This is a genomic window from Corynebacterium pseudodiphtheriticum DSM 44287 (genome assembly GCF_000688415.1).
Lineage (GTDB): Bacteria > Actinomycetota > Actinomycetes > Mycobacteriales > Mycobacteriaceae > Corynebacterium > Corynebacterium pseudodiphtheriticum.
The window spans coordinates 1-57671 of the sequence record NZ_JIAH01000006.1 but is presented as its reverse complement, the minus strand read 5'-3'; the positions used below and the strand labels follow the sequence as shown (position 1 = coordinate 57671).

Sequence of the window (57671 nt, the reverse complement as noted above, 5' to 3'; positions counted from 1 at the left end):
AATTTGCTTCTGCCGTATTTCCTGCTATTCAGCGTAGCAGCTTTCTCCAGGGAGACTCACAGGAGTTCTACAGATAGAGAAAACCCCAGCGTCCACCCTGCTAGAGCAGGGGAAACCTGGGGTTAAGCATCAGCCACAGCTAAGAACTTGTACTGCCTGAAAGCTGCGGGCTACTTCGAAAGAATTCTGTACTGAATCTACGCTTAGAATTCTTCGACGTCTACAAGACCAAGCTGAGCGGCCTTAACCAGACGACGTGGGATACGAACGGTCTGGCCGTCGATCTTAACTTCCTGGAGGGCGACATTGTCGGCCTTCCACTGAGAACGGCGCATGCGGGTGTTCGCACGGGACTTCTTAAACTTAGGAACTGCCATTTTCTTCTACCCTCCTTTGTTAGTTTTTCTTGCGACGGCGCGCCATAGCACCGAAACGGTTTTGGAAACGCTCCACACGACCGGCGGTGTCCATGACACGCTGTGCACCAGTCCAGAACGGATGCGACTCAGAAGTAACATCCACAACGATTAGTGGATATTCCTTACCTTCGTATTCCGTGGTGCGGTCAGAGGTTGCGGTGGACTGAGTCAAGAACTGAGTGCCGGTACCGGCATCCTGGAATACCACTGGGTGATAATCCGGGTGAATATCTTTTTTCATCTGTCGATTCCCTAAGGTTTGTAACTGGGCCGGTTCTTCGGGCCACTGCTTACGGCGACGTTCCCCACTGCATGACAGAGGTCAGTCACACCACGCAGTGCAAAACACCGAAGATCGCACCCAGGTTGGGTTCGATTACGGACAACTCTGAACATCTTACAGCCATAAGCGAATTATGAAAAACTATCCACTACACTTGGTTTTTCCGCCTGCAAGGTGTAACGTTTTTGAGTGCTGTTGTCGAAATGTTCGCAAACGCCCCGTCAACTGGTCATATACAACACCGTGGATTCTTACCCTCACACCCTCACATTTCAAGGATCCAGATGCAGTGTTGTCGCAATCAGTCACGATGTGGGCGGCTAGGAGAAAGATTACCCATGTCGGCTATTTGCCAGGTAACGGGACGCAAGCCAGAATTTGGCAAGCAAGTCTCGCACTCGCACCGCCGCACGTCGCGTCGTTGGAACCCCAACGTGCAGCGTCGGCGTTACTTCCTGCCTTCTGAAGGCCGGACCATCACGTTGACCGTGTCCACCAAAGGAATCAAGATCATCGACCGCGATGGCATTGAATCTGTAGTGGCGAAGATTCGCGCCCGGGGAGAGAAGGTATAACGATGGCCCGTAATGACATTCGTCCAATCACCAAGCTGAAGTCCACCGCGGGCACTGGCTACACTTACGTGACGCGTAAGAACAAGCGCAACAACCCGGATCGCATCAGCTTGAAGAAATACGATCCGATTGCCCGTAAGCACGTCGAATTCCGCGAGGAGCGATAGAAATGGCTAAAAAGTCAAAGATCGCCAAGAATGAGCAGCGCAAGGAAATCGTTGCCCGCTATGCGGAGCGTCGCGCTGAACTCAAGGCAATCATCAAAGACCAAACCAAGTCCGAAGAAGAGCGCTTGGATGCCCAGTTCGAGTTGAACCGGCAACCACGCGACGCTTCACCGGTGCGCGTTCGTAACCGTGACTCTCACGACGGTCGCCCTCGTGGCTACCTGCGTAAGTTCGGTTTGTCCCGTGTCCGTATGCGTCAGATGGCCCACAACGGTGAGCTTCCTGGCGTTCGTAAGTCCAGCTGGTAAAGGGAGGACACCACCATGGCTTCGAAGCGCAATAATCAAAAGAAGTTCCGTATGGAACAGTCCCGTCGTCCTAAGAAGAACCCTCTGAAGGCACGCGGCATCTCTCAGGTAGATTACAAGGACACTGAAACCTTGCGCCTGTTTATCTCGGATCGCCACAAGATCCGTTCCCGTCGCGTTACCGGCTTGACCCCACAGCAGCAGCGTCAGGTTGCTACTGCGATCAAGAACGCACGCGAGATGGCACTCCTGCCGTTCACTACCCGCTAAAGACGGGCTAGAACAAGGCAACAACAGCAGCCATCAGTTCTACTTCCCCGGTTTCACATCAACAAGTACGTGGAACCGGGGTTTTGCTATCTTAAATACCATAGGACGGTCTGACTCCATCTTTTGTGTAATCTTGAGGATTATTGCCCGGCAACGTTTTCAAAGCCTGAGAAAGGCGCATGGTCAAGAAACAAGGTTGAGCACAACACAGGGAGGTTTCGAATGACAGGAACCGTCGGTCGTCCGCGCAAAAACCGACCACGTAGACGCGGTGCAAACGCGCGCGAAGAAATCTTGGATGCTTCTGCGGAACTATTTACGACGCAGGGATTCGCGATGACCTCGACTCATCAAATCGCTGAAGCTGTCGGGATCCGCCAAGCTTCGCTGTATTATCACTTTCCATCAAAAGCTGAAATCTTCCTGAATTTACTGAATTCAACCATTGAGCCTTCACTGAAGCTCGCGCAGTTCTTATCGACGTCTGATAACCCGGTGGAATTACGTATTTGGGCTTTGGTTGCCGCTGAATCCCGAATTTTGCTTTCCGGCCGTTGGAATGTTGGGCGACTTTACCAATTGCCTGTCGCTAACTCTCCAGAATTTGCCGATTATCATCGGAGGAAAGCACGGCTTGCCGAATATTTCCGCCAGTCCGCGTCCGAGATCGTCGGCCAAGACCTCCGCGCAGACTTGCCCTTCCATCTAGCCCTTTCCACAATCGAAATGCGCCCGAATGATGGCATCGCTCCACAGCCATTGCAAAGCGACAAACTACCGGAAGTTGCCATCATGCTCGCTGACGCTGCCCTTTCTGTGCTCGGAGCACCACTGCCCACTGATCGTGAACAACGCACCTTGGATCTTCTCGTTCCCAGTGAAGAAACATAACGAGCTTCCTGCTTCTGTTATGCCGACGATGAATTCAAACCTGGCCGTTGGGCGGTTACGCAAGTAGGAATACTGGCATCTAAGCTTCTTATAGCACCAAAGAAAAGAGCTGAGAGGATAAATCGTGCGTATAGCCGTTCTTGTTAAGGAAGTTCCCGACACGAGCAAACGTCGGGAACTCGATTTAGAAACTGGACTAATCCGACGTCACGATGGCGCAGACAACGTCGAAATGGTTCTCGATGAAAGTAGTCAACGCGCGGTAGAAGCAGCACTGCGGATTAGAGAATCAAACTCTGATCAGCTCGACGAGAGCATCACCATCGACGCTATATCGATGGCCCCCGAAGCCGCACTAGACTCAATTCGCCGGGCTCTTTCTATGGGTGCTGATGAAGCTGTTCTTGTTCATGACAAAACCTTAGTGGGTGCTGATTTAACAACGACCGCGGAGGTACTCGCCGCAGCCCTTCGGAAGCGAAAATACGACCTAATTATTTGTGGTAATGAATCAAGCGATGGCGCTTCCGGTGCTCTGCCCGCTATGATCGCTGAGCACCTGAAGCTGGCAGTACTCAGCCATTTAACATCGATTCAGCTTGCACAGTCTGCACCGGACGGTGACCTCAGTATTAGCGCATCCCGCCGCACTGAGTCTGCAGTGCAATCCTTGGAAGTAGCATGCCCAGCTGTGGTTTCCGTCTCTGACGCTTTCCCGGACCCACGCTTTCCTAATTTCAAAGGCATTATGGCCGGCAAGAAGAAACCAATTACTCAATTCAGTCTCGAAGATTTAAGCGTCGACGCTGAGGATTTCTCGCATCCGAAAGCAATTATGACAGCTGTCGCCCCAAAACCGCCTAGGCAGCCGGGTAGCAAGGTTCACGACGACGGTGATGCTGCTGCGAAGATTCTTGAATACCTCGAGCGCAACAAGCTTATTTAGGAGCCCCTATGACCTACCCGGAAAACAGCGTCCTCGTTGTCGGCCACGCATCTGCCAACGGAGATCTCCCCGATTCCATTACTGAATTGTGTGGTGCCGCCAGCCTTATCGGGACACCAGTGGTTCTGCTCATTTGTCCTTCGGAGATCAACGAGACAACTACCCAGGACCTGGCACAGGCTGGCGCAGAACACGTAGCGGTCGCGGTACAGGATTATTCCGAACTTGGTTCTTCTATCGACGCCTTAGAAAAGGCATTTTCTGAGTTTTCACCAGTCGCGACCATATGTAGTGCCGATACTGAAGGCAGCGATCTAGCCGGACGAGCCGCAGTTCGTCTACACCGCGCTCTCCTTAGCGATGCGATCGGCATCGCTAAGGACGACGAGGGCATCATTGCCTACCACTCTGTGCTTGGCGGCAGTTTTCAAGTGACGTCTGCGGCAACTTTTAAGTCACCAGTCATTACCCTCCGCCCAGGATGCGTTGAACATCGGGCCGCCCCTGGAGCAGGCAATATAATAAACCTCGCGGTAATCAACTCAACACCAACTTCGACCATCCACGAAACAACTCCGATAGAGCGCTCTGCCCACCGTCCTGCATTGCGTAGCGCAAAAACCGTGGTTGCCGGTGGTCGCGCTTTCGATTCAAAGGAGAGCTTCCAGATTGTAGAAGATCTTGCCGACGCATTCGGTGGTTCTGTGGGGGCTTCGCGTGCTGCTGTTGATGCTGGCTGCGCTGATCGTGCGTCCCAGGTAGGCCAAGCTGGTGCCACTATCCAACCTGAGCTTTATTTCGCCCTAGGAATTTCTGGGGCACCTCATCACATAACGGGTATGCAATCTTCCAAACACATCATTGCGGTCAATAACGATGAAGAAGCTCCGATCTTTGACATTGCCGACTTTGGCGTCGTGGGAGATGTCTACCAGGTTGTTCCTGAGCTCACGAGCTTGCTTGCGCAGCGAAAGGGATAATGCATGAACTCGCAACCAAATCTTCGTCGGGGTCTGCCGCGCGTCAGCGGTGGACAGCCATGGCCTCCGCAAGAACAAAACAATGAGCAACAGCTCTCAAGTACACGCTTACGCCAGGGACTTCCCCGGACGCCCGGTGGATCCCCTTGGCCCCCTGTCGACTACGCTGCAGCGGCAGCCCCAACGTCGCCGTCACAGCCGGGGAAAGAGCCAGAGCCTTCCGCCCAGCACGCAGCACCACCAAACGATAATAAGCTCACCCCAACAACCGGTGTTACTGCAGCACAGCGCTTTCAACAGCGTAGGAAGAACAATAAACAACAGACTGCTGCGCAGAATCAAAAGTCGCCCCAGACCAATGCTGGACAGGCGACAAATGCGCAGTCTCAACCAAGCCCCCAGCAACCGCAAGAACAACATCCCTCTACACCAGCTGCCACTCCTGCGCGGCAAAACTCCCAGAAAGAATCTGTTTTTGCGCGTCAATATGGGGCCTTCAGTCTCCGACAATGGCTCGGAGGCGGCTTAGTTGGACTTGGCAGTATCTTTTTAGTGGCCGCGCTCGTCGTTATGGGCACGCGCTGGTTTCTGAATACCGAAACCGGCGCAGACTTCATCGCGACCTACGACGGCCATCCAGAATTCCCCGAAAGCAGCCCAGAAGGAATCCCCACGTGGTTGGCATGGCAGCATTTCTTGAATTTTTTCTTCATGGCGTTAATCGTTAAGACTGGTTTTGCGATTCGGTACGAACGCAAAGCACCGGCATATTGGGCTCCGAAGAAAAACCCTGGACAGAAAATCAGCCTGACTATCTGGACTCACCTGATTCTGGATCTGTTGTGGGTTATCAACGGTGGAATCTTTTTTATCTTGTTATTTGCAACCGGCCAATGGGTACGCATCGTGCCCACCAGCCTAGATATCTTCCCGCATGCAGTATCCGCTGGCCTGCAATATGCGTCTTTAGACTGGCCAACCGAAAATGGCTGGGTACATTACAACGGTCTGCAATTGCTCATGTATTTCTTCACCGTTTTCATCGTGGCTCCGGCCGCAATAGCCACCGGGCTACGGATGTCTCATCTGTGGCCCGGTAATCCTGTGCTGGCCAAGATCTACCCGGTCAGTATCGCACGCAAAATGCACATCCCCATCGCGCTATATTTCTTAGTTTTCACCGTGATTCACGTGCTCATGGTCTTCGCAACCGGTGCACTGCGCAATCTCAACCACATGTGGGCCGCACAAGGCGACCCAGACCCTACAGCGTATGCAGGCAACTGGACCGGCTTTATTTTCTTTGTCATCGGACTAGTGGTCACGGCTGCCACGGTGGTTTTTGCTCGTCCGATGGTACTGGCTCCATTCGCGCGACTTTTCGGCAAGGTCACAGCCCGTTAGGAGAATCATTATGTCCAGCTCGCAAGCACGGAAAACGCAAGCGGCTCCAGCGCCGACCGGTTGCGACAACGCGCAAAGGTCGTCGCCACGATTGCTCAAGATCACAATGCCCGATGATTCGGTCTCGCAGGCCCGCATTTTCGAGCCGGACAACGGCCCAACCCGAGAAACCAAACCATATCGCACGAAACAAAAACTGTCGCCACACTCCGCGACAGGTGATGGTGACAAACCATTAGTCGTCATCTGGCCTGGTTTTGGCATGGGTGCACGGTATTTCGATCCTATGGGGCACGAACTAGCCCGTCGCGGGTATCTTGTTGCTGGCGGTGAATTACGCGGGCAAGGTAGCTCAACAGCAAAAGCCACGCGCAAGCACACCTGGGGGTATCACCATTTGGCATCTCAGGATTTTCCGATCACGATCAAAGCCGTGAAGAAAGACCTCGGACTAGCTAATAACTACCCTACAGTGTTCCTCTGCCACTCTTTAGGAGGACAGATTGCCCCCTTGTTTTTCACTCGTAAAGAAGCCCTAGAGCTCAACGTACAAGGATTCCTGGCAGTCGGAACTGGAAGCCCGTACTACCCGGGATATTCGGGGCTCGTTCGACGCAAATTACGAATCGGTACCATTATCATTCAAGCGATCGTCACCATTTTCGGCTATCAACCCGCCGGAAAGCTGGACCTGACCGGATATGGTCGCCAGGCAAAACACGTGATGCTGGAATGGATCAGGTTTTCACGCTCTAACCAACAGCGTGGTTTACTCGGTGAGGATCGTGACTATGACGATGCTAAAAACGGAGTAACAATCCCAGTGTTACTCACGCGTTTCCACACCGACCAAGATTGCACGCGCAAAGCAGCTGAGCATCTCGCGGCCGGTTTGCCTAACGCCGACGTAACTATCGAGGAATATCCAAAGCGGCTCGGCCACAACAGGTGGGCACGTGAGCCGCAGATAATCGCGGAGCGTTTGGAAAAGTTTGTTGGCACGTTGTCTTCGCCGTAAAACATCAGGCAATAACTAGTTGCGCCATTCCCCCCACAACCGGTGGTGTCCGGCTGCACCTTGCAAACTGCCAATTACACCCCAGTAGGCGAGCCCGTTCATAAGCTAGGAACGGGCTCGCCATGGAAGACACGGTCTCTTTAGTGGAAGAAGTGGCGGGTTCCGGTGAAGTACAGTGCTACGCCTGCCTTTTCTGCAGCTGCGATTACTTCTTCGTCGCGGATCGAGCCGCCTGGAGACACCACGGCTTTTACTCCTGCATCCAACAGAACTTCTAAGCCATCAGCAAACGGGAAGAATGCGTCCGAGGCAGCAACCGAACCATTGGCACGCTGTTCATCGTCGCCAAGAGTGTTGGCGCGTTCAACAGCCAAACGTGCCGAATCTACTCGGTTAACCTGTCCCATGCCCACACCGACAGTAGCGGATTCACGGGAAAGCACAATCGCATTTGATTTCACCGAGCGTACAGCGCGCCATGCAAATTCTAGATCCGCTAGTACTTCATCATCGACTGCTGCACCAGCAACCAACTTCCAGTTTTCTGCTTGATCGCCATCGGCCTGGTAACGGTCAGGTTCTTGGAACAATACACCACCGGAAATCACCTTGGAATCCCAAGATCCAGCATTGTCCGCAGACAGTTGCTGCTCCCCTGAAGCATCTGATGCTGTTTGCTGGGAATCATCCACCAACGAAGCATCTTCAACCTGCAGGATACGGATATTCTTCTTCCCCTGCAGTACCTCGACAGCTCCGTCTTCGTATCCCGGAGCCAGGATTACCTCGGTGAAGACCTCAGCAACCTGGTGCGCCATCTCGACACTGACCGGACGGTTGGTCGCAATTACACCGCCAAAAGCGGAAACTGGGTCGCAAGCATGGGCTCTGCTGTGTGCCTGGGCAATCGATTCGTCAGATACAGCAATTCCACATGGGTTGGCGTGTTTGATAATCGCTACACAGGCACGCTGGTGATCGTGCGCGGCGCGCCAAGCAGCTTCGGCATCCTGATAATTGTTGAAGCTCATTTCTTTACCATGCAGCTGTTTTGCATTGGCAACACCTCCGGCGCCTGGGATGCGCTCCAAATAAGCAGCCTGGTGTGGGTTCTCGCCATAGCGCAACTGTGTAGTTGGAACATCTTGGGCCAGTTCAGACTCTGATTTTTCTTCAGCTTCAGCAACCAGCTCGGCAAGCATCCATGACGACACCGCCAAATCGTATTTCGACGTATGCGTAAATGCCTCCAACGCGAGCTGACGGCGTTCTTCCAAGCTAAATCCAGCACCAGCGGCAGCTCGTTGCACCACGTCATAATTAGCGGGATCGACGACTACGGCAACTGAATCATGGTTTTTCGCTGCAGCACGCACCATCGCTGGGCCACCGATATCAATCTTCTCAATGCATTCCTGCACATTTGCGCCCGAAGCCACAGTTTCTTCAAATGGGTACAGGTTGACGACCACCAGGTCGAATGGAGCAATACCAAGCTCATTTAGCTGGTCGCGATGTTTTTGTTTCGTGCGATCCGCCAAAATTCCACCATGCACGCGCGGGTGCAAGGTTTTCACACGGCCGTCAAAGCACTCCGGAAATTCAGTCACGTTCTCTACCGGGGTAACCTCGACACCAGCATCAGCAATCACTTTGGCAGTCGAGCCCGTCGATACAATCTCTACCCCAGCTTTAGCAAGACCACGTGCTAAATCTTCCAAACCGGTTTTGTCATAAACGCTGATTAATGCGCGAGTGATCTTCGTCTGCTGTGTTCCAGAACCTTGGGTGTTTTCTACGGTCATAGTAGTACCTGCATCCTTAACGGTTGTGATGTGATGAGCTGTGAAGTGTTGGCCATAATCTAGATTAGCCATCGTTTGGTGTTTGCCTAGGGGGTGTATGGCACTTCCCCGGCAGAGACTGCGAAGCCCCTTAGCTAATTATGGTGAAAAACTACTTTCTTGGAATCTTGCTCGACTTCGGCCGACTGCAAGAGAGCGACCAATAGTTCTCGCTCATTTTTTTTAATCCGCTCATGTAATTCATCTTCTCGTTCTCCAAGCTGAATGTCTATCGCGCGTTGAGCGATGATGGGGCCGGTATCTACGCCCTCGTCTACATAATGCACTGTAGAGCCGGTAACTTTCACTCCATAGTCCAGAGCATCGCGCACTGCATGTGCGCCAGGAAACGACGGCAAAAGAGCCGGATGCGTATTAATGAGACGACCTCGAAATTTCTGGACGAAGCTCGGTCCCAGGATTTTCATGAAGCCAGCAGAAACAATCAGGTCTGGCGTACCCACGGATTTAGTTAGCTGCTCGTCCCAGTGGGAGCGGTCGTGCTGCATCGGCACAACAGCAGTTTCCACCCCGGCGGCCCGTGCACGATCTAAAGCCGGGCATTCGCGGTCGGAAACAACTAGTACAACAGCATAATTTTCATCTTGGTTATCAAGGAGAGCTTGTAATAGCGTCCCGCTCCCCGAAACCAAGGCAGTCAGTCGCAGTGGTGTATTCACATCTCACTAGACTACTCGGTACGCTCACTGTCGTCATGTCTATGCTCTTGCTCATTGCCATTTTCTCTGCCATTTTCATCCTGAGCATCCGCGCTACCTTTAGACGTTTCCACAGAATCTTCTTCGATCTCTTCCTCTGCATCAGCTTGTTCAGATTCATCAACTTGTTCAGATTCAGCAGCCACGTCGGATGCCGCATCGGTTTCTTGTGAGTCTTCAGTTTCGTGGCTCTCAAGCTCCGAAGCCTGCCCCTCCGGTTTCTGCACTTCGGGTTTCTGCGGTTCCGGAGAGCCTAGCTCTTGTTCCTCGCCATCCACAGCCAATTCATCAACAACGGCAGGTTTCGCGTTGTACCTCCTCGCAAACACCAACTGCATGAGTGTGACTGCCAAAGCAATGCCACCAACCCAAATCAGTGCCAAACTGGCAGTCCACAGTACCGGTAAACCCGTATTGCTATAAGCACCAACCTGGCCTCCAGAAAGATAGGCAGCAACCGCTGTCAAGACCCACGCTGTAAAACCTGCGCTTAGCGTCATCACAGGGCTGGGGCGCATCCGCAGCATCACCACGATGATCACAGCGACAGGTATAAATAAGCCAATCCACGCCCAGCTTGCCGACGTAGGTGGCACCATTCCCATGACTGGCAGTGGCGGCAACGGCACCAGGTGCGTTTCAAACAAAGAAACGCTTCCTGCACCAAACTGATATTCCGATCCCAGCAAAACTCCACCGACACCAACAATGATATTGGGGATATACGCCAAGGAAAGCATGACCAGCGCCAGCCTCCCGCTACCACTAGCTTGTGGATACGCTGCCATAACTTCGGCCTGCCGCCCCCAGCCGACGACGAGGAAAATAACTGCAACGATTACCGCTGCGAGGCACAGCCACAACAACGTTTTTGCACCGATGACAACGCCTTCGAGGATTGATTGTGGAATGCCATAGCGTCGTGCCAGTGCCCGCCAAGCTTTCGGTCCGAGCCCGAAGACAAACGCAAGTAGATGCACTAGTGCTACTGAGAACATCACAGAACCAATTGGAGGAACGGTAACTGGATAGACAGTTTGGGCATCGGCGAGCATCAATAAGGCAACCACTGTGAACAACAGCGGCGTTACCAAGCTCCATACAAAGATCATCAGCAAATCAATAATGCTGAAACGCTTGCGGACGCTTACGCGAACCTGCCGAGCACTGAGGGCAAACGTAATAAGCGCCGGCAACAGCGGAACGGATGCTAGGACAACGCCGTCTCCGGCCACTGGCGCGGCGTGAAACACTAACCAAGCAGTTGCGGTAATTGTTGGCAATAGCGCGATTGACTGCGAGGTGCTCAGCAAAGCGCCAACTGCAATAGCAACAATCGACAAAATAACCACCAGGTGCGGGATAGCTAAAGTTAAGCCGACCTTGCGGATCCGCCGCCCCATCGTTAGTTGGGCTGCAGCAGGCGCTCTCTTAGCCTCCTGCCGCGCCTGACTCGATGTTTTATCGGCGCTTTTGGCGACGCTAACGCGCTGCCCCCGCGTCATACCTCGCGCAGAAGCAACTCTGCCACGTCGGGCATTAGCGGGCAGGGAAACGTTCGGCGCTGTGCGCGGGCGACGTTGCGGGCGGCGCGCAGCACGGGAATGCGGGCTCGAATTGCTATTCATCGCTTACTACTTTGCCATGAGCCGCAAACAACGCCATTGCGGCACGTCGCTACTGTCGGATCTAAAGGCACAACGGCAAGGCACAATGGCACGCCGATATTCGAATAAATACTGCAGTAAATTGCGGTTAGGAGAGTTTTCACAAGCAGCTCAATTGCCCACAACAACCACACTAACCTCAAATTTTGTGAGCTACCACACCCATGTAAGGGCTAGACTGGCCAAAGCCTAAAGTTTTTCTGGAATAGAGTTGATCGATTGCGCCCGAGACATTATTGTTACATTCGTTAGATAACAGACAGGTTACAATTCAACGTCTCGTTTGCTGGCCAGCATGTTGCCCTGGAAACGACGCACCGAATTACTTGAGAATTGCTGCAACAGGAACGGAAACCATTGATGCAAAGTTCTTCCACTCGATCCCGTGGGGGCCGCCACCGCAAGGTCAACGCGTCACAGACCGCTAAGGGACGCATCGCCCTGGTAACGGTGGCAGCAGGAACCGTGTCCTCCGCAGGCATCGGTGGCGCTACAGCCGCTCAACTCAATGCCGCTGAGGTGACGGAACAAGAATCAGCCGTCAACACCACGGATGTCGATTATACCCTGGCTAATGACGCCGACGCGCTGTTACCTTCCTCGGCTGTAGCTCCACAAATCCTGGAAATCAACGAATTCCGCCCCGTATCAAACCTGGCTGAACAGTTAGACAAGGCAGTTGCTCACTCCACGGAACGCATCGCCGCTGACCTGAGCTCTCGCCTGCCTAGCATCGTCAAGCCAGCAGAAGGCGTATTCACCTCAGGCTTCGGCCCTCGGTGGGGGTCATTCCATAACGGCATCGACATCGCAAACGTCAACGGCACACCCATCCTGGCAATCATGGACGGTATCGTTCTAGACTCCGGCCCTGCTTCCGGTTACGGCAACTGGATCCGGATCCAGCATGAAGACGGCACCATCTCACTGTACGGCCACATGGACACCCTGGACGTTACAGTCGGACAACAGGTGCACGCTGGTCAACGTATCGCGGGCATGGGAAACCAAGGCTTTTCCACCGGCACTCACCTACACTTCGAAGTACACCCAGGTGGTGGCGGACCAGTTGACCCAGCCGCTTGGCTGGCAGAACGTGGCATTTCCGTCTAAACCCAAATCATCCAGGAACCACTGCCGCTTTTATAACTTCATCTCCCGCTTACACCCAGCTTGCCTGTTTTTATTTCCGCAAGGGTGTAAGCGGTTTTTTGTTTTCGCCATCATACCCACACCCAAAACACCCCCGTACACTACCCCCGAAATCTAACCACCTAAGCAACAATTACACCACCATTCACATCAGCAACACGCCCTGTGAGCTGGCAGCTTAAATATTTTCGAACAAATCTACCCATTAACCTGCGCTTATGACATTGCCATCACAAATAAATAACGGTAGCTTTAACGATGTTCTGAAATCGTCGATTGCGGGCGCAAACATCACACGTTTCACCGCATCCGGCGTTTTTAGCCCTTGTAAGACTGCACGATTAGACAGGACCTTGTATGAAGCCTTCTCACCGCTTTCGACGGCTCACTGTAGGGATGAGTGCCGCCGGCCTCGCGGTCGCTGTGAGCACCACTGGATTCAACCCAGTCGCTCACGCAAAACCGGCCTTGACTGCGACTGTCAATCCTGAAAGTTCACAAGCCCCCGCCATCAACGGTTATGACTTAGACGCACTAGTACGCATTGCAGAAGGTTTGGCAGGGACGGTAGAACAGCTCAACAAGAACGGCGGCACTCCGTCTATTCAATCCAGCAGCGATGCTTTTGAAATCATCATCGACCCGCTAACATCCCCAGACGCGAATCCGGCTGAAGCTGCTGCGAAACTTACTCCTTCCGCCACCTACATGACGGCGGACAAAGGAAGCACTGCCGACGGTCGCACCGTGGTATTTCCGACCGAGGGCATATTCACCTCACCATACGGCATGCGCTGGGGACGGATGCACCAAGGCATCGATATCGGGAACGGAATTGGCACCCCCATTTACTCGATCATGGACGGCACTGTTATCAGCGCCGGCCCAGCGCAAGGCTATGGCAAGTGGGTGCGCGTACAACACGCTAACGGAGAAATTTCCGTCTACGGTCACGTTCATTCCTATAGCGTCAGCGTCGGAGACAAAGTCAAAGCCGGCGATCAAATCGCCACCATGGGTAACGAAGGTCATTCCACCGGCCCTCACTTACATTTCGAAATCCGCCCCGATGGCGCTACTCCGGTCGATCCAGTGCCATGGTTTGCCAACCAGGGCATCACGGTGCGTGGCGCTAAGTAACTCCCTTAAAGTTTCTCCATTGGCGGGGCACCCACCAACATCAAGCGAATAGTGCCCGAAGAACCAAAATCGATCGTTACGGTGGCTCGCGCTCCCTGGCCGTCCGCAGCAATCACGGTACCCAGTCCATATTTGGCGTGATTGACTTTGTCGCCGACGGCCAGGTCCAGTTTTGCGCCCCCGGGCTTCTTTTCAGGTATGGCAGATTGATTCCGTTGCGAAGGGGAAGACGCAGCGGATCCACGCATCCGGCGGGAACGACGGGCCCCATAGGAAATATCTGACCACGCATCATCGTTTCCACCGCTAAAGCCTGTAGTACCGTATCCACCACCCCACCCGGAGCCAAAGCCAGGACTAGGTTCCTCACGTTTCCACGTGATAACTTCCGACGGAATTTCTGCCAAAAAACGACTCGCGGGGTTTTCAACAGGTCGGCCCCAAGCAGACCGCATCATTGCGCGCGTTAAATACAATTTCTTACGGGCCCGTGTGATACCGACATATGCCAGGCGGCGTTCCTCAGACAATTCATGCGGATCCCCAAGCGCACGCAGATGTGGGAACTGCCCGTCCTCCCAGCCACTGACAAACACTACTGGAAATTCCAGCCCTTTAGCGGTGTGCAGTGTCATGAGCGTGACCACACCATGTTCGTGGTCTGGTATTTGATCAGCATCTGCCACCAGCGATACCTTCTCCAAAAAGGCTGAAAGGGAACCCGCTGGTGCTTCACCCTCGATAGCAACTACATCAATCTCGCTATCTTCTAGTCCCGCCGCGTTGACTGCATCAGAAGAAAACTCACGCGCTACCGAAACTAATTCGTTGAGGTTATCGAGCCGGGTGCCATCCTGTGGATCATTAGACGCTTCTAATTCGGCTTTGTAGCCGGTGATATCCAAGATCCGGCCGATCAACTCGCCCAATTGCGGCTGTCCAGTAACTTCGTTGCTCAGCGACGGAATTTCCTCACGCACAGTGGCCATCATTTCCACAAACCCTCGCAGTGAATTGCGTGCGCGCGCACTCAACCCTGAGATTTCGCCGGCAGCTGCCGCCTGCACGGCTTTACCGAAGCTAATATTGTAATTTTCCGCATGCAAAGCAACCTGGCCTTGGGCTTTTTCACCAATACCACGCTTGGGAGTATTGATAATGCGACGCAAGCTAACGGTATCGTCAGGGTTTTCAAGTACACGAAGGTAAGCCACAACATCGCGGATTTCTTTGCGCTCATAGAATTTGGTTCCCCCCACGACTTTGTATGGAATCCCCGAGCGAACAAAGATATCTTCTAACGCACGTGAAGCATTATTCGTCCGGTACATCACGGAAATATCGTTGTAGCTGTAGCCTTGATCGCTCAATTCATCGATCTCTGCAGCTATAAACCGTGCCTCGTCGTGCTCATTATCTGCGACGTAACCGATGATATTGTCGCCCGCACCTTGATCAGTCCACAGCTTTTTCTCGCGACGTCCCGCATTATTGGTTATCACCGCGTTGGCTGCAGTCAGGATATTTTGCGTAGAACGGTAGTTTTGTTCCAGCAAAATTGCTCTCGCCTGCGGGTAGTCGCGTTCAAATTCTTCGATGTTTCGGATGGTGGCACCACGGAAAGCATAAATGGATTGATCCGAGTCGCCGACTACGCACAACTCGGGTGCGCTGATTTGTTCTGGCCCCGGCCGGGCACCGTTTCCCTTGCCGACGAGAGCTGCCACCAGCGCATACTGTGCGTGGTTGGTGTCCTGGTATTCGTCAATAAGCACGTGCCGGAAACGCCTGCGATAGTATTCAGCTACTTGCTCGTGTTGCTGGAAAATCCTTACGACTTCTGCGATCAAATCATCAAAATCTACCGCGTTAGCTGCGCGAAGGCGTCGTTGATACTCGGCATAAACTTCTGCGACGGTCGTGTCAAAAGGGTTTTTCGTTGTTGCTGCCGCCGCGGCGGCCTCAGCAGGGTCTTGCAACTCGTTTTTGAGGTTCGAGATGGCATTTGCCAAAACCCGCCCAGTGAATTTTTTCAGATCCAGGTTCATTTCCTTGGCGATCATAGAGAGCAACCGGCGAGCATCATCACCGTCATAGATACTGAAATTCGTGTTCAAGCCGTCGATAAGCTGGGCATGTTGGCGCAAAATCCGCACGCATGTTGAGTGAAAAGTTGCGACCCACATACGGTCAGCAACCGGACCGACGAGGTTGCCAACACGCTCACGCATCTCCCGGGCGGCTTTGTTCGTGAACGTAATAGCCAAAATCTGGTGTGGCCCCACGCCACGCTGCTGCATAAGGTAAGCAATACGCCGGGTCAATACCGCGGTTTTCCCGGAACCAGCACCAGCAACAATCAACAGAGGACTTCCAGAATGCTCAACTGCTTCGCGTTGTTGCGCATTAAGCCCGGAGACCAATTGCTCACCCGACTGCTGGATCGGCTGTAGCGGTGAGCCAGAAAACCATGGCTCGGGGTTGTGTGCAGGTGAGTTCTGGGACTCTCTGTCATGTGGGCGAGGGTGAAACGGCGATGAATTCATAATGCTTCCAAACTACTATTTCGCAAAGTTTTTCACCGTCTAGTGCGAAGTTGTAACTACGACCACAGTAGAATGAAACACATGGATATGGATGCTGTGGCTGCAAACTTCCCCGTGCGCACACCTACCGGGACGGACGATCCACTCTCCGACAAGGAAATTGCGGCTTACCGGGAAGAAATCGACAAGATGAATGACATTATCTTGTCCGCGATAAAACGGCGCACGGAAGTTTCGCAAGCGATTGGCAAAACCCGCATGAGTTCCGGGGGTACCCGCCTGGTACATACACGCGAAGTGGCAATCATCAATTATTTTCGCGACGAATTGGGCAATGAAGGCGCCGATATCGCCAATGCTCTGCTGCGCTTGGGGCGTGGCCACCTGGGCTAGCCCACCCGACAATTGCCTAAGGTCCGCCACCGAAAACAGACCAAGCGGTGCATCACACGTATTTCACAGACATTAGTATGCCGTGGAAACCGCAACTTAAACTATTTTTATTCACCTATGGAGCATTCATTTCCTGACACAAATCCAATACCATCACCCCACCTAAAACCCCAATTCCGTCAGGCTTGCGACAGGCCACGCCAAAAACATAGACAGCTTAGTCTAAAGATTGCAGACCAAGAGTGCTACTCTGACGTTAGTTCACAGGTGATCAACAGAAATGCTTATCGCCACTCAACAAGGAGGTTTCTCATGTCTGATCTCACCCCAAACCACAAGGCCGGCGAGCCACTGGCGCCTATCGATGGAGAATCCCTCCAGGCGATGGCCAATAAAAACACCGAAAACCCAGAAGGTGGCAAAAAGGTCATCCGCACCCACACTGAAGCAGATGGTCAGTTCCGCAATTACACCCAGGTACGCGATCTGAAACCAACCTTGGTTTCCGAGCCACCCAAACTGCTCGGCGATGATTCCGCACCAAACCCAACCGAAATTGCGCAGGCAGGTCTAGCAGCTTGCATCTCCGTAGGTATCCAGGCGGTTGCAACCCACCGTGGGATCACATTGACCAAGATCAACATCGACATCGAGTCTGACATCGACATCTCCCCAACTTGGGGCGTTTCTCCTCGCGAAGACGCCCGCCCGGGTGTCTCTGACGTACGCGTGAAGGTAGACGTCGACGGTGATGCCGACCGTGAAACCATCGAAAAAGTGGTTGCCGATGCTATTCAGTGGTCACCAGTGGTGAACACCTACACCCGGCCAGCCAAGCTAACTCACGAGCTCGTATAGGCCGCACACCAGCCCGCTCCCACCAATGCGATTGGAGCTTAGGATCACTAAGCTCCAATCGCGCAATGAAGGCGACTTTCATGACTACTGCAAACAGCATTGAACTAGCTCCTTTAGAGCTTGACGAAAAGATCCGCGCAACGCTGCAGGAAAACGCACCCGCCGTCGATAAGGGTGAAAAGCCAGCGCGCTACGGCCTAGAGCTGTTGGCTCAACATGGCCTACTCAACATCAACAAACTGGTGTCCGCCGTCCGTCTGGTCCGTGGATTAGCACGTGAGGATCTTTCTGTCGCATTTAGCACCTGGGCAGACCTTATGGTCTTGACCTACCTGAAAGCCGCTGACAGCCAGCACCCACAGCTAATCGAAGCCATCCAAAACGGCACCCGACCAGGCGTCACGGGCATGGCTTCCGTATTTAAGTTCGCTGCTGGTGCAGGGGATCTCGATTTGCAAGCCAAGGCTGTCGACGGCGGGTATCGCGTATCCGGCAAATTGAAATGGGCTTCAAACTTGGCTGAGGATTCTGTCATAGTATCTGGCGCCCACTCTGATCGGGGCGGGCAACTTTTATTCGTTGTTGACGGCAATGCCTCCGGCCTCACGCTTGGCACCCCATTCGGGTTGCTAGGTTTGAATGCCACCGCGTCTGCATGGGTGGAATTTAATGAAGTCTTCGTCCCAGAAGAAAATATTTTAACCACCAACTTCAAAGAATATCTGCCGAAGGTTCGCCCAACATTTCTGCTGCTACAAACTTCGGAATGCTTAGGCGTGGCAGAATCTGCAATCGCTGCAGCTAGCGGCAAGACTGTCGGAATCAATGAGGTATTCGCCGATGACGTCGCGAAGACCTACGAGAAAATCACCGAATTAATTAACACCCAAGAGTCCCTAGCGGAAAAATCTGCTAACGGACAACAAGTGGCATTCTCCGACCTATTGCGCCTACGGTTGGGGGCAGCAGAGGCTGCTGTAGAGGCCGCCAATCTAGAGATTCGGGTAGCTGGTGGCGCAGGCTATGCACAATCATCGCCAGCCTCACGCCGTTATCGTGAGGCCACGTTCATTCCTGTGCAGTCGCCTTCCGAAGGCCAGCTGAAATGGCAATTGGCACGCGAGGAAAACTAAGCAGTGACAGATTCGAACAATTCGACCGCTGGTTTCAGTCTGAAAGACAAGTTGCGTGGCGCATCGGGCGCCTTCCCGAAAGGCACCACAGTGGTAACGACGTTGCATGAGGGAGCAGATGCGGGAATGACGGTATCTGCTTTTTCTTCGCTATCCCTAGACCCGCCGCTGGTCATGCTATCAGTGGGCAACCATTCTTCCTCTCTGCCAAAACTCAAAGTAGGCAACCCAGTTGCAATTTCCGTTCTGGCACAAGGTCAAGCACCGCTGGCTCAACAATTTGCGAGAAAAGGAATCGACCGCTTCGCTGGGGTGAAAACCCACCGGACTACACTCGATGTTCCAGTAATTTCTGGCGCTGCATCCTGGTTTTCGGGCACGATTCAGTCCAAGACCCCCGCTGGGGACCACACCATCGTGATCGTAACAGTAGAAGAATGCGATTCCGACGCATCGGTAGCCCCGCTGCTCTACCAAGGCGGAGAGTTCCACTGCTGGCCAGAGGTCGGCTGGCGCCCGTCTTCAATTTAACAAGCCTGAGAAACCTACCAGCCCAAGATTCTCAGGTCCACAAAACCCGCAAACACCTTAAGGTGTTTGCGGGTTTTCGTATTTCCAGACGACGGTCTTCCTAGCACGCAGGCCTCAACGCGGGCTAGCAGTTGCATAAACCAGGTTACTCCGAATGTTTTGCGCTCTTTTTGGGCGTGTCGAAACATCCTTAACAATCGCAACACTTGTAACTTCAGTAGCATGAACTAAATTGCATTAATCTTACCGCGCCCGGAAATGCATTAACCCTCATTTATAGATATAAGGAGTCCATCATGAGGATGCGTAGACGCCTATCTCCTTCTCGCCCCCGCTGGCTCACACCAACGATCGCGCTAACCAGCACTTCCGCCCTCGTAGCGGCTGCTGCATTCGGCGGCAACCACGTGCTAAATACACAAAGCGCCGGTGAACAACCGATCGAAGCCACCCTGAAAACCACAAGTTTTTCCAGTGGCACCACGACCGTCGTGGACGATCCCGCGATTGCTACTCAAGGAGCTCACGACCACGGCCACGGTCATGATCATGGTCACCAGCACGGCAGCCCCGCAGAAGGCGAATCACGCGCCGTGCAAGAATTTACGCAAGAAGAAGAATTTGATTCCTTTGCGCTGACTTGGAAAGGCAACCGTGACGTTCTCGCATTCTTCCGCGCACAAGCAGCCGATGGCTCTTGGGGCCCATGGCTAGAAACCCACCCGCTTCCCAACCCCGATGAGGCCACGCAACAAGGCACCGAGTTGATCTATGTTGCTCCAACCAACAAGGTGCAGGTTTCTCTGGCTGGAGTGGACCTTTATGGTGCCGAAGCCCACGATAACCACAGCGCCCATGATGGTCATGCTGACCATGATGATCACAGTGTCCATGATGATCATGCTGACTCCGACGATCATGCCCCAGAGCTAGCCCCACAGATCAGGACCCCCAAAGCTGGCTTAGAAACCTCCGAAGGCATAATCCAACCAGTAACTGATTCTGTGGACCTCACGCACACTGATAACGCTGTCGGTGTCGCACCATTACCAAAAGCTGAAGAGCTCAACGCCGTTTTCGTCAATGGCCAAGAAGGTGCAACCCCGGCCGGTATTCAGCCGACCGCAAACCTTGCCGTTGGCCTGCCCAGTGTGGTCACCCGTCAGGCATGGGGCGCCAACGAATCTTTCCGCGGCAACTGTGGGCCAACCGGTATGGATTACAAAGCCATGACACTGCACCACACCGCAGGGATTAACAATTACACCAGAGAATCCGCTGCGGCACAGGTCCGTGGCGCATACCAGTACCACACACAATCTTTGGGCTGGTGCGATATCGGCTACCACGCACTCGTCGACAAGTTCGGCACCATCTATGAAGGCCGCCGCGATGGCTTGAACGCTGGAGTACTCGGCGCCCATGCAGGTGGGTACAACACCGGAACCTTTGGGATCGCATTGATTGGCAACCACCAAATCGCGCCAGTTCCGCAGCCGACAATCGACTCCGTCGGCCAAATCGCTGGCTGGCGCGCAGCACAATCTGGCTTCGACCCGTCCGGTACCGTATCGCTGACCTCCGAAGGTAGCCAATACGCTCGCTACCCTGCTGGCGACACTCGGACGTTCAACCGTTTCCATGGCCACCGCGATGTCGTCAACACCGAGTGCCCCGGCGATGAAGCTGTCAAACAGTGGGCGTCGATCCGCGCCGCAACCAACCAGGCCTATAGCCGAGTTTCCAGCATGATCGCGGGAAATCCAGGTGGCACACCGAGCCAGCCGGGCAACCAACCGCAAGGCAACCAACCGCAAAGCACACCTCCGCAACGTCCGTCGTCGCCAAATGGCAATGGTGGCCAGGATCTCGCTAAGCTCGCTGCCACTGCAATTGGTGTGATCGCCCCAATAGTTATGACTTTGCTGAAAAACTCTCAAACCAGCAGCCTGCCCGGTGATGCAAATAACCTGGCACAACTCCAAGTACTGCCTGGGCTCAATCTCGGTGATATTCCCGGTCTGGTCGGGCGCGTAGTGAAGTTGAGCGGCGATTCCAACATTGAGCAGACATGGGCACGCATTAACGCCCTATTGGGACCCGTCTTGGGTACACCGATCACTGGCATTGGCACTGCTGGTGCAAACACCGGCTTAGGCGCAGACGTTGACTTCGCTGTCTTCGACAACGGCGTGATCGTCGATTCCGAAGAAACCGGAACCCAAGCACTTTGGGGAGAAATCGCACGCGCCTGGGCAAACGGGGCGGTCAACACGCTGGGCTTGCCGACGAGCACTCCAGAAAACTATGACGGCACCACCCCAATCCGTGTGAAATTCCAGCACGGATCCATCACCTATGACCCAAATACTGGCCAGATTGATATCGCAGAAGAACCTGCTGATTCGCACAACCACTAGTCCGCACCAGTTCATGATGACTCGCCCCAACTCGCGCAGTTAATTCACGAACTAACTGCAACCAGGAAGGAGCAGTTTTGCATATGTGTACACATTCCCCAGAAACTGCGCACGCAAGTCAATCTTGTCCGCAACGCCAGGGCCAACACGGACCAGGCCACTGTCATCATGGCGCGGCAACGGGTGTACGCCTCGTAGCCGTCATTGTCTTGACCACCGTAATTCTGGTTGCGGAGATCGTCGGCGCGTTCTGGTCGGGATCGCTAGCTTTGCTTGCCGACGCTGGACACATGGCCACTGATTCCGTCGGCTTGGTCATGGCAGGTCTCGCAATGTGGTGGGGTCAGCGCAAAGCTACCCAGCTGGCAACCTATGGGTTTGCGCGTGCCGAGGTTATAGCCTCTGCACTCAACGCTTTACTAGTGATGGCTATTGCAGTGTGGATCATGATCGCCGCGCTCCGACGGATTCACTATCCCGCTGAACTTTCTGCCGAAGTCATGATGGTCGTCGCTACAATCGGCCTGCTAGCCAACCTGCTAGCAATGCTATTGCTGCACAAACCATCGCAGAATTCGCTGAATATCAAAGGCGCTTACCTGCACATCATCTCAGATATGCTCAGTTCCGTCGGAGTCATTTTTGCGTCCGGGGTGGTCTGGGCAACTGGTTGGAACGGTGCGGATGTTGCGGTGTCCGTGCTCATCCTGGCACTCTTGTTGCCCCGTTGCTGGCACCTGTTAAAGCAATCTTTCTCGGTACTGATGCAGCATGCCCCGGCCGGATTAGACTATGTGGCAATCCAGCGCGAAATACTTCGCATTCCTGGCGTGCAGCAGGTTTATGACCTACATCTGTGGTCTTTGACTGGATCGGATGCGGTGGCCACGGTGCACGTCGTCGCCACCCGGCAGCACGAGATAGTTCTGCGCCACGTCGAAAACGTTTTGCGCACCAAGTACGGAATTGCACGCACCACCGTGCAAGTCGAGACTGCTTCCCCCACCACGGAGCACTGCTCAGCCGCCCAGCCGACCAAAGCGACCAGCACCGCCGACCGTGCCGCGGCGCACCATCCGCGCACCACCGAGCATCAGGGTTGGCAGCTATGGGATAAAACCGCTGTCTCATGTACCCGAAATTGGCGGGCACCTGTCGTGCGTACGAGCACAAGTCGGTATCATTTAACTTCGTGAGTTCTTTTGCATCGATAACCACCACCCCGGAATGGCAGCATCTCAAAGCTCTGGCCGACGAGCAGGATTTCCATCTTCGCTCGTTGTTCCAGTCGGATCCAGATCGTGCCCGGCGGTGGTCTTTTTCTGCCGGCGAGTTGCATCTCGACCTGTCAAAAAACTGGATCGATGACAACATTCATGACCACTTGTTGGCTCTCGCCGAGCGCGCCGGTCTGCGCGAAGCCCGGGAGAGGTTTTTCTCCGGCGCACACATCAACAACACCGAAGATCGCGCTGTCTTACACACCGCGCTCCGGGCACCTGGGTCTTTTCTCTCACAGGGCACACAAGATTTACTCGTAGACGGCCAGAACATCACCCAGGATGTCCACGCCGAACTGGAAAAAATGGAGCGCTTTGCCACTTCCCTGCGGGACGGCACCCGTACCGGGTTTACGGGCAAACAAATCCGGACCATTGTGAACATCGGCATCGGTGGTTCAGATCTCGGCCCAGCCTTTGCCGCACTAGCACTCCAGGAATACAACACCGCAGGAATTCACGCAGAATATGTTTCCAACGTGGATCCAGCGGACATGAACGACACCTTGGGCGTGGTAGATCCAGAAACCACCTTGTTTATCGTCAGTTCAAAATCGTTCGGTACCCAAGAAACACTGTCTAATGCCACGGCTGCTCGGCGTTGGCTCATCGACAAACTCGGCAGCGCGGATGCGGTGGCGCAGCATTTCGTGGCGGTATCTACCAATGCGGACAAGGTCCGCGAATTCGGTATCGACCCAGACAATATGTTTGTTTTCTGGGATTGGGTCGGTGGCCGTTATTCAGTAACTTCCGCGATCGGGTTATCGCTGATGCTGTGCATTGGGCCGGAAGATTTCCGCCGGTTCCTGGATGGCTTTCATGCCATCGACGACTATTTCTATCGCACAGACTTGAGCGATAACGTCGTCGTGCTCATGGGGTTGTTGGGCGTGTGGTACACGAATTTCCACGGAGCAGCCAGCCACGCAATTTTGCCTTATTCGCAGCACCTGCGCCGCTTCCCCGCTTACTTACAGCAACTGACCATGGAATCTAACGGCAAATCCGTGCGCCGTAACGGCACAGGCGTGGACTATACCACCGGCGAAATCTACTGGGGCCAGGCGGGAACCAACGGCCAGCATGCGTTCTTCCAGTTGCTGCACCAGGGCAAGCATCTCATTCCAGCCGATTTCATTGGCTTCGCCCGCCCGCATAATGATTTAGCAGCTATCGACGGTGAAGGTTCTTTACACGATTTGTTGATGAGTAATTTCTTCGCGCAATCAAAAGTCATGGCTTTTGGTCGGACCGCGCAAGAAGTTGCTGCCGAAGGCGTCGCGGAAGAATTAGTCCCCCATCTGGTGATGCCTGGTAACCGTCCCACTACCACGATTCTGGCGCCAAAATTAACCCCGGAGGTACTGGGCAGCCTGATCGCGTTGTACGAGCACATCACCTTTGTGCAAGGCGTGATATGGGACGTGAACTCCTTCGACCAATGGGGAGTTGAGCTCGGAAAAACCCAGGCGGACGAGCTCTTGCCGGCAGTTTCCGGCACGGAAGAAATCGATTCCGGCGACAGTTCGACGGACCACTTGCTGCATTGGTATCGGAAGCAGCGTCAAAACAACAGCTAATCCAGCAACGGCTGGCACTGTGGGCACCACCAGATTATGCGCTCGAGTTCACCGGTGATTCCACCGTGTTGTTTCTGGTCCGGCCCACCGAGTGAATCTGACACGATGAGGCTGCGGCAGCGTCGGCATGGCCGATTATTGCGCCCGAACACATAGGTTGTCTCCCCGGCGCGTTTAATTCCGGTGGTCACCCGTACCGGTTCGTGCCTATTCGCCCACATGATCCGCCGCGCAATCTCCAAAATTTCGGCAACCCGCTCGTAGCCAAGCTTGCCGACGCGACTTGCTGGGTGAACACCAGCTAGAAAACAAATTTCTGCTCGATACTCATTGCCAATACCAACTAGGTTGGTTTGGTCCAGGAGCGCAGTGCCGATGGGGCGATGCGGTTGTTGCATAATTCGGCGTAGCGCCTCTGCGTTACCAGTCTCTCCGGCCTCCCGACCTTCGTTATACTGCTCCCCTACATCGCTGTCTACATCGCTGTCTTCCCAATCATCACTTAAAATATCTGGCCCTAAATCTGCGATGAATCGTTGATAATCAGCAACCGGCAGCACGCGCACTAAGCCAAGCTGATGCCCCACGATTTCGATGTCGCGCGGTTGATGCGCAAATCGCAGTACGACCCGCGCGGTGTAGCCAGGCTTGCGCCATTTGTCCCCAACCAGGTGCATCGCCCAGCTGCCCTCCATTTTCAGGTGCGTAGCCAGAATATGCTCCTCGAAAAGCATGAATAAGTATTTTCCATAAGGCCAGATTTTTGTGCAGCGTGCACCAGAGAAATCGTGGGTTGCATAGCGCGGGGTGCGCAGAGACGTATGCGTGACTGTCTTGCCCACAAGAAATTGCAGGCGCTGGGAGAGCTGCAAGACGGAATCGCCTTCTGGCATATCGAGGCTACCTCCGTTTCAGAGAATTTTCGGTTTCGCTTGTTCGACCAGGACAACAGCCGCCGCACTACATTGTGCAGCGGCCATTGCAGCAAACTCTGCTTGGATCCTTGCACCAACCAATGAAGCAGACTAGTTTCCCAGCCGGATACCTTTCGGGCTGAGTTTAGCGCCATGTTCTCGCATAGAAATTGCCAGTGCGGACCCCAGGATTGCTGTTCCATTGGCTTTTTCGATAATCAACGGGCGGATCCACTCTTTTTCCAATCCAGACTGTAGTGCAGTCACCAATAATTGTGTCGGATCCTGTTCGATGTCTTCTGGTAAAGCTTCGAAAAACGTCGTCAAGGTTTTTCCGCCTCGGCTCAGATGCGCCAAACATAATCCGTCGACAAGCACAACCAGGGCACCAGCAGCACGGGACGGACACGCACGAGCAGTGCTTCCGGTATCTGCTGTCTCACCGTCCGCACGCGGCCAATCCAAAGCCGCCCCGTAGGGATTCGCCGGATCAGTGGCAGCTATCAGAACTATGCTCGGCTGCGCTGTTCCCGACGGCCACCCGTGTACATCTGGAGCATCATCACAACCACGTAGCCGGTCCACCACTGCGGGCGTCGAAAACTGTGCGGCCCCCAGCCCTTCAATGAAATACCCACGTTGGGCTTTACCTGTGGATTCAAACTCACTCAATACTTTGTATGCCAAGGCGAATCCACCAGGCACATCCTCGGATACAATGCTGCCACGACTGACCACACCATAACGGTCAAGCCAGGCCTCGCCTTGGGCTACCGAGCGTGCCGTGGCGTCGGTGTCGGCAGGTATTGTCAGTGCCCAACGCCCCACCATATCCGGCGGTGTAGCCTGAGCTGACCGGGCGTTCTGCCCGGTGGCGAAACTCGTGCGTCCCAAGCGCAAGCGGGAGCGACGGGGCTGTCGCTTAGCTTTGTGCGCCCTGCCCGCACCACCCGCCAGCCGTGCGCGGAGCGGAGCAAAACTATCCGGGCTGACCATCCCAAGATCAACCAGGCCCCATAGGCCCTCGCGAACTACATCACTAGAATGCAGGCTTAGCTGGTCGACGATTTCCGCAAACAGGTAGCCACCACCATTGTGCAAGACGTCGACAATGGCTTGCTGCACGGCCGACAGATTCGGGTTTTCCCCATCCGCAATTGGCGCGAGCTGCGCCGCATATTCAGCAGGCAGCAACATGATCCAAGGGTCATTGCTCCCAGCTTGCCCCGCTCCCCGGATCAGCACTTCCCCATTACTGGTGAGTTCGTCGAGGTGACGCGGGCTAAAACCGGGTACCCGGGACGGCAGCACCAGATGCTCCCAAGCACTCGCCGGCAACCGTACCCCGGCTAATTGCTCGACTGCTGCGAAAACCCCATCCGCCCCGCGCAGCCCTTGCTCCGTTGCACTGGCGTGGGAAGTACGAGGGCCTGTAGTCCCAACTGTGCCGGACGCAACGCCAGGTATCTCGGTTATCTGATGCCAATCTAATAAGAAGCGAGCAAACGCTGACTGACTCACAGGTTTTTGCGCTTTGCGGGCCGCCGCCAACGAGCGCGAACGGATCTGCTTTAATACTCCCGAAGCGCAATATTCCATTTCATCAATGCCTTGGCGGTAGTGTCCTTCCACTAACTCACCGCTGGCAGCTAATCCTTGTACGATATGCCAGGCACTGGAGATACTTAGGCCGAATGCTTGCGCAGCATCGTGTATTACAAATGGGCCTCGTGCCCGAGACCAGCGTTTTAATAATTGTGCGAGAGCATCATCAATGGTCTCAGTAGGTGCCAGCACGCCGGGTGGTACTGGTATTCCTAGGCCGTCGCGAAGCAACGCTGCATCGTGGGATTGCGCCAGATAGTCCTCGCCCACCATGCGCACCAACATCACACGTGAGCCCAACTCGCTCCGGGCTCTGGCGACAGAGATGTCTGCATATTCAGCAAACCGTGCAACCGGGATGGGTCCGATGCGCCGCAGGGTATCGGCTAATTGTTCTGCTGTCTGCGCTCGGCGATCTGGCGCAGTGTGCTGCAGCGATTCATGCACTGCCGTGATCACGCTCGGATCCAAGAGTTCACGTAGCTCCACGGTTCCCAGTAGCTTTGCCAGTAAGCTTGGGTCCAATGACAGCGCCGCTGCCCGTTTCTCAGCCAGTGGGCTATCGCCTTCATACATGAACGCGCCGGTGTAATTAAACAACAATGACGAAGAAAATGGCGACGGTTGCTCCGTGGTCACTTCCGCAATCCGAATATTACGCTGAGCAATAGCACGGGTGACCTCATTTAATGCCGGAAGATCATAGACATCTTGTAAGCATTCGCGCACGGTTTCCAAAATGATAGGAAAGGACGGATACTTCCGTGCCACGTCCAGCAGTTGTTCTGCCTTTTGCCGCTGCTGCCATAGCGGGGCGCGTTTGCCTGGGTTGTAGCGTGGCAATAACAGCGCACGTGCCGCGCATTCACGAAACCGCGAAGCAAATAGTGCAGAATTACCCACTTGATTGGTCACTATGTCTTCGATCTCATCAGTAGTGAAGATAAACAGTGACGCATCTGGCTGCTGCTCGCCTTCAGGCACTCGCAGCACAATGCCGTCATCACCGGCCACTGCTTGGGCATCCATACCGGTGTTGTCCGCAATGCGCGCACCAACCGCTAATGCCCAGGCAGCGTTGACGCCACGTCCAAAAGGGCTGTGCAAGACGACGCGCCAGTCACCGAGTTCATCACGAAAACGTTCCAAAACCAGGGTTTTTTCATCCGGGATCAGTCCCGTTGCTTCGTATTGCTCATCCAAATAACCCAATACGTTGGCTCGCGCACGCTCATCTAACGGAAGCTCATCCAGCAAAGCCTCTCGTTTTCGGTGAGCTTCGCGTCGAAATTCGCCCAAAGCTAAGCCCAGCTCATAAGGGCGTCCTAGCTGATCTCCGCTCCAAAACGGCAGACGCCCCGTGTGGCCCGGCGCGGGAGTCACGATGACTTGATCACGCGTGATGTCTTCGATGCGCCAGCTGCTCGCGCCTAGAGTGAAAACATCCCCGACGCGGGATTCGTACACCATTTCTTCGTCTAGCTCACCTACCCGGCGCGGGGTGGCTTTGCTGGTCGTGTCGCCGCGAGTGGTGCTAGCTCCAGTGGCTGTGTCTGTCGTACCCGCCAGAAAAACCCCGAACATGCCACGATCCGGGATAGTGCCGCCGCTTGTTACCGCCACTCGTTGCGAACCAGGCCGAGTAGACAAAGTGTTGCGCACCCGGTCAAACACAATGCGCGGTTTCAACTCAGAAAAATCGGTACTAGGGTACAGTCCGCTGGCCAGATCTAGCACCGATTCGAAGACTTCGCGGTCCAAATCACGATACGGCCAGGCGCGACGAATAGTAGTAAACCATTCATCTACGTCCAGATCTTCCACTGCTACCGCAGCGATGGTTTGCTGCACCAACACGTCCAGAGGATTGCGTGGAACATGGATCTTTTCGATCAATCCTGGGGCTACCCGGCCGACGGTGACTGCAGTTTGCAAGAGATCCGCGCGGTGCTTCGGGTAAAAATCTCCTTTTGAAACGGCCCCTACGCTGTGGCCGGCGCGGCCAACTCGTTGCAAGGCGGAGGCCACCGACGGCGGTGATTCTACTTGCACTACCTGTTCGACTGCCCCCATATCGATTCCTAGTTCCAATGAACTGGTCGCGACGACAGCTTTCAACGCACCTTGTTTCAGCAGGGATTCTGTCTGCGCACGTTCATCTTTGGAGACCGAACCATGGTGTGCGCGGGCAATAACCGACGGCGCCGTACCCGCGATATCAGTGTGTTTCATCAACTGTGCGGGGTCCCGGCGCGTCGACGCCGACAATGATTCTGGGGCATGCTCGGCGGCATAAAGTTCGTTGAGCCGAGAGGTCAGTCGCTCTGCGGTTCGCCGGGAATTCACGAACACCAGAGTGGAGTTGCATTCCATGATGGTTTGGTAGAGCTCAGCTTCGATATGCGGCCAGATTGATTTCGCGGTTGGCAACGCCGAATCACTAGCAAACGCGGAATCACTAGCAAAGGTAGGGCTAGCAGCGTCGGTCGCACCACCGCTGCTTAACCCCAATGGATCATCGACCGTCATCTCCCCAATCGTCGAGGCTTGTTCCGGCACCGGTAAATCTGACATGTCATCTACCGGCACGCGCACAGCAAGTTCCCAAGCCTTCTGCGCTGGTGGCGCGACAATTTCCACGGCTCGGTCACCACCCAAAAACTGCGCCACGGATTCAATCGGGCGCACCGTGGCAGACAAACCGATTCGTTGTGGGTCGTCGGCGATGCGCGCCAATCGTTCCAGTGTGAGCGCTAGGTGCACCCCACGTTTACTACCGGCTAGCGCATGGATTTCATCCACTATCACGGTGGTTACGGTCGTTAAAATCCCGGCGGCTTTACTTGTGAGCATGAGATAAGCCGATTCGGGGGTTGTGATCAAAATATCTGGCGGGCGACGCAGTTGCCGCGCGCGTTCTGCTTGCGGAGTATCACCACTGCGCACTCCGATGCTGACCGCTGGGGTATCCATACCAAGACGTTGTGCAACCCGCTCAATGCCGGTCAATGGGGCGTGTAAGTTTCGTTCGACGTCGACGCCCAAGGCTTTCAGCGGCGAAATATACAACACCTTAACCCCGGGTTTGCCTGCGTCGGCAAGAGAGACCTGGCTGTTTCCAACCGGCAGGCTAAGCTGACCATCGCCAGCGATGAGCCCGTTAAGCGCCCAAAAGAACGCCGCCAGGGTTTTACCAGACCCCGTTGGGGCCACAACCAGCGCGTTTTTCCCTGCAGAAACCGCTTGCCAGGCTTGTTGTTGCACGGGCGTGGGCCGAGCAAAGACTTCACGAAACCAGCCTGCCACTGGCGGGCTGAAACGAGATAGGACGTCATCAGGCATGAGGCCCACTCTACGGCTACAGTATGGGGCATGACAGGCGTGTTATCAGATGTTCGACTCACCAACCTTTTGGCCCAAGGTTCCGGGGAAATTCTCAAAGGAATCCGCGGGGTTGGTTTGTTGCGGGATAAGGAGCTCGCACAAGCTGGTGACGAGCTGGCCCAAAACTGGATCGCGCGCGTGCTTGCTCAGCATCGCCCAGACGATGGTTTCTTATCCGAGGAGTCCAAGGATAATCCCACGCGGCTGCAGAAAAAACGGGTGTGGATTGTCGACCCGCTCGATGGCACAAAAGAGTTCGCCACCGGCCGCCAGGACTGGGCCGTGCATATCGCGCTAGTCGAAGACGGAGTGCCGCTGCATGCCGCAGTCGGCCTACCTGACCTAGGTGTGGTGTTCCGTTCGTCTGAGGTGCGCGCGGTATCCGGTCCGTTTTCGCGACGCATTGTGGTTTCGCGTAATCGCCCTCCGGAAATTGCAGACTACGTCGGCAAGCACATGGATTTGCAGACCGTAAGGCTGGGTTCTGCCGGCGCTAAAGCAATGAAAGTCCTGCTAGGCGACGTTGATGCCTATATCCATTCCGGTGGACAATATGAGTGGGACCAGGCCGCACCCGTCGGAGTGGCCCAAGCGGCCGGTTTGCACGTTAGCCGCCTGGACGGTTCGCAGCACCGGTTCAACCGCGCCGATACCTATATCCCGGATTTGTTGATCTGCCGGAAAGAACTTGCCGACGACATGTTGGGCCATATCGCGGATTACAAAGCAGCCAACGGCCGCTATTAATCGTTAACTGTCTATGGCTAGTTGTTCATGCCTGGTTGTTCATGTCTAGCTGTACAAGACTGGTGGTACATGACCGATTGTTAATCGGCAGCGATGGGTACGCGCTAGTAAACTATGGCTCATGACTAAGCCGGCAACTAGCTCCGAAACTGACCCCACGAGTAGCGCCCATCCCCAAGCCGCTAGCAATACGATCTGCACTCCCTACGAGGATTTATTGCGTGATGTCGTAAACAACGGCACCGCTAAGCAGGACCGCACTGGCACCGGGACCACCAGTGTGTTCGGCCGACAGTTGCGGTATAACTTAGCCGAATCCTTCCCACTTTTGACCACTAAAAAAGTCTATTTCCACGCGGTAGTCGGTGAGCTGTTGTGGTTTTTGCGCGGCGATTCCAACGTGGCGTGGTTGCAGGACAACGGTGTGCGCATTTGGAATGAATGGGCCGATGATAACGGTGAATTAGGGCCGGTTTATGGCGTGCAATGGCGTTCGTGGCCAACCCCAGATGGCGGGCATATCGACCAAATCGCCCAAGCCGTCCAAAACCTGCGAAAAAACCCGGATTCACGGCGCATGGTAGTCAGTGCTTGGAACGTCGCCGAGTTGGATGACATGGCATTAATGCCCTGCCATTTATTGTTCCAATTGTACGTCGCGGACGGCAAGCTCTCACTACAGGTTTACCAGCGCAGCGCGGACCTATTTTTAGGTGTGCCTTTCAACATCGCTTCCTACGCTTTACTGACGCATATGCTCGCCCAACAGGCTGGGTTGGAAGTCGGCGAGCTGATCTGGACCGGTGGCGACTGCCATATCTACAACGATCACTTCGATCAGGTCCGTGAGCAACTACGCCGCGAGCCACGCGCTTACCCACAACTGCGTTTGCGCAAAGCTGCCAGCATTTTCGATTATGATTTTTCCGATATCGCGGTCGAGGGCTATGATCCGCACCCGTCGATCAAAGCACAGGTCTCGGTGTAGTGACCATGTTGGGAGCAATTTGGGCGCAATCACTCGACGGGATCATTGGCGACGGCGTGGCGATGCCGTGGCATGTGCCGGAGGATCTCGCGCATTTCAAAGAAATCACCACAGGTGCACCGGTGATCATGGGACGCAAGACATGGCAGTCGCTTCCCCAGCAGTTCCGCCCACTACCTGGGCGGGACAACTACGTATTGTCGTCGGCAAGCCCAGGTAGTTGGTCTGCCGGCGCTGAGGTTATCGGCTCGCTTGCCGACGTCGCGCAGTTACACACTGCATGGATTATGGGCGGTGGCAAAGTCTACGAGGCGACCTTGGGCGATGTCGACCGGTTAGAGATCACCCTGATGGGGGCGAATATTGGTAGCATTTATGGGCAGCGGGCCGTGTATGCTCCCGATGTTCCCGATGATTTCGGTCTGGTAGCAGATAGCGATTGGCAAGTCTCTGCGAATGGACACTTGCAAATTCCGGGGCATGAGCCCAGTGATTTACCGCTCAAGTATCGATTCTTAACCTACGAACGAAAGGCAGCAGCCTAAATGTCTGACGTACAAACCCCAGAAACCTCCCACGACGTGACCATCTTCGCTGCCAGCTGGTGCCCGTTTTGCCGCAAGCTGATCGGTGATTTGGAAGCCAATGGCACCCCATTTGCGGTGATCGATCCAGACTCGGAAGAAGGCCAAGCCAAAAACGCCAACCCATGGATCGAGTCTGTCAACGATGGCAACCGCATCATTCCAACGGTGCTGTTTTCTGATGGTTCCTCGATGACGAACCCACCCGCCAGTGATGTAGCAAAGAAATTGCAAGAACTACAAGGCTAACGCTGTAGTGTCGGTGACAAACTGTTGCTTGCGCCAGCGCCACACCCGCGCGTTCGCCCGAAATTTTCGTGTGCGCTAAGCTAATGGCTGGCCGGAATACCCGGCCAGTGTCGGCCCCAGTAGCTCAGGGGATAGAGCACGGCTCTCCTAAAGCCGGTGTCGGTGGTTCGAATCCACTCTGGGGCACATTCTTCTCTGGGATATTTCGTGTTATCTCGAGACATCATTCCTATGGTGGCTCGAGATTTCTCGTTTTCTCGGGTGCTTAGGCCTTGGTTTTAGGGATTTTATGAGGTCTGTGCAAAGTCTATTGCAGCCCAGACCGGTTCACTGATTCACGCCTTTGCAACGTTTTATTTTTTGAGAGTTTCTACTCCTGAACTCTTAGCTCCCCGAAACGATAACTTAGCGCACCAGCACTCGCGTTTTAACCCCGAAACTGTTGTTACTACTGATATTATTGTGACGATTGTTCATTCCTGATTGGAGGAATCTTGATGAATACCGGTCGCAATTTCAGCCGACGCTCTCTATTCCGCACTACCGGCGCCCTCGCGATAGCTGGCGCTTTTGCCAGCACCAGCGCAACTATCGCTGCCCCACACGCTGCAGCAGCAAACGGCCCTGGCCCGATCTTGGGCCGGGTGCTCGATTACGCTGCCGGCGTACCTTCTGCGCGTGCCATCAAGGACGGCGGCTTCCTCGGTGCCGTACGCTATGTCTCTGAACGCCGACCAGGCGCAGAGTGGATGCTAGGCAAACCCGTCAGCGCCACGGAAACCAACAACCTGGCAGCACTCGGCCTGGAAACCGCCTCGGTTTACCAATTCGGCCGCGCCGCAACTGCAGACTGGAAACAAGGCGCCTTAGGCGCCGCCACCCACGCACCAAAGGCGATCGCTTTACATCGCAGCGCAGGTGGCCCAACCGGCCGTCCTATCTATATTGCAATTGACGACAACCCCACCCGGGGCGAATACGATTCTTTGATTGCCCCCTACCTCCGCGCTTTTGAAGCACTACTGAAGGCTGCCGGATATTCTGCCGGAATCTACGGCAACTACAACGTCATCGACTGGGCTATCAAAGATGGCATTGGCTCCTACTTCTGGATGCATGACTGGGGTTCTGGAGGGAAAATCCACCCGCGCACGACTATCCATCAGCTGCCGCAGAATAAGCAGCAAACCATTGGTGGCGTGGTCTGCGACATTAATAATGTCTACGCCCATGATTGGGGCCAGTGGAAGCCAGGCGTTGCCTCGGGTGCGGGACGGACTCCGCAAAATAACCAAAATCAGCATCTCCCACAAGGCCCACAGCAGAACACACCAGGTCAATTCCCAGCTATTCCAGGTAGCACGACGCCACCGAATGTTGCCGAGCTGCAACGGCTCAGCTCTGACCCTGCAGTACAGCAAGGTGCGCGCACGGTGCAAGAGTTGCTGAAACTCGCACAGGATAACGCGCACCTTGCAAAACAATTCGGGCTCTAAACCGCCGCAAGACGGCTGGATCGACAACAGCCAGGAGCAAACAGCGTTATTTCAGATACGGAATAAACTGTTTCTCAGCGATTTCGGAGAGGTCATCTGCGCTACCGGTGATTGCGGCAGCAGCTACAAAATCTTTACCGAACGAGACCGAGGAATGCAGGCTGCGATCGTCCGACCAGCCCCATTTCGTCCCTTGCACTCCAGGCAACTTGGCGGTACCAAAATCCTGCTCATACCCGTCAGCTGCCACGGGGACCGTACGTTTCATCATCTCTAGAAGTGGATGTTTCGGATCTTCATCTTTGATTTGTGCGATGAAGCTGACTACGTCGTAGGTAGACGTGACAGAAAAACCCCACTTGGTGCCGGCTCGCGTCGAAAACAATCGATAGTCTTCTGCAACTTCGTCGATGGATTCCGGATATTGCGCCCACAGCTTGTCGGCCGCCGCATCACTCGATTCGGTAATCATAGCGTCGACAAGCTTTTTATCTGATTCATCGCCATTTTCTAGGACATATTCCGCTATAAACAATTTCACCAAGGATAAGGCCGGGCGCGCCATGCGATCGCTGGTGCTGCCAAGCTTGGAATTATCAGAAAATCGATACAACGTGAACTGGCTACCCTGTTGATTTTCCACGAAATCAATTTTCTTCGGACGCAAGATATTGCTGTCCTCAGTTAGTTCAGAACGATTAGCCTTCTTCGACCCCCCGGAAGCTGGCTCCGCTTTTTCTTCACCTGACCCAAAACTTGCGGAATCGTTGCCCCTGGTTTTAGCAACGTCATGCCCACTTCGATCGGCGGAAGCTCGGGCATCAGATAATTCTCCGTTCGGGCTAACCGACAGATGCGAAGCACTCATTCCGCTATGGGAGCCAACGAACGCCACAGCGACGATCACCGCCACTGCCGATGTTAAGAGGCCCCAACTCAAAACCTTAATCCCGAGCAGTCCAGAACCAGACTGAACGGCTGAAACCTGCGGCGTCGATGAGGTGGAACCTGCGTTTCCGAAATCTTTTGAGCGCGTCACAAATACATATCCTACAAAAGCAAAATCCCTTAACGTTAACCTACGCTAAGGGATTTCTGTGGAGAGCTAGCAGTCACTAGCTAGTTCGCTGCGAGCAGCTTTAATGATCAACTGGCGCTTCCACACCTACGCCTGTCATCGAACGAACTTCCATTTCTGCTGCCAAATGGTCAAGATTGTCCGGCTTAGAGAGCACGGTACCCAAGTAACCAGCCAGGAAGGCCAGTGGAATGGAAACCAGACCCGGAGAAGTCAGTGGGAAGATTGCCCAGTCTGCGCCCGGCACCATCGAAGATTCGGTGCCAGAAACGGCTGGCGAGAAGAAAATCAACAACAGGGAGCCAATTAGACCGGTGTACATCGAGGCAATAGCACCGGTGGTATTGAATTTGCGCCAGTACAACGAGTACAGGATCGTCGGCAAGTTTGCGGAGGCTGCAATAGCGAAGGCCAACGAAACCAAGAAAGCCACGTTCTGCTCCATCGCCAAGATACCCAGGATAACCGAGGCAATTCCAAGCACGATCACAGTGATGCGGGAAATACGAACCTGGGATTCTTCCGATGCCTCACCGTCGCGAAGCACCGCGTCATAAATATCGTGAGCCACCGAAGCGGATGCCGTAATCGTCAAACCTGCCACGACCGCAAGCACTGTTGCGAATGCCACCGCGGCAACGACGGCCATAAAGATTGGTCCCATCAATTCAAGGGCCAGCAGTGGTGCAGCCGCATTTGCGCCACCTGGGGCGGCAACGATGATATCCGGGCCAACCAGTGCCGCCGCTCCGTAACCCAGAACCAAGGTCATCAGATAGAACGAGCCGATAATGACAATAGCCCAGGTCACTGAGCGACGCGCCTCGACCGCAGTAGGAACGGTGTAGAAACGCATCAGCACGTGTGGCAGGCCACCAACACCGAAGAGCAGTGAAACACCCAATGAAATGAAGTCCAACTGCGTCCAAATATCCGAACCATATTTCAAACCTGGTTTCATGATGTCTTCGGCCTCATAGGCGCGTTCGGCCAGGAATGCAGAGTTGCGGTGGGTCTCTACTGCCTGATCAAACAGTGTGGTGAAGCCACCACCAGCAGCGATAAAGGTCAAGATAATCATGACAACTACAGCAGTAACCAGCAAAACAGCTTTAATCATCTGCACATAGGTTGTGCCCTTCATTCCGCCGATTAGCACGTATGCGGTCATCACCGAACCGACGATACCGACGGTAATGTACTGCCACACTTTTTGATCCAGTCCAAGAAGAACCGAAACCAGTGAACCGGCACCAGCCATCTGCGCAACCAAGTAGAACAGCGAAACGAATACTGTGGCGATAGCAGCGGCCAGACGGACAGGTTTTTGCCGTAACCGGAACGAAAGTACGTCGGCCATGGTGAATCGACCCACGTTACGCATTGGTTCAGCAACCAGCAACAACGCAAACAACCATGCTACGAAGAAACCGATGGAATACAAGAATCCGTCGTAGCCATACAATGCGATTGCGCCGACAATGCCGAGGAATGACGCCGCAGATAGGTAATCACCCGAAATCGCCAAACCGTTTTGGCGTCCGGAGAACTGTCCACCACCGGTATAAAAGTCGGAAGCTTCTGAAGTGGTCTTACCAGCGCGCGTCACGATCGCCATGGTGACGATGATAAAGCCGGCAAAAACGGCAATATTGATCAACGGGTTACCCGCATCAAGGCCCTCTTCAGCTGCTGCCTGGGCTACGGTGGTCACGTTTGTACTTGCCTGTGCAAGCGAAGCGGAAAACATAGCTTAGCCCTCCATTTTCTCACGGATGGCCGACTGACGCGGCTCCAGGTTTTTATTAGCAAATTTCACATACATCCAGGTGATCATGAACGTCGTGACAAATTGGGCAATGCCAAGCACCAGCCCGATGTTGAAGCCGCCGCCAACCTCAAGGGCCATGGCTTCTGGGAAGAACGTGGCGACCACGAGGTATGCGAAAAACCACAACAGAGCGAGAATAATCGCGGGGAACGTAAACCCGCGGAAACGGGTTTTCAGATCGGCAAATTCTTCTGATTTGCTCATCGCAATAAATTCTTCAGACGTAGCTTTACGCCGGGGGTTATTGGAAGGAGCTCCTGCCATAATCTCTCCTATTACTTCTGGGGCGACGTTTCCACGTCACATTCCTGTTCACTTCACTGTGAAACACTGCCCGCACATGAATGCGGGCAAGACTTTGGTGCGAAATACATGTTACCTTGCTTACAGTGACCGGAATAACTTGGCCCCCATCACAGGAAGGTTTCATGAAGGAAATTACCCCCGTTGGATATACCTACCTGCAGGAATCAATTTTCAGACCATCCCCCGTGAAGCATTCATACAGATAGACCACACCACCATGTGACCAAACTTTCTGTGACAGAGCTGAGCTCGCATGAATGCTGCTACCCAGCCTTCGCAGAATAAAAGCCGAGCTAATGTCGAAAGCCCCCGTACGCTGAAAGCTTAAAGCCCCCCGTACCGTACACTAAAAGCTCTATGCCTGATCCGGGAACGTAGCAGGATCACCGAAGATTCGACCGAAACCGGGCATGCCCGCTAGGGCATCAATGGTTGTCGTATCTTCTGGCAGAAGCCGTAGATCGATCGCGCCAGCATTTTCTGCCAACCGTTCACGGGACGAGGCCTTTGGTACGACAGATATCTCTTTGTCCAACAGATAGCGCAGTACGACTTGGGCCACGGACGCCCCAACGCGTTCAGCAATCATTTCCAACTGTGGGTTTTGCAAGACAATACCGCGAGCTAATGGCGACCACGCTTCTACCCTGGTACCAATTTTCTGATTTGCAGCGAGCTGCTCTGGCTGATGAAAGCCTGGGTGTAATTCAATCTGATTGAGGCTGGGCGCACTGCCAGTCGCTGCAACCAACTTCTCGAGGTGTTCTGCATTGAAATTCGCGACACCTGCGGAAACTAGTTCATCAGTCTCGCTAATCTCTAAGAGCGATTCCCAGGTTTCGACGTATTTGCCGCCCTGAGGGTACGGCCAATGGATTAAGAAATTATCGAGGTAGCCAACGTCCAGTCTGCGTAATGAATCGCTAAAACCTTGTTTTGCTTCTGCCTTACCATGTTGGTCGTGCCAAAGTTTGCTGACAACATACAGTTCTTCACGAGTAACATCACCAGCTTTAATAGCATCGTTTAAAGCTCGCCCGACGGCTTCTTCATTGTCGTAAATTCGTGCGGTATCAAAATGTCGGTAGCCAAGTTCGATGGCTGTCCGCACGATTGACTCCACTTTGTCTGGAGAAATTTTGTAGGTCCCCAAACCGAGTTGCGGCATGCTGGCGGAATCATTCAAATCAAAAGTCGGCATAGGCTGTGGATTAGACATAGCTCCCATAATGCCACCGAACGCAAAAAGGCGCCGAGATCGCAACTGCGATCCCCGGCGCCTCACGCGCACCTGTTAATTTAATTTCCTTCGTTGACTGACAACAAATCGATCATAAAAACCAAAGTGCGGCCAGACAGAGGGTGCCCACCGCCTGCAGGCCCATAAGCTTTGTCTGGCGGAATGATCAGTTGGCGGCGGCCACCAACCTTCATACCAGGAATGCCTTCTTGCCACCCGGCAATCAGACCCTGCAACGGGAATTCAATGGACTGCCCACGATCCCAGGAAGAGTCGAATTCCTGGCCGGTTTCGTAATCGACTCCGACGTAGTGCACCTCAACAAAGCATCCCGGCTTTGCCTCGTGTCCGTCTCCAACAACGATGTCCTCGGAAACGAGATCACCCGGTGCTGGGCCCGAAAACTCTTGAATCTCGGGTTTTTCCATTGCCATAATTCTCCTTGCAAACTGGGAAATATCTTCTCGCTGACCGGAATAGTCAGCACTGCTCTATACAGCGGATGTGCTGATACCTTTCAACGATGGAAAGCGGCAGCCAAAAAAGCTGGACCTAGCGGAACTAGATCCAGCCTAGGCGTTTAGCAGGCGTTAGCCAGGAATGACGCGCCTGCCACACGCAGAAGGTTTAGCGCTGATCCAGTGATGGGACGTCACGACGGCTCTCACCGGTGTAAATCTGACGCGGACGGTTAATCTTCGTCTGCTCAGTCAACTGTTCACGGTACTGGGCGATCCATCCCGGCAGACGACCCATGGCAAACAGAACGGTAAAGAAGTCCGTCGGGAAGCCCATGGCGCGATAAATCAGGCCGGTGTAGAAGTCGACGTTCGGATACAGCTTACGCTCAACGAAGTAATCGTCGTTAAGAGCAATTTCCTCAAGCTTCATAGCCAAATCCAGCATTGGATCGCCGCCCAAGTGTTCCAGAATCTCATGTGCGGATTCTTTGACGATGGCCGCGCGTGGGTCGTAGTTCTTGTACACGCGGTGACCGAAGCCCATCAGGCGAACGCCCTTTTCCTTGTTCTTCACGCGGTTCATGAACTCAGTTGCATCACCATCATGGTTGTTCTGAATGTCATCCAACATCTCCAGAACGGCCTGGTTGGCACCACCGTGCAATGGGCCAGACAAAGCGTTAATACCGCCAGCGATCGAAACAAACATGTTGGCCTGCGCCGAACCAACCATACGTACGGTGGAAGTAGAACAGTTTTGCTCGTGATCAGCGTGCAGAATGAGCAGCTTATCCAGCGCCTTAGCCAAGACTGGGTCTACGTCGTACTTCTCGGTTGGGTAGCCAAACATCATGCGCAGGAAGTTCGAGGCTGGATCCAGAGAGTTATCTGGGTACATGTACGGCTTACCCTGCGAAGCCCGGTATGCATATGCGGCCAGCATAGGAACCTTAGCCAACAGGCGAATGGTAGCCTTGTCCAGCTGCTTTTCATCCAGTGGGTTCAGCTCATTTTGGTAATAGGTCGACAGAATGTTAACGGAAGATGCCAACACTGCCATTGGGTGTGCATCCCTCGGGAAGATATTGAACTGCGCCTTGAAATCCTCATCCAACAAAGTGTGGCGCAGAATATCATCATTCCAGGAATCGAGTTGCTCTTTATTCGGCAGCTCGCCCTTAATCAGCAGATAAGCAACTTCATTGAAGCTACAGTTGTTAGCCAAGTCCGCAATGTCGTAACCACGGTGGCGCAAAATTCCTTCATCACCATCAATAAAGGTGATTTTAGATTCAGTCGAACCTGTAGATACATAGCCCGGATCGTAAGTTACATACCCCGTTTCGCCGAGCATCTTCCCCAGGCTAAGACCTGAGTTGCCCTCAGTTGCTTTAACGATTGGCAGTTCGTACTCACCACCAGGGTAGTGAAGTACAGCCTTGTCATTATTGTCAGAAGCCACAATGAACCTTTCGCTAATTGGTTGAATCGCAATGTTCGATGATACGGAAAACGACTCACCTACGGTGGACACGGTCAATGTGAGCCGCATCCTGGTGACACTCATACTACCAAACTATGTGACGCCATCAACATTCTTTCCGCTCTAGTGGCCCAAAACTCCAGCCCCTACCCACGTCTGAGTTCTTCACAGCATATAGTGAATAGAGCACGCTAGATCTTGCTAGACGTGACTGAATACGCCGTCGTTATCAGGAAAGGCCATTGTTGGACATGGATTCTGCGAACCAACTCACTTTGCCCGAGCATTTAATCCCTTCTGATGGACGCTTCGGCTGTGGCCCATCCAAGGTTCAGCCACACCAGATCCAAGCCGTCGTCGACGGAGCCAACAATATTATCGGCACTTCTCACCGACAACCGGCGGTAAAGAATGTGGTTGGGAGTATCCGCGAAGGGTTAGCCAAGCTGTTCAACATCCCAGAAGGATACGAAGTCATCATGTCTGTTGGTGGCGCGACAGCCTTTTGGGATGCCGCAACCTACGGATTGATCAAGAACAAGTCTGGCCACCTAAGCTTCGGGGAGTTTTCCGCGAAGTTTGCCAAGGCATCACAGCTGGCCCCCTGGCTGGATGAGCCCACCATCATCAAAGAAGAGCCCGGCCGCGCTCCCGAGCCACAAGACATGGAAGATTGCGATGTCATCGCATGGGCGCATAACGAAACCTCTACCGGCGCAATGGTGCCCGTAACCCGGCCGGAAAATAGCGATGCACTCGTCGTCGTAGACGCCACCTCTGGCGCCGGAGGTCTCGCTGTCGACATTGCGCAAACCGACGTCTACTATTTCTCACCGCAGAAGTGTTTCGCTTCCGATGGCGGGCTGTGGTGTGCCATCGTCTCCCCCGCCGCGATCGAACGCATCAAGGAAATCAAAGAATCTGGGCGCTTCATCCCCGCATTTTTGGACTTGCAGACAGCTGTCGATAATTCACGGAAAAACCAAACCTACAACACACCGGCTGTCGCCACGCTGCTCATGCTTGATGCACAGATCAAATGGATGAACGCCAACGGTGGTTTAGCTGGCATGGTAAATCGCACCCAAGAATCTGCGCGAATTCTGTATGACTGGGCAACCCAGCGAAAAGAAACCACCCCGTTCGTTGGCGAAGAAGATGCCCGCTCTCTCGTCGTCGGCACGATCGATTTCGATGACTCCGTTGACGCAGCACAACTGGCAAAAAATTTGCGCAACAACGGCATCGTGGATGTGGAGCCATACCGCAAACTTGGACGAAACCAACTGCGCGTCGGCATGTTCCCGGCAATTGAGCCCGGCGACATCTCTGTCCTCACCCGCGCTATCGATTATATTCTCGATAACGGTAGTGAGAACCGGTAGGATTCTCTGCAGCTACTGCACACTAAGGAGTCAGGTATGCACCAGTTAGCATTCAAAGGCCACGACCCGCGTGCCTCTGTTTTGTACTTAAGCGACGAGTCTGGTCAGAGTTTCGAGCTTCCAGTCAGCGATGAGTTGCTACGTGCTTTAGGCGTACATAAAACACAATCGCAAGCTGCTGGTGCATCTGATTCCACTGGTTCTTCTGTAACGATTATCGACCAAACAGACCCAACCGCCTCTAACGCGCAAAACGAACGCTCGCAGGACAACGCGACAACCGGGCGCAACACGACAACCGGGCAAGGGCAAAATGACGAGCAACCAGCACCAGCAGAAAACGATACTGCCAACAACGCCGGTGCTGGTGCCGGTGCCGACGCTGGTGCTGCAAACCTAACCGCGGTTCCTGACACCGCAGAGCAGCAAGATTCTGCCGCACAAAACAGCCACGAAAGCCAGCAACATGCCAATTCGACCCCGGGCCAGGGACAATCGAAGCCGCAAGTGCCGCACGTGGTTCCCACTGGTTCTTCAGCTGGCAGTGGCATGCCCGACCGTGACCGTTCCCGCAACCAACCAATGTCGATGCGCCCGAATCAAATCCAACAGCGCATTCGTGCCGGTGCCAGTGCACAAGAACTTGCCGACGAAATGGGCGTAGACATATCCCGCGTAGAACCTTTCGCACATCCGGTAGTTCTAGAACGCGAACGTATCGCAGAACTCGCCAAACAAGCCCACCCAGTACGCGACGGCGGCCCGGATCGTCTTAGCCTGTGGGAGGTCCTGGCCACTGCTTTCGCCGCACGCGGACATTCGCTGGCAGACTCCCACTGGGACGCGCACCGAAGCGTAAACGGTGAGCCATGGACAATCGAAGTCACCTGGACAGCTGGGTTATCGCAGAATTCCGCGCAATGGTTGTTCCACCGCCACCCTACTTCGGCAGACACCGTCGAACCCCGCAACTCTGTAGCCGCAGATTTAGTGGACCCGGACTTTATCCAACCGGTGCGTTCAGTGACTTCCTTAACGCGTACACAGCGGGTAGACGAGAATGCCCGCGATGCCTTTAACGCAGGATTCGACGGCATCATCTCCGGTGATCCTCTCGAGGACGATGAATTAGCTGCACACAAAAAACGCAAGCGCGGATCCTCACATCCACTGCAGACCGCAGATACCTCCCGCAACGCTGTGGAAAATTCGGCAGACGACGAGGACAACAAAGACACCCGCGACGACATTCCCGTCGTCACTGATACCACCGATAAGCCCCGTGAAGATTCCAAACGCGCTACCTCTGCTAAAGAGACCAAAGAAACAGAGGGCGAGGAATTCTTGCAACATCCTGAAACAGACACGCCGAAAAAACGCCGTCGCAAAGCAACAACCCCGCATTGGGAAGATGTGTTGCTCGGCGTACGTGCCAACACCAAACGACCACGCCGCTAATCACGCTCAGCGTTGACTCATTAACTTTTGCACCGAAGGTGACCCCCAATGACACAGTATGAGCCCCGCCATCCAGGCACTCCGGATCCTCTTTCTGATGGTTCGCAACCGGAAGACCGCTCCGCCGTCGTCACCATTTGGTTTCTCGATACCGCGGAGCAACCTGGGGATATTCTTTCGCATTGCCCCGTTGCCGACCGAGGTTTTGGCAGAAAGTACCTCGCGCAGATGTATCCATCTGCACCGATTACGCTGCTTGGACAATTTCCGCTGAACCGTTCAGCACAAGTATCTGCCGAGGAATTTTATATCGGTGCCTACCCCGGAATCACGGTAGTGCAAACGATCATTGATGACGCATTACAGCTGTCTCAGTTATCCCCCCAGCTGCGCGCTTCCTTACCAGCTTCCGACATCTACGCGTTTGCTTTTAACAGCGAAACCGGTTTCGGTGGCATCGCACACTGGCACGACGGCGAGCTCTACCGCAGTCTCACTGCCACCCGTTACGCAACTTTCGAAAACGAAGGCCTGCCTGACGGCTTCGAAGCGCCCCTGTGGGCTGGACAGCGCAGCCCACAGTTAGGCGGCATCGCCTTGCCTTTTGCCCCAGAAGATTTACTTGCCGACGCACACAAGGCCTGGCTGGGTGTGGACTTTTCTTCCGAAGGGCCAGATATTGACGTGGTCGGATTCGCATTGGACGGTCGCCCAGAACCAAAATTTGCCCGAGGCCATCACGGAGGCGCACACTCCCTATCTGCTACAAAACCGAGTGTTCGCAAAAACGAAGGATCTACCGCTGGCGCAGAAAGCTCGAGCACGCAGAACTACGATGACTACGAAGATCACGCAGCACAAAATGCGCAGTCTTCCATCACCGGCACATTTATGACTGGTGCGACAACCACCGCGCGCATCGTCGGCAAGCTAACGAGAGCTGCGGCAAAGCAAACACAGACCGGTTGGGCTAAGCTCCGGGAGCAATTGCGCCACCTCGACCGCGATTCCTGATTCAAAAACCATAGTTAACCGCGCCAGCGCTCGTAGAGACAGCAGGCTGCAGTCACCGCAACATTAAGTGAATCAGCCCCTGCAGCCATCGGAATAACCGCGCAAGCATCGGCGGCGTTCATTGCATGCGGAGTCAGTCCAGGACCTTCCGCTCCAAGCAACAGCGCCACTTTTTCACGCCTGTTACCGCTGGGTCCCACTAATGCATCACGTAATTGCACTGCCTGCGCCCCCGGACTCAACGCAGTGACATAAAACCCTTGATTACGCAGATCAGTTAAACCATGATGCCAGTTACTGAAACCGCCTGGTATACGCACGCTGGGAACTCGCAGCGCTTGCCCCATGGATACCCGAATTACGCGACGATCCCAGAGGTCACCACAACCCGCACCGAAAACTAACGCATCTGCTCCTAATGAGGCAGCAGAGCGATAAATCGCGCCGATATTGTCTGGATCGCCAACGCCTTCTAACACCACGATAGTGCGGGCAGGCGCGAGAATCTCTTCTGCCGATTTTGTGCCCAGTTCTACGCTGTCCGGTCGCAGCGCAACTGCCAGCAATCCACGGTGCAGCTCGAAGCCAACAACATCGCGCAGTAATACTGCCGGTAATTCATAAACCGGAATGCCTATCTGCGCAATTCTGCTCCACTGCTCCGGATAATCAGTGGCGAATTTCTGTAGTTTTTCGGCACGCCCGAAAACAGCGGCCGGGGTCACCGCTGAATCGGTGCCGCACATCCGAGCAATTGGGAGCGCGCCGTCGGCAAGAATTACCGACGGCCGGGATGCCGGAATATAGTCGCCAGATGAATCAATCTCCAACCGGGGCTGGCGGTCCGGGCGCAGGCGCGGATGGTTGAGCTGGCGGATGTCAGCTAAACGAGGATCGTCTACTTGCGCGTCGGCAAGCGTTATCACCTGCGGGACTTGGGGTTCCAACATAAACAGATGGTACCTCGCAACAGCGTCCTGCAGGGTTCGTATTAAGCGCTAGCCGACGATGGCGCGCAATGGTTCGATTGCAAAAAAGACCACAAATAGCCCGGACAGCAGCCACATGATCCAGTGAGTTTTCTGCGCTTTACCTGCAAATAAGCTCATCATCGTAAAGGCTATGACACCAACACCGATGCCGTTGACAATGGAATACGTAAATGGCATCACGAGGATCGTCAAGAACGAAGGCAGCGCAATATGGAATTTGTCCCAATCAATGTCCTTCACCTGCCCCATCATCAACACACCAACGACGACGAGGACTGGCGCAGCAGCCTCCATTGGCACAATCTCATACAGCGGAGTCAAAAACATCGCGGCCAAAAACAGCAAACCGGTGACAACATTAGCCAAGCCAGTACGCGCACCATCAGCAACACCGGCGGCAGAATCAGCATAAACCGTATTCGACGACGACGAAGTCGCGCCACCAAGCACAGCACCAAAGCCTTCAACTACCAAAGCCTTTTTCAGATTCGGCAGGTTACCTGCATCATCAACGAGTTTGCCTTGTTTGCCCAGTGCAGTCATGGTTCCCATTGCATCGAAGAAATTTGCCAACACTAGGGCGAATACCAGCAGCGTAGCGGCCAGCGCGCCTACTTCCGTAAACGCTCCGACTAGATCAATAGCGCCCACCAAAGATAAATCAGGCATACCACCCAACGAATCCGGGACGGCAGGGACCGCAAGATTCCAGCCAGTGGGGTGCGACTCTCCTGCATCATCCACCGATGGCCCCGCTTCAGCGATGGCCTCAACGATCACGGCAATAACGGTGGTGGCGACGATGCCGATAAACAAGCCACCACGAATTCCGCGGACCATCATAAAGCCACAGATCAGCAGACCAATGATGAAAACTAAGGTGGGCCAACTAGCGATGGACCCGTCAATGCCGAGCTGTACCGGAACGGTGGTGCCAGCAGCATCCGGAATACGGCGCACGAAACCGGCATCCACCATGCCGATCATGGTGATAAACAAACCAATGCCCACACCAATTGCCGATTTCATAGCAGCGGGAATGGCATGGAATACGGCTTCGCGGAAGCCTGTAACCGCCAAAATAACAATGATGATTCCGTCGATAACCACTAAGCCCATTGCTTGTGGCCAGGTGAGACCTTCTCCCATCACCAGGGTGACGGCAACCAAAGTGTTGATGCCTAGCCCCGCGGCGAACCCGAACGGATACTTCGCAATGATACCGAACAGGATCGTCATCACACCCGCGGCCAATGCGGTAACTGCAGCTACCTGTGGAATGCCGAGGACATTGCCCTCCACATCTTCGGTAGTCCCCAAAATCAGTGGATTCAAAATAATGATGTAGGCCATCGCGAAGAAGGTCACGACCCCGGCGCGAATTTCGCCTGGGACCGTGGAGCCACGTTCGCTGATGTGGAAATAGCGATCCAGGAACCCACGCTCAGTCTGCGTATTAGCTGTATTGGCTGTGGATTGCCCCATCGCGTTGTGCTGGTTCTTACCTGCTGCAGTATCTGCGTTCTGACCTGTAGCAGAGTGCGCTGGTTGTGAAGGCGGTCTTGTCATGTCCCCCATTATGAACCACATACGGCACAATAAACGACATGGGTCCCCTTACGATATTTACAGCTGACGCCCAGCGTGGTCAGCACCGGAAAATATTTTCACGGCACCGACGCTCCGCGGTGGCACTAAGCATTACTGCAATCATGTTGGCAGCAAGCTGCAGTACCTCCGATGACAGCCCTAGAAACCAAACCAAGAAAACCTCTGGAGAGACATCCCCCGCGGTGACGACTGCAAACCAGCCGTCCCAGGAGTCAATTCTCCAAGATTCACTAGCTGCTAGCTCGATAGAGCGTTTGGTCCCCCAAGTCTTTGCCGTCTACCCATTTTCCACCGAATCCTTTACACAAGGTTTAGAATTCGACGACAACGGTTCCTTATTAGTAGGCACCGGACAATGGGGGCAATCGCGTATTTATCGTGCCGACTTAGCCTCACATGAGATCACCGAACAAGCTGAGCTTGCCGACGAATTTTTCGGCGAGGGCATAACTACTACTCACAGTGGAAATTCTATTTGGCAGTTAACCTGGCAGGCTGGTGAGGCAATTCAGCGCGATCCACAAACTTTGCAAGAAATTGGACGCGCCCAATATGACGGCGAGGGCTGGGGCATCTGTGCCCGCGAAGGAGAGCTACTGGTTTCCGATGGCTCGGATACCATTACCAAGCGGGATCCGGAAACTTTTGAACCGCTGATCGGAAGAGAGTTACGTGTAACTGCCGGTGGTGTTCCCGTCGGCAAGATTAATGAGTTGGAATGCGTAGGTGATTCCGTCTACGCGAATATATTTTTGTCTGATGAGATCATTCGGTTTTCGGCGGATACAGGCGAAGTTGATGCGGTGATTGATGCTTCCGAGCTAGACAACAATGCAGCCCCAGACCCTAATCACGTACTCAACGGAATTGCTTTCCACGAAAAGAGTAGCCATTTCTTTCTGGCTGGTAAGCGGTGGCCGGATTTATATGAGGTTGAGTTTGTGCCCGTTGCACAAAACCCACACCAGTGAAAAGTAAACTTGGGGCATGGCTACCCGTAAAGAAGCGAAGCGAAAATCGCTGATCCAGGTGTTGGTACTCATCGTCGCGGTCGTGGTGGTCGCGGTTGCTGCGTTAGTTTTCCAAAATTGGTGGAAGAACCGACCAAGCGCAGATCCGCATGAGATCACGCTCCATGCCAGCGTCGGTGATCGTGAGGCTGAAATTAGCCCGTATCTGGTCTGCGAATTAGGTGAAGAATGCCCAGAGGGGCAGGTCGACGAGCTGCTTGTCGACGCAAATGAAACCCTGCACATCGACATTCCGGAGGAAGTTTATAGCTCGGACTGGCGGGTACTGCGCATCTACGATGACCCCACCGCCAACGATCAAATTTTTCACGGCGCCTATGACACCGATTCCGTAGAAATTCCCGGCACGTCCGAAGACGCCCGCCTACTCGTCGTGGAAATTTCTACGGTTCTAGTTGGCACCGATGATGCCGGCGAAGAGACCCCATATTCGGTTGTCTGGTCAATCTCCACGCTGGATGAAGAAGCAGCACAAAAACCAGCACCGGAGCAGTAGGCTGTGGGGGCTGTTAAGCGTCCAGATCCTTTGCAATAGCACGCAAGATCTCCGAAACCTGACGCCCAGTCTTGCGGTCGGGGTAGCGGCCATCTTCCAAAGCCGGCTGCACCTGGCTTTCCAGCACCGTCATGACATCAGAAACCAGCGAGTGTAGTTCTTCCGGTTTGCGAGCGATACCAGCTTTGCGCCGTGGATTGTCGAGTACTTTTACGCGGAGCGCTTGTGGCCCCCTCCGGCCGGCTGCGAAGTCGAATTCAATGCGCTGCCCTGGCAGAAGTTCATCGACGCCATTAGGAAGCACGTTCTTGCCGACGAAAACATCGTCTTCACCTGGGTTAGAAGCAAACCCGAACCCCTTTTTTGCGTCGTACCATTTCACTTTTCCGATCGGCACGATCGTCACCACCTTCACAGTTGTTGTGTTGTTTACCGTTGTTGCGCGTTCACGCCGCCTGCATGTTCAGGTTCTAAAATTTCTCCATGCGCCAGCTAGTGAGCGTAAAGGCTCCATTATATCCGGCATGCTTTTAGCCCACCAACCTTTTGCCAAGGTGATCTTGCCCGCAGGTTACAGGTCTGTGATAACGACAAGCCGTCAAAGACAACCTGCAAGGGCACCCAAGCAGCAAAACACTATGGGATACTTCACACACATTCATTACCTGCAGCTTTCAGGCGATTCAATTAACTTTCACCACATGTTTCACGATCTCGTGTCCATATTTGCGCCAAAGCGTGACACATTCGTTATAAATCGCTAGGCTTTCTAAGCAGGCACACGGTCACCATCGCGCACCTGCCACAAACAAGACCGCACTACAAACCCGAACAGGGCGCGACACGACCGGTATGATCAGTGCAACAATCGTTACACCCGGGTTTAGTATGCGGCACAAGGAGAAATCCAATGGGACGCCATAGCAACGTAAAGAACAAGCGCATGACCAAACTTGCAGCAGCCACCGCCGCAGTTGGCGCTTCCGCTGCACTGTTCAGCCCAGCCGCCAACGCTGCCCCAATCTCAGACTGGGATCGTTTGGCCGAGTGTGAGGCCAACGGCAACTGGTCCATCAACACAGGAAACGGTTTCTCCGGTGGCCTGCAGTTCACCAATTCCACCTGGCACGCATTCGGCGGTGGACAGTTCGCCCCCGCTGCGCACCAGGCCACAAAATCCCAGCAAATCTGGGTCGCAGAGCGCACCTTGGCTGGACAAGGCTGGGGAGCATGGCCAGCGTGCTCAGCCAAGCTCGGTCTGAACTCTGCTCCTAACTTGGACCGCGCACCAAACGGTGCTGCGGCAGCTCCTGCACCGGCACCAGCTCAGCCGGCACAGTACGCTGGCCAGCGCGCAGCCGCTGCCCCAACTGGGGGCAATGAATTCCAAGCTATCGATGACCTCTACCAGCGCATCGAAGCCGCTTTGGCCAACTACGGCTTGGCAATTCCTGCACCAATTGCAGACGCTTACCAACACGCATTAGCACAGGCTAAAGGCGCTATCGCTGGCGCCCCAAGCCTGGAGTCTTTCTACCAAGCTAACGCCGGAGCCATCGATTCCATCCTGAACCTGCGCTAGCCCCCCCCCCAAAAAAAACGCGAAGATTTGGCCACAGCCGCCATTTGGCTGCTTGGCCTACGCCATAACGACAGCGATAGATGAAGACCGTCAGTCCTAGCGAAGTTAGGACTGACGGTCTTCATCTATAAACTGGCACAGCTGCGAGCACACAATGTAGGCGCGAACCGTGCTGACTAATTATTTGTTAATGCGCGTATACGGGTGCACGTAGTTCAACTTTTCGGCAGGAATCGGCAGCACCAGATCATCGCCGAATGGGCTGGAAGCGCCGGTCAATTTCGAATGTAACTCAGTGACCGGGTGATCACCGTCTTCCAGGTGAGTCGGCCATGCGGGGTTGATTTTTTCTACGTTTGCCATAAACCTCATTGTGCCAAAAATTCCCGCAAAAAGTAAGCGGGACCCCCGCAGCACTTAGCGGAGTAAAATCTAGCAGTACTATGGCTGATCACCCAATCACTCACTCGCCTGCGCCACTTATCGAACAATGGCTACGCACCCGGACAAAATCCCAGCTCACCAAAGTTTTACAAGCCCGCTCCGATACCGCGATACCGCAGCCAAACGATCTGCACACACTAGCCCACAGGCTACTACTCCCGGCATCGTTAGCGCGAGCACTCGAGCAGTGTAACTCCATTGAGCTAGCGGTCATCGAAGCGCTCCTAGCAGCCGGGGCACATACGAAACCGGTAACGCACACGAAGTTAGTCGCGGAGCTAGCAGACACCCAGCTACGCCATGCCCACCAGAAACAGCTATCGCTTGCCGACGCTTCTGCTCCCGATACACGCAGCAGCGCTGGCGTCGACAAGCCCGCCCAGAACAGCGAAGACACAGGTCCCGACCTACTCTCACAAGTATTACTGCACTTGCACGACCGCGCGCTGGTATTTCCCTATCCGGTGGCAAAGAACAGCTCTGCCGCAGATACAGATGGCACAACGCAGCAACTATGGGTGCCCGCACGCATAAACACGCTGTTAAACCAGCGTGATCGTTTATTGCACCAGCCATCGTTGCCCAGCGACGTCGTCGACAAGCTACCTGTGAAACATCAAGAAATCCTGCGTCGCATCCACGCTGGTGGCGGTCTCGGTACCACGAAGCACGCGCAAAGCACCGATCCGGAACACCCGATCACGCAAATGATCAGTGCCGGAGTACTCCGCGTGGTCGCCGACTCCACCGTCTCACTACCACTCACAGTGAATCGGATCCTCAGCGGTTTGCCAGCCACCGATCTGCAGTTGTTGCCTTCCTCACGAATCTCTTCCCGCTTATGGGATGACGACGCTGCTTGTCTTGCGCATTATCTTTCCGGACCCAAGCCAAATTTCTCCGAGTCCGCACGGGACAGCACAGATTCCAGCGCCACCGCAGCCGGATTGGAAGCTTGCCGGGCAGTCTCCAGCTTGCTTGAGTACTTGGGCACAAGCCCAGTACCCATGCTGAAAAACGGTGGTCTCGGGCAACGCAGCAGCAAACTGCTTGCGCAGCAGCTAGACTTCACGACCGCCAATGTCTATCGTGCGGTCGCGCTCGCCTACAGCGCCGGATTGCTCGGCACGGGAGAGCCGAAACCATTGCCTACCGCAGGTGAAGGCAATTACTTAGCCCCCACCCGCCGCGCCGATGACTGGCAGGAATCTGATTTAGCAACCAGATGGGCAATGTTGTTGCGCGGGTGGATCAACTCACCTTGGGCATGGTGGGGTTTACTACCGGATACCAGCAGCACAACCGCGCAATCATCCCGTGCAGACGGCCATCATAGGCTGTTGCACCCGGAATTTAGTCAACATCGCCTAGCGTTTTCTCGTCGACTTGTTTTACAAGGCCTTGTACGCAGCAGTGCCCAGGGATCCGTGAGCGAACCGGAACTGTGGCAGGATCTACTATTTCTCTACCCCAAGTTGATCACCCCGCACTCCCAGGTACACCTCACCCCGTTGCTACGGGAAGCAGAATGGGTCGGTGCCATCAGTAATGGCCGCCTGAGTCGCCCCGCGGTGGCTCTGCTTGCCGACGACTACGCCGAGAACAGCGCCCCCTCAGCTGCACAGCTAGACCCCCAGGACCAGAAAACTTCCGGGACGAAAGATCCCGACGATGCGGTAGTGGTTGCAACCCGCGAGCTCTGCCCGACGGCGATAAGTGAATTCATCGTACAAGCTGATTTCACGATCATGTGTCCCGGGCCGCTGGAGAATGCGGTGCGCACTGAACTGGAACTGATCGCAGATCTGGAATCGCCAGGTTTAGCCAGTCTGTATCGGATAGCAGAATCATCCATACGCCGCGGACTGGATGCGGGGCGCTCTGGCAAACAAATAATTAATTTTTTGCATGCCCACAGCTTGACGACAGTGCCAGATTCCATAATCTCGGTGATTCATGAACTTGCCCGCCATCATGGTGGTTTACGCACTGGTCCCGCAGTGTCTTACCTACGCTGTGAAGATCCGGAAACGCTAGACCTGCTAGAGCATTCCGCGGTTGCTGCAGAAATTGCCGTCCATCGCATTGCTCCTACCGTGCTGATTTCACAAAGACCAGTGGCATCAGTCGTGCAGCTGCTATCAGAGCACAGTTTTTACGCGATAGCAGAGGACAGCAACGGACATGGAGTCGACATCCGGAACAGCCCCGCTCGGGTGCCACAGCCACGCATTAAGACGGCATCGGCTCCACGCGCGGATGCTACACGGATTGCTAGTCTCGTCGACAAGCTGCGGACAGGAGACGGTGGTGCTTCTGCAACTTCTTCCGCCGACGAAACCACGTCCGCTTCTTCGAAATCCCTCCAAGGATCAACGGAATCAAGCACATCACCCACAGAAGAGCCGGTGGCACCAACACCGATGAGCCCGATGTCTACCACTTCGACCGCGGAAATCAGCAATACGGTGGAGTTTGCTCAACGCAGCGGCCGAACTGTCACGGTTGGCTACGCCAATAAATCCGGACAGCGTCAACAAGTCCGAGCCACTGTATTGTCAATTTTTGGCGGCAACGTCGATATCAGCGTCGCCGAGGACGGGGCCGTGCGACGGATCCCGTTACACCGGATCGTCGATATCGCTAGCTCGGACTAGTTGGTTCCGGAATAACTGCTCACGGACTAAGCTCCAGAACAGCACTGCTAAAGTCACCGAGCTTGCGCCCGAAGAACAAGAAAAATTAAGCCACCAAGATAGAGACTTTGTCATATCCGCACTCGGCGCAGCCCTGTGCTGGATCGGCAAACCCTACGTGGTGGCAGCGTTGGCACTCGACAACCGCATCGAACACTCCTGGCATTGTTTTCCTCCCTCAGACTATGCACTGCTACTCGCATCGAACTTTTACTACGGCTTGGTTGCACATTAACCCGTGCGTAACGGTGATGCTAGTTGCCGGTCTATTAGAAACCATCTGATCCGCCGCAGCCCAGCACTTCTCGCAGGCTAGTACCATAGAAAAGACTGTATGTTCGAGAAAGGAGCAACATTCGTGTCTTTTGGCGATGGCCCGTTGATCGTGCAATCAGATAAAACTTGTTTGCTTGAAATTTCCCACCCGCAAGCAGATGCCGCACGGGCTGCGCTCTCGCCTTTTGCGGAATTAGAGAAAGCTCCCGAACATGTACATACCTACCGAATTACCCCCTTGGCTTTGTGGAATGCGCGTGCCGCCGGCTTTGATGCTGAGCAGGTAGTCGATGTGCTGGAAACTTACTCAAAATTTCCGGTTCCGCAATCACTGCTGGTTGATACCGCTGAAACGATGTCGCGCTATGGTCGCTTACGGCTACAAAATCACCCCACCCAGGGGCTCATTCTAGAAACCACCGAGCGAACCGTACTCGAAGAGGTCTCCCGGCACCGCACCATTGCCGGAATGCTCGGAGCGCGCATTGATGATGACACGTTTTCAGTCCCACCTTCAGAGCGTGGACGGCTCAAACAAGAATTACTGAAAGTCGGCTGGCCCGTCGAGGATCTTGCGGGTTACGTGGACGGCGAAGCACACCCAATTTCTTTATCCACAGAAACCGTCGACTGGCAACTGCGTGATTACCAGAGTTACGCCACCGAATCATTCTGGGAAGGCGGATCAGGCATAGTGGTACTGCCATGTGGCGCAGGGAAAACGATGGTAGGCGCGGCAACAATGGCGAAAGCCCAGGCGACGACTTTAATTCTAGTAACCAGCACGATCGCTGGGCGCCAGTGGCGCGATGAGCTTATCCGGCGTACCAGCCTGCAGCCCGCAGAAATCGGCGAGTATTCAGGCGAAAAGAAGGAAATCAAGCCGGTTACTATCGCCACGTATCAGGTGGTCACCCGCAAGACGAAGGGCGAATATCGTGCACTAGAGTTATTTGATTCGCGGGATTGGGGATTAATCATCTATGACGAAGTACATCTGCTACCAGCACCGGTATTCCGAATGTCTGCGGACCTACAATCAAGGCGGCGTTTAGGACTAACAGCAACCTTAATCCGGGAGGACGGCCGCGAAGGCGATGTCTTCTCATTAATCGGACCCAAGCGGTACGACGCCCCGTGGAAAGAATTAGAATCACAGGGTTTTATTGCCACCGCAGAGTGCATCGAAGTCCGCGCGGATATGCCGAGTAGCGAAAAAATGGAGTATGCGACTGCCTCGTCGAAAGACCGCTACCGCCTGGCAGCTTGCTCGCAGGTAAAACTCGAGGTCGTCGACAAGATCCTCAACAAACATTCCGGCAAGCAGACTTTATTGATTGGTGCATACCTTGATCAATTACAAACCCTCGCTCGACGCACCGGAGCCCCACTCGTTGATGGGCGAACGTCTGCGGCTAAACGAGAAAAACTATTTGCGCAATTCCGCACGGGTGAAATTACAACCTTGGTGGTATCAAAGGTAGCGAATTTTTCAATCGATCTGCCGGACACCGCCGTCGTTGTCCAGGTGTCGGGTACGTTTGGTTCCCGGCAAGAGGAAGCCCAACGGCTAGGCAGGTTGTTGCGGCCGAAATCTACCGGCGAAATTGCATATTTTTACACGGTGGTCACCCGAGATACTGTCGATGCAACTTTCGCGCTGCACCGGCAGCGATTCTTAGCTGAACAGGGCTATGCCTACAGGTTAGTCGACGCAGACGACATTCCAAGCTTAGGAATGCTGGAAGATTAAGGCAGTTTCTAGCCCAACTGCAGCTATAAATTTATTTACCCCTCCGCACACCTGACGGCACAAGCCAGTCCGTCCTCCAAAGACGATTATTTTAAGGAGTAAGCCATGAAAATGAAGGTATTCAAATTCGACGTCGACGAGGCTTTCGCGAAACAGCATAACGAAATGTTGCGGGATTCGCGGCGGCTATTGGTATCTGGGTTGTTGCTCGGCGGAATACTGCTCATCGCTGGAATCCTCGTTGCGGTATTCGTGCAACCTATATGGAGCATTACTGTGGGGCTCGGTTTAGGCTTATTCGGCATAATGATGGCGATAGTCGGCGTCGCAGGCTCGAGAAAGGTAGGCACAGCACAGCAGCTGTATGACCGTTACCCATTAGCACCGGCGGTAATCGCAAAAGTCAATGAGAGAGACATGGTGATCATGGCGCTGGTGAATTCAGCCACCGATCCGAATGCGGAACCACGCCCCGCTCTGGCGCTACGGACGGTCTCCAATATTCCCGGTCTGGAGCACAAAAAGAAGGGCGCGCAGATTCCGGTCGCAGCAGTCACGGGGCGTTTGCAGCGTAATTCTTCAGGTCCGGATACTTGGGCACAGATTAGCCCGATGCCTATTGCTTGGGGCACACCGGACCCGGAGGTGATACGTGTCGCGAGAACCTCAATCCCGCATGAACAATGGGCAAAACTGCAAAAAAATATCGAGAGGCTAGAAGACGTGCAGAAAACGCGGATGGATTTATTGCACCTGGATTAAGCGGGCGCAACGGTCAAGAACCTAAATAAACTGACGTACCAACGCGACAACGGCCACAAGCACGATAACGCCTTTGAGAACGCGATTAGAAACTTTCTTAGCGATCCGTGCCCCAAGTACCCCACCGGCTAAGCCGCCAATCGCCAGAATCAATACACCAAACCAAAGAACGTCAGCGCCGAAAAATACAAAAGCTCCGAAATAAACTAAGGCTGCGGTGACATTGACGATCATCGATAGCAGATTTTTCGCTGGATTTACGTCTTTAAAGGAGCGTCCGGTGCCAACACCTAAGATCGCCATGTAGATGATGCCTTGCGCGGCTGTGAAGAAACCGCCATACATCGCTGCTAAACCCATGGGGGCTATTAGGGCGGGTTTGCGGTACTGCGTACCTATGGGTTCGTACAGTGGCGGAATGTTTGTGTTTTGGCGACTGCTATGGCTGGATCTGTTTTTCCACTGGGAAAGACCCCGTACGATGTGCGGTTGGAATATGACTAGGATTAGCGCAAAGATAATTAAAATTGGAATCACAAAGTCGAGGGCTCGCGCAGAAGCACCTAAGAGCAGCAACGAGCCAATGGCGGAAAAGAGCACAGTCGCGATGATCATCGGTGCTAGGTAAGGGAATTCACGCGCAATCTCACGGCGAAATCCATATACCGTCCCGAAGGATGCAAACATCATTCCAATAGTGTTGGTGCGAACTGCTACTCCGGGTGGAATTCCTAACGCGAGCAATACGGGGAGGGTAAGGAGCGAACCGGATCCAACAGCAGAATTAATGATGCCTGCGAGTACGCCCATGACAAGCAGAAGAATTCCAGATAGTGGGTCCACGGTAACTCCTAGTTGTGAGAGCTGTTATAGTCTGTGGTTTGTTTGAGAATACCTGATACAGACTCTAGAGACATACAGCAACTCAGCTAGCACACCGCGAAATATATCTTCAACAAATTGGGTGTGGATATGTTTGTGGCCCGTGGTTGAATGCACCACAACGATGCACCCAACCACGGGCCAAACAAACAACCAAACATGAAATTATATAGTGTCGGCAGCAACCTACTCTCCCACACCCTCCCGAGTGCAGTACCATCAGCGCGACGCAGGCTTAGCTTCCGGGTTCGGAATGGGACCGGGCGTTTCCCTGCCGCTATCAACCACCGACACAACCAACCAGACAACACACAAACAAACATGTGCCCGTCAACCACACAAACACGGCGTGGTGTGTCAAACACTGCATAGTGGACGCAAAGCACAACAAAAATT

At 54.2% G+C, this 57671-nt stretch carries 51 protein-coding genes, 1 tRNA gene and 1 rRNA gene; 33 read left to right on the top strand and 20 right to left on the bottom strand.

Annotation, left to right across the window (positions count from 1 at the left end; translation table 11 throughout):
- Positions 1-203: 203 nt before the first annotated feature.
- Together rpmF and O146_RS0103295 are read right to left on the bottom strand one after the other, a co-directional pair.
- Positions 204-377, bottom strand: coding sequence for a 50S ribosomal protein L32 (rpmF, locus tag O146_RS0103300; protein ID WP_018121217.1), 174 nt, complete (start codon positions 375-377; stop codon positions 204-206).
- 19 nt (positions 378-396) lie between these two features.
- Positions 397-660 carry a type B 50S ribosomal protein L31 gene (locus O146_RS0103295; RefSeq protein ID WP_023019772.1) on the bottom strand — a complete coding sequence of 88 codons (264 nt, stop codon included), beginning with the start codon at positions 658-660 and terminating at the stop codon, positions 397-399.
- Between the two features lie 380 nt (positions 661-1040).
- On the opposite strand from O146_RS0103295, the gene rpmB reads away from it, so the two are divergent.
- The 9 genes from rpmB to O146_RS10935 all read left to right on the top strand — a co-directional run bounded on the left by rpmB (position 1041) and on the right by O146_RS10935 (position 7261).
- Positions 1041-1277: a 50S ribosomal protein L28 gene (gene rpmB / locus O146_RS0103290; RefSeq protein ID WP_018121215.1), complete on the top strand. Its 237-nt coding sequence runs from the start codon at positions 1041-1043 to the stop codon at positions 1275-1277.
- 2 nt (positions 1278-1279) lie between these two features.
- On the top strand, positions 1280-1444 hold the full coding sequence (gene rpmG, locus O146_RS0103285) for a 50S ribosomal protein L33 (protein ID WP_018121214.1): 165 nt from the start codon (positions 1280-1282) through the stop codon (positions 1442-1444).
- 2 nt (positions 1445-1446) lie between these two features.
- Positions 1447-1752, top strand: a complete 306-nt coding sequence (rpsN, locus tag O146_RS0103280; RefSeq protein WP_018121213.1) for a 30S ribosomal protein S14 — start codon at positions 1447-1449, stop codon at positions 1750-1752.
- A 15-nt stretch (positions 1753-1767) separates the two neighbouring features.
- A complete protein-coding gene (rpsR, locus tag O146_RS0103275) occupies positions 1768-2022 on the top strand; it encodes a 30S ribosomal protein S18 (protein WP_021352148.1) in 255 nt (84 codons plus the stop codon).
- 222 nt (positions 2023-2244) lie between these two features.
- On the top strand, positions 2245-2913 hold the full coding sequence (locus O146_RS0103270) for a TetR/AcrR family transcriptional regulator (RefSeq protein WP_021352149.1): 669 nt from the start codon (positions 2245-2247) through the stop codon (positions 2911-2913).
- A 124-nt stretch (positions 2914-3037) separates the two neighbouring features.
- Positions 3038-3859, top strand: coding sequence for an electron transfer flavoprotein subunit beta/FixA family protein (locus O146_RS0103265; RefSeq protein ID WP_023019774.1), 822 nt, complete (start codon positions 3038-3040; stop codon positions 3857-3859).
- A gap of 8 nt (positions 3860-3867) precedes the next feature.
- Positions 3868-4839 (top strand): electron transfer flavoprotein subunit alpha/FixB family protein, encoded by a 972-nt coding sequence (locus tag O146_RS0103260; RefSeq protein ID WP_023019775.1) that lies wholly within the window; start codon positions 3868-3870, stop codon positions 4837-4839.
- Between the two features lie 3 nt (positions 4840-4842).
- The gene (locus tag O146_RS12375; protein WP_081820553.1) at positions 4843-6243 is read left to right on the top strand and encodes a cytochrome b/b6 domain-containing protein; all 1401 of its coding nucleotides are present in this window, start codon (positions 4843-4845) and stop codon (positions 6241-6243) included.
- A 10-nt stretch (positions 6244-6253) separates the two neighbouring features.
- On the top strand, positions 6254-7261 hold the full coding sequence (locus tag O146_RS10935) for an alpha/beta fold hydrolase (protein ID WP_244266801.1): 1008 nt from the start codon (positions 6254-6256) through the stop codon (positions 7259-7261).
- Positions 7262-7401: 140 nt separating this feature from the next.
- On the opposite strand, the gene purH is transcribed toward O146_RS10935, so the two are convergent.
- From purH to O146_RS0103235, 3 genes are all read right to left on the bottom strand, one after another.
- Positions 7402-9066: a bifunctional phosphoribosylaminoimidazolecarboxamide formyltransferase/IMP cyclohydrolase gene (gene purH, locus O146_RS0103245; protein ID WP_035000524.1), complete on the bottom strand. Its 1665-nt coding sequence runs from the start codon at positions 9064-9066 to the stop codon at positions 7402-7404.
- 134 nt (positions 9067-9200) lie between these two features.
- Entirely contained in the window at positions 9201-9785 is a 585-nt protein-coding gene (purN, locus tag O146_RS0103240; RefSeq protein ID WP_027017642.1) for a phosphoribosylglycinamide formyltransferase, read from the bottom strand.
- Positions 9786-9796: 11 nt separating this feature from the next.
- Entirely contained in the window at positions 9797-11452 is a 1656-nt protein-coding gene (locus tag O146_RS0103235; protein WP_155896221.1) for a cell division protein PerM, read from the bottom strand.
- A gap of 399 nt (positions 11453-11851) precedes the next feature.
- Between O146_RS0103235 and O146_RS0103230 the strand changes: the two genes are divergently transcribed.
- A complete protein-coding gene (locus O146_RS0103230) occupies positions 11852-12604 on the top strand; it encodes a M23 family metallopeptidase (RefSeq protein ID WP_023019782.1) in 753 nt (250 codons plus the stop codon).
- Between the two features lie 396 nt (positions 12605-13000).
- Entirely contained in the window at positions 13001-13783 is a 783-nt protein-coding gene (locus O146_RS0103225; protein ID WP_023019783.1) for a M23 family metallopeptidase, read from the top strand.
- A gap of 5 nt (positions 13784-13788) precedes the next feature.
- Here O146_RS0103225 and O146_RS0103220 read toward each other — a convergent pair whose 3' ends face one another.
- Positions 13789-16332: a UvrD-helicase domain-containing protein gene (locus O146_RS0103220; protein ID WP_375543255.1), complete on the bottom strand. Its 2544-nt coding sequence runs from the start codon at positions 16330-16332 to the stop codon at positions 13789-13791.
- Positions 16333-16410: 78 nt separating this feature from the next.
- Between O146_RS0103220 and O146_RS0103215 the strand changes: the two genes are divergently transcribed.
- From O146_RS0103215 to pgi, 7 genes are all read left to right on the top strand, one after another.
- Positions 16411-16722 (top strand): chorismate mutase, encoded by a 312-nt coding sequence (locus O146_RS0103215; protein ID WP_021352160.1) that lies wholly within the window; start codon positions 16411-16413, stop codon positions 16720-16722.
- Between the two features lie 312 nt (positions 16723-17034).
- Positions 17035-17580 carry an OsmC family protein gene (locus O146_RS0103210; protein ID WP_023019784.1) on the top strand — a complete coding sequence of 182 codons (546 nt, stop codon included), beginning with the start codon at positions 17035-17037 and terminating at the stop codon, positions 17578-17580.
- A gap of 80 nt (positions 17581-17660) precedes the next feature.
- Positions 17661-18713, top strand: coding sequence for an acyl-CoA dehydrogenase family protein (locus O146_RS0103205; protein WP_027017638.1), 1053 nt, complete (start codon positions 17661-17663; stop codon positions 18711-18713).
- 3 nt (positions 18714-18716) lie between these two features.
- On the top strand, positions 18717-19244 hold the full coding sequence (locus tag O146_RS0103200) for a flavin reductase family protein (RefSeq protein ID WP_027017637.1): 528 nt from the start codon (positions 18717-18719) through the stop codon (positions 19242-19244).
- A 296-nt stretch (positions 19245-19540) separates the two neighbouring features.
- The gene (locus O146_RS0103195) at positions 19541-21664 is read left to right on the top strand and encodes an N-acetylmuramoyl-L-alanine amidase (RefSeq protein ID WP_027017636.1); all 2124 of its coding nucleotides are present in this window, start codon (positions 19541-19543) and stop codon (positions 21662-21664) included.
- Between the two features lie 83 nt (positions 21665-21747).
- Positions 21748-22860 (top strand): cation diffusion facilitator family transporter, encoded by a 1113-nt coding sequence (locus O146_RS10930; RefSeq protein WP_051619231.1) that lies wholly within the window; start codon positions 21748-21750, stop codon positions 22858-22860.
- Positions 22857-24527: a glucose-6-phosphate isomerase gene (gene pgi / locus O146_RS0103185; protein WP_027017635.1), complete on the top strand. Its 1671-nt coding sequence runs from the start codon at positions 22857-22859 to the stop codon at positions 24525-24527. The genes O146_RS10930 and pgi overlap by 4 nt, the downstream gene beginning before the upstream one ends.
- Here pgi and O146_RS0103180 read toward each other — a convergent pair.
- Together O146_RS0103180 and O146_RS10925 are read right to left on the bottom strand one after the other, a co-directional pair.
- Complete coding sequence (locus tag O146_RS0103180; protein WP_027017634.1) at positions 24524-25420, bottom strand: DNA-formamidopyrimidine glycosylase family protein; 897 nt, start codon at positions 25418-25420, stop codon at positions 24524-24526. The two genes, pgi and O146_RS0103180, sit on opposite strands and share 4 nt — an antisense overlap.
- Positions 25421-25552: 132 nt before the next feature.
- Positions 25553-30388 carry an Lhr family helicase gene (locus O146_RS10925; protein ID WP_051619230.1) on the bottom strand — a complete coding sequence of 1612 codons (4836 nt, stop codon included), beginning with the start codon at positions 30386-30388 and terminating at the stop codon, positions 25553-25555.
- A gap of 30 nt (positions 30389-30418) precedes the next feature.
- Here O146_RS10925 and O146_RS0103170 point away from each other — a divergent pair, with 30 nt between their 5' ends.
- From O146_RS0103170 to O146_RS0103145, 6 genes are all read left to right on the top strand, one after another.
- Positions 30419-31177 (top strand): 3'(2'),5'-bisphosphate nucleotidase CysQ, encoded by a 759-nt coding sequence (locus tag O146_RS0103170; protein WP_027017633.1) that lies wholly within the window; start codon positions 30419-30421, stop codon positions 31175-31177.
- A 121-nt stretch (positions 31178-31298) separates the two neighbouring features.
- Positions 31299-32165 (top strand): thymidylate synthase, encoded by an 867-nt coding sequence (locus O146_RS0103165; protein WP_081820551.1) that lies wholly within the window; start codon positions 31299-31301, stop codon positions 32163-32165.
- A 5-nt stretch (positions 32166-32170) separates the two neighbouring features.
- On the top strand, positions 32171-32710 hold the full coding sequence (locus O146_RS0103160) for a dihydrofolate reductase (protein ID WP_024272651.1): 540 nt from the start codon (positions 32171-32173) through the stop codon (positions 32708-32710).
- Positions 32711-32998, top strand: coding sequence for a glutaredoxin domain-containing protein (locus tag O146_RS0103155; RefSeq protein WP_027017631.1), 288 nt, complete (start codon positions 32711-32713; stop codon positions 32996-32998). It begins immediately after the preceding gene.
- Positions 32999-33111: 113 nt separating this feature from the next.
- Positions 33112-33184: transfer RNA gene (locus tag O146_RS0103150), tRNA-Arg, on the top strand.
- A gap of 311 nt (positions 33185-33495) precedes the next feature.
- Complete coding sequence (locus tag O146_RS0103145; RefSeq protein ID WP_021352176.1) at positions 33496-34494, top strand: DUF1906 domain-containing protein; 999 nt, start codon at positions 33496-33498, stop codon at positions 34492-34494.
- 46 nt (positions 34495-34540) lie between these two features.
- On the opposite strand, the gene O146_RS0103140 is transcribed toward O146_RS0103145, so the two are convergent.
- The 6 genes from O146_RS0103140 to O146_RS0103115 all read right to left on the bottom strand — a co-directional run bounded on the left by O146_RS0103140 (position 34541) and on the right by O146_RS0103115 (position 40872).
- On the bottom strand, positions 34541-35533 hold the full coding sequence (locus O146_RS0103140) for a hypothetical protein (protein WP_231892370.1): 993 nt from the start codon (positions 35531-35533) through the stop codon (positions 34541-34543).
- Between the two features lie 100 nt (positions 35534-35633).
- Complete coding sequence (locus O146_RS0103135) at positions 35634-37322, bottom strand: solute symporter family protein (protein ID WP_051619229.1); 1689 nt, start codon at positions 37320-37322, stop codon at positions 35634-35636.
- 3 nt (positions 37323-37325) lie between these two features.
- Complete coding sequence (locus tag O146_RS0103130; protein ID WP_023019797.1) at positions 37326-37667, bottom strand: DUF485 domain-containing protein; 342 nt, start codon at positions 37665-37667, stop codon at positions 37326-37328.
- Positions 37668-38064: 397 nt separating this feature from the next.
- Positions 38065-38928: an aldo/keto reductase gene (locus O146_RS0103125; protein WP_336313998.1), complete on the bottom strand. Its 864-nt coding sequence runs from the start codon at positions 38926-38928 to the stop codon at positions 38065-38067.
- Between the two features lie 80 nt (positions 38929-39008).
- Positions 39009-39377 carry an FKBP-type peptidyl-prolyl cis-trans isomerase gene (locus O146_RS0103120; RefSeq protein ID WP_027017627.1) on the bottom strand — a complete coding sequence of 123 codons (369 nt, stop codon included), beginning with the start codon at positions 39375-39377 and terminating at the stop codon, positions 39009-39011.
- Positions 39378-39576: 199 nt separating this feature from the next.
- Positions 39577-40872: a citrate synthase gene (locus O146_RS0103115; protein ID WP_024272653.1), complete on the bottom strand. Its 1296-nt coding sequence runs from the start codon at positions 40870-40872 to the stop codon at positions 39577-39579.
- A 272-nt stretch (positions 40873-41144) separates the two neighbouring features.
- Here O146_RS0103115 and serC point away from each other — a divergent pair, with 272 nt between their 5' ends.
- The 3 genes from serC to O146_RS0103100 are packed head-to-tail and all read left to right on the top strand — an operon-like array spanning position 41145 to position 44750.
- Positions 41145-42278, top strand: a complete 1134-nt coding sequence (gene serC / locus O146_RS0103110) for a phosphoserine transaminase (RefSeq protein ID WP_023019800.1) — start codon at positions 41145-41147, stop codon at positions 42276-42278.
- A 36-nt stretch (positions 42279-42314) separates the two neighbouring features.
- The gene (gene sepH, locus O146_RS12120; protein ID WP_051619228.1) at positions 42315-43736 is read left to right on the top strand and encodes a septation protein SepH; all 1422 of its coding nucleotides are present in this window, start codon (positions 42315-42317) and stop codon (positions 43734-43736) included.
- Between the two features lie 48 nt (positions 43737-43784).
- Positions 43785-44750 (top strand): DUF6928 family protein, encoded by a 966-nt coding sequence (locus tag O146_RS0103100; protein ID WP_027017625.1) that lies wholly within the window; start codon positions 43785-43787, stop codon positions 44748-44750.
- A gap of 14 nt (positions 44751-44764) precedes the next feature.
- On the opposite strand, the gene O146_RS0103095 is transcribed toward O146_RS0103100, so the two are convergent.
- Entirely contained in the window at positions 44765-45700 is a 936-nt protein-coding gene (locus O146_RS0103095; protein WP_027017624.1) for a TrmH family RNA methyltransferase, read from the bottom strand.
- Between the two features lie 48 nt (positions 45701-45748).
- On the bottom strand, positions 45749-47227 hold the full coding sequence (locus O146_RS0103090) for an NCS2 family permease (RefSeq protein WP_027017623.1): 1479 nt from the start codon (positions 47225-47227) through the stop codon (positions 45749-45751).
- 122 nt (positions 47228-47349) lie between these two features.
- Here O146_RS0103090 and O146_RS10915 point away from each other — a divergent pair, with 122 nt between their 5' ends.
- Together O146_RS10915 and O146_RS0103080 are read left to right on the top strand one after the other, a co-directional pair.
- Positions 47350-48324: a glutaminyl-peptide cyclotransferase gene (locus O146_RS10915; protein WP_081703748.1), complete on the top strand. Its 975-nt coding sequence runs from the start codon at positions 47350-47352 to the stop codon at positions 48322-48324.
- 16 nt (positions 48325-48340) lie between these two features.
- Positions 48341-48880 (top strand): DUF2771 domain-containing protein, encoded by a 540-nt coding sequence (locus O146_RS0103080; RefSeq protein ID WP_021352190.1) that lies wholly within the window; start codon positions 48341-48343, stop codon positions 48878-48880.
- Positions 48881-48893: 13 nt separating this feature from the next.
- Here O146_RS0103080 and O146_RS0103075 read toward each other — a convergent pair whose 3' ends face one another.
- Entirely contained in the window at positions 48894-49277 is a 384-nt protein-coding gene (locus O146_RS0103075) for a cold-shock protein (protein WP_023019806.1), read from the bottom strand.
- Between the two features lie 513 nt (positions 49278-49790).
- Here O146_RS0103075 and O146_RS0103070 point away from each other — a divergent pair.
- The gene (locus tag O146_RS0103070) at positions 49791-50462 is read left to right on the top strand and encodes a resuscitation-promoting factor Rpf1 domain-containing protein (RefSeq protein ID WP_023019807.1); all 672 of its coding nucleotides are present in this window, start codon (positions 49791-49793) and stop codon (positions 50460-50462) included.
- A 180-nt stretch (positions 50463-50642) separates the two neighbouring features.
- Here the strand turns inward: O146_RS0103070 and O146_RS0103065 are convergent, their stop codons facing one another.
- The gene (locus O146_RS0103065) at positions 50643-50825 is read right to left on the bottom strand and encodes a hypothetical protein (RefSeq protein WP_021352193.1); all 183 of its coding nucleotides are present in this window, start codon (positions 50823-50825) and stop codon (positions 50643-50645) included.
- A gap of 80 nt (positions 50826-50905) precedes the next feature.
- Here O146_RS0103065 and O146_RS0103060 point away from each other — a divergent pair, with 80 nt between their 5' ends.
- The 3 genes from O146_RS0103060 (at position 50906) to O146_RS0103050 (ending at position 56393) form a co-directional block, all read left to right on the top strand.
- Positions 50906-53563, top strand: coding sequence for a helicase-associated domain-containing protein (locus O146_RS0103060; RefSeq protein ID WP_027017622.1), 2658 nt, complete (start codon positions 50906-50908; stop codon positions 53561-53563).
- Positions 53564-53960: 397 nt separating this feature from the next.
- Positions 53961-55631, top strand: a complete 1671-nt coding sequence (locus O146_RS0103055) for a DNA repair helicase XPB (RefSeq protein WP_027017621.1) — start codon at positions 53961-53963, stop codon at positions 55629-55631.
- A 111-nt stretch (positions 55632-55742) separates the two neighbouring features.
- Positions 55743-56393 (top strand): DUF3239 domain-containing protein, encoded by a 651-nt coding sequence (locus O146_RS0103050; protein WP_027017620.1) that lies wholly within the window; start codon positions 55743-55745, stop codon positions 56391-56393.
- Between the two features lie 21 nt (positions 56394-56414).
- On the opposite strand, the gene O146_RS0103045 is transcribed toward O146_RS0103050, so the two are convergent.
- Together O146_RS0103045 and rrf are read right to left on the bottom strand one after the other, a co-directional pair.
- The gene (locus O146_RS0103045) at positions 56415-57203 is read right to left on the bottom strand and encodes a sulfite exporter TauE/SafE family protein (RefSeq protein WP_244266800.1); all 789 of its coding nucleotides are present in this window, start codon (positions 57201-57203) and stop codon (positions 56415-56417) included.
- 245 nt (positions 57204-57448) lie between these two features.
- Positions 57449-57567: ribosomal RNA gene (rrf, locus tag O146_RS0103040) — 5S ribosomal RNA — on the bottom strand.
- Positions 57568-57671 lie beyond the last annotated feature (104 nt).

Bases quoted from the DNA above. Each gene is read 5' to 3' on its own strand.
- O146_RS0103155 (WP_027017631.1), top strand. From the start codon at position 32,711: ATGTCTGACGTACAAACCCCAGAAACCTCCCACGACGTGACCATCTTC.
- O146_RS0103060 (WP_027017622.1), top strand. From the start codon at position 50,906: ATGGCTGATCACCCAATCACTCACTCGCCTGCGCCACTTATCGAACAA.
- O146_RS0103125 (WP_336313998.1), bottom strand. From the start codon at position 38,928: ATGTCTAATCCACAGCCTATGCCGACTTTTGATTTGAATGATTCCGCC.
- O146_RS0103160 (WP_024272651.1), top strand. From the start codon at position 32,171: ATGTTGGGAGCAATTTGGGCGCAATCACTCGACGGGATCATTGGCGAC.
- O146_RS0103045 (WP_244266800.1), bottom strand. From the start codon at position 57,203: ATGGGCGTACTCGCAGGCATCATTAATTCTGCTGTTGGATCCGGTTCG.
- O146_RS0103145 (WP_021352176.1), top strand. From the start codon at position 33,496: ATGAATACCGGTCGCAATTTCAGCCGACGCTCTCTATTCCGCACTACC.
- O146_RS0103260 (WP_023019775.1), top strand. From the start codon at position 3,868: ATGACCTACCCGGAAAACAGCGTCCTCGTTGTCGGCCACGCATCTGCC.
- O146_RS0103235 (WP_155896221.1), bottom strand. From the start codon at position 11,452: ATGAATAGCAATTCGAGCCCGCATTCCCGTGCTGCGCGCCGCCCGCAA.
- O146_RS0103080 (WP_021352190.1), top strand. From the start codon at position 48,341: ATGGCTACCCGTAAAGAAGCGAAGCGAAAATCGCTGATCCAGGTGTTG.
- O146_RS0103180 (WP_027017634.1), bottom strand. From the start codon at position 25,420: ATGCCAGAAGGCGATTCCGTCTTGCAGCTCTCCCAGCGCCTGCAATTT.
- rpsN (WP_018121213.1), top strand. From the start codon at position 1,447: ATGGCTAAAAAGTCAAAGATCGCCAAGAATGAGCAGCGCAAGGAAATC.
- O146_RS0103195 (WP_027017636.1), top strand. From the start codon at position 19,541: ATGAGGATGCGTAGACGCCTATCTCCTTCTCGCCCCCGCTGGCTCACA.
- O146_RS0103070 (WP_023019807.1), top strand. From the start codon at position 49,791: ATGGGACGCCATAGCAACGTAAAGAACAAGCGCATGACCAAACTTGCA.
- rpmG (WP_018121214.1), top strand. From the start codon at position 1,280: ATGGCCCGTAATGACATTCGTCCAATCACCAAGCTGAAGTCCACCGCG.
- serC (WP_023019800.1), top strand. From the start codon at position 41,145: ATGGATTCTGCGAACCAACTCACTTTGCCCGAGCATTTAATCCCTTCT.
- O146_RS0103270 (WP_021352149.1), top strand. From the start codon at position 2,245: ATGACAGGAACCGTCGGTCGTCCGCGCAAAAACCGACCACGTAGACGC.
- O146_RS10915 (WP_081703748.1), top strand. From the start codon at position 47,350: ATGGGTCCCCTTACGATATTTACAGCTGACGCCCAGCGTGGTCAGCAC.
- purH (WP_035000524.1), bottom strand. From the start codon at position 9,066: ATGACCGTAGAAAACACCCAAGGTTCTGGAACACAGCAGACGAAGATC.
- O146_RS0103210 (WP_023019784.1), top strand. From the start codon at position 17,035: ATGTCTGATCTCACCCCAAACCACAAGGCCGGCGAGCCACTGGCGCCT.
- O146_RS12375 (WP_081820553.1), top strand. From the start codon at position 4,843: ATGAACTCGCAACCAAATCTTCGTCGGGGTCTGCCGCGCGTCAGCGGT.
- O146_RS0103170 (WP_027017633.1), top strand. From the start codon at position 30,419: ATGACAGGCGTGTTATCAGATGTTCGACTCACCAACCTTTTGGCCCAA.
- O146_RS0103065 (WP_021352193.1), bottom strand. From the start codon at position 50,825: ATGGCAAACGTAGAAAAAATCAACCCCGCATGGCCGACTCACCTGGAA.
- O146_RS0103135 (WP_051619229.1), bottom strand. From the start codon at position 37,322: ATGTTTTCCGCTTCGCTTGCACAGGCAAGTACAAACGTGACCACCGTA.
- rpsR (WP_021352148.1), top strand. From the start codon at position 1,768: ATGGCTTCGAAGCGCAATAATCAAAAGAAGTTCCGTATGGAACAGTCC.
- O146_RS0103100 (WP_027017625.1), top strand. From the start codon at position 43,785: ATGACACAGTATGAGCCCCGCCATCCAGGCACTCCGGATCCTCTTTCT.
- O146_RS10935 (WP_244266801.1), top strand. From the start codon at position 6,254: ATGTCCAGCTCGCAAGCACGGAAAACGCAAGCGGCTCCAGCGCCGACC.
- O146_RS0103295 (WP_023019772.1), bottom strand. From the start codon at position 660: ATGAAAAAAGATATTCACCCGGATTATCACCCAGTGGTATTCCAGGAT.
- rpmB (WP_018121215.1), top strand. From the start codon at position 1,041: ATGTCGGCTATTTGCCAGGTAACGGGACGCAAGCCAGAATTTGGCAAG.
- O146_RS0103050 (WP_027017620.1), top strand. From the start codon at position 55,743: ATGAAGGTATTCAAATTCGACGTCGACGAGGCTTTCGCGAAACAGCAT.
- O146_RS0103090 (WP_027017623.1), bottom strand. From the start codon at position 47,227: ATGGGGCAATCCACAGCCAATACAGCTAATACGCAGACTGAGCGTGGG.
- O146_RS0103230 (WP_023019782.1), top strand. From the start codon at position 11,852: ATGCAAAGTTCTTCCACTCGATCCCGTGGGGGCCGCCACCGCAAGGTC.
- O146_RS0103215 (WP_021352160.1), top strand. From the start codon at position 16,411: ATGGATATGGATGCTGTGGCTGCAAACTTCCCCGTGCGCACACCTACC.
- O146_RS0103095 (WP_027017624.1), bottom strand. From the start codon at position 45,700: ATGTTGGAACCCCAAGTCCCGCAGGTGATAACGCTTGCCGACGCGCAA.
- O146_RS0103130 (WP_023019797.1), bottom strand. From the start codon at position 37,667: ATGGCAGGAGCTCCTTCCAATAACCCCCGGCGTAAAGCTACGTCTGAA.
- O146_RS10930 (WP_051619231.1), top strand. From the start codon at position 21,748: ATGTGTACACATTCCCCAGAAACTGCGCACGCAAGTCAATCTTGTCCG.
- O146_RS0103205 (WP_027017638.1), top strand. From the start codon at position 17,661: ATGACTACTGCAAACAGCATTGAACTAGCTCCTTTAGAGCTTGACGAA.
- O146_RS10925 (WP_051619230.1), bottom strand. From the start codon at position 30,388: ATGCCTGATGACGTCCTATCTCGTTTCAGCCCGCCAGTGGCAGGCTGG.
- O146_RS0103120 (WP_027017627.1), bottom strand. From the start codon at position 39,377: ATGGAAAAACCCGAGATTCAAGAGTTTTCGGGCCCAGCACCGGGTGAT.
- rpmF (WP_018121217.1), bottom strand. From the start codon at position 377: ATGGCAGTTCCTAAGTTTAAGAAGTCCCGTGCGAACACCCGCATGCGC.
- O146_RS0103165 (WP_081820551.1), top strand. From the start codon at position 31,299: ATGACTAAGCCGGCAACTAGCTCCGAAACTGACCCCACGAGTAGCGCC.
- sepH (WP_051619228.1), top strand. From the start codon at position 42,315: ATGCACCAGTTAGCATTCAAAGGCCACGACCCGCGTGCCTCTGTTTTG.
- O146_RS0103225 (WP_023019783.1), top strand. From the start codon at position 13,001: ATGAAGCCTTCTCACCGCTTTCGACGGCTCACTGTAGGGATGAGTGCC.